Raw genomic sequence first — 57,671 nt, forward strand, 5'->3', positions numbered from 1 at the left:
GAAGAGCGCTAGCCGAAGACTACAGGCTAAGGCAGTGCCCGCGGAAAGCGTGCACAAAAAAACTGCCAACAAAGTCGGAGACTTTGTCGACAGTCTGAAAGCCCTGATTAGGGGGCTTTTTTTAGTGTTGTTGTTTGATGTTTGAGTTCTTGTAATATCTTTTTTGCATACTCTTGATCATCGTGGTCGTATTTTTGACCTTTATAATTTTGGGGTTCATTTATACCAGTAAGTAAAATAATCTCATTATTTTTATCTGTTGCATGTAAAAGTGCTTTTATACCTTCTTTTCGCGAAGAGCCACGCAAAACATTACTTGTTCTATAACAATCTGGTAAATGATTAAACATAAAGCGAAGGATTTTTTCTGGGTCTTCATATCCTACTTGTTCTGCAGCAATCATCAACTTATGAATACCCTGAGGTAATGTATCTACGGTCAATTTTATTTTATCTAAACCTCTCAATCCTATGCCTGTAACCATTGTATTTAAGCTCTTATTAACACTTTTACTATAATTCAAAGCGTTATTTATAGATTCTTTAATGGCCAAAGCAGTGTGTGCAAAATCCAATATAATCGTATAATCATCTATTTCTACTATTTGAAAGCGATGTAATGGTGGATCAATTGTGGAAGCAACTTTAACTATTTTCTTTGAATCAAAACCTAATTTGTCTAAAGCAAATATACTTGTAGCTAAGTTTATAAAGTTATGTCCTCCTTTAAATTTAGGTAGGATAGTATATGGAATATCGTTAATCTCGATATCAATAGCGTCATTAGTAATATGATATTGATAATATGCGTTTTGTGTAGTGGAAAAATGCTGTTCGTCTTTTAAAATAGTATGGTATTCTGCCGTATCTAAATTGATTAAATTTAGTGAGCTTAGTCCATCTAATCTTAATTTAGCTTTTAAATAGTTAGTCATAGTTCCGTGATATTCTAGATGTTCTGGACTGAAATTAGTAAAAACGGCTAAATCATTTTTGATAAAATCTGTCCGTCTTTGATCTAGAGCTATAGAAGTAGCCTCGTAAACGATATAATCATAATTTTCATTATAAAAATAATTTATAATCTCAGCCATTTCAAAATACATTGGTGTAGTTTGAGTTGAATGATTAAAGTTAAGTTTATTGTAATTACAGTCGTATATTCCCATCGTGCCTATAATAGCCACTTTTTTATCAAGTTGTGTAAGTAAATTACCGATCATATGACTTGTTGTTGTTTTGCCATTTGTACCTGTAACAGCGATACATTTAATATTTTCAATTGCATTTTTATAAAATAATTTGACTAAGTTATTAGCTACTTCTGGAAAATCTGTTATAAAAATAATAGGCATATTGTATTCTAAATGGCTAAATTTAGAGGGAGGCGCATCTGTAATCACAAGCAAAGGATTCATTTCGTTAGCACATTGAGCATAATGTGTTACATTTTCTGAATCTTTTAACATGAATAAGGTAGCTAGGCTTATATCTTGGTACATTGAAGTTACTTTTTCACAAATGATTTCTGAATCTAATTTTACACATTTTGAAGGTTCGACTGTATTTTGCTTAATGACTGACAAGATATCTTTAACGGTTATTTTCATAGTTTATCTCCACCTTTTCTATTCAGTTTCTAACTAATACAAATATAATTAATGTCTTATTAAAAATGTGATTAAGAGATATACGTATGAAAATCAAAAAAGGATCACATAGATTTGTGATCCTTTTAGATAATTTTATTAAACTTCTTTACTAGCCATAATCATTTGTCCTTTAGGTTCTGCGTTGTTTGGTGAAGGTTCTAAGGTGATGGCGATGGTATCATTCTTGTCTACATCGAGGTCATTTAAGTCGAATACGACCATGCCTTTATTGTTTTTAGTTGCGAATGTTCCTGCAGGATATGGTTTGTCATCTTTAATGACCCAAACTTGATAAACTTCATTGCCTGTTGTAGCTTCAATATCATTAGCTTCGACCATTAGCTTATTATTTGTTTGGCTATTAGATACATAAGCTTGACCCTGTGTTTTTTCCTCATTCATAGATTTCAAATTGATAGCGTGTGTATCATTGGTATTAATCAATGGTGACGATTGTTTTTGTGATTCTTTGTGGTTAAAATATTGAACGCCATTTCCGATCAATGATAACAATAATAATGCCGCCATAATACCTATAGATAGTTGTTTGACCCATGTATGCTTAGTTTGCTTATAATCACTTTGTTTATATTGTTGTGATTCATTTGTATTCTGGGTATCACGTTTTTGCAAAGGTGTAGTGTCTTGATTGTAGTGACTTGATTGATTCTGTTGATTTTCATGTTCTTCATTAATAACTGCGTCTAATATTCTTTGCTTCATGCCTATTGGAGGTTCAACTTCCTTATTACTATAAGGAAGCGTATCGTGAAGAATATTAATGTCATTTAAAGTTTCGTCACTTTCAGAAGAGGAATTTAATTCTTTTTCAATTTCTTCTTTTACATGCTCATCCAAATTGTCATTAAAATAATCGTATATTTTATCAACTTTTTTATCGTTCATTTTCTTCACGCTCCCTTCTTGAAACTTTTTTAAAGTAGTTATTTAAATGTTGTATTGATAATCGAAGTCTGCTCTTTACAGTACCTAAAGGTGTGTTTAATTTATGTGCAATCTCTTGTTGGCTTAACCCTTTATAATAAAATAGGGCAATGATATCTTGTTGATCTTTATTTAAATATGAAATCATTTTTTGAATTTGCTCTGAACATTCTTTCTCTAATAAATCATATTCGGGTAAGCCACTCAGTTGCAGTCCCTGAAATTCTTCGTTGAATTCACTTTCTGTTACTTTTCGCTTTCTTACAATATCAATTGCTCCATTACGACATAGTGTGATGAGCCAAGTTGATAATTTACCTTTTTCAGATTTGAAAATTGCTTTTTGATGCCAAATTTTCATAAAAATATCTTGTAATATTTCCTCACTAGATTGCTTGTCTTGAGTGATTTTATAAGCCAAATTAAATAGCAATGACTCGTACCGATCATATAGGATTTCTAGACTTTTGCTATCCTTATTCTCAACAATCAGTTTATATAGATCATTTTCATCTAGCATGCCTTCTCCTCCTTGTTTATAAAAATACGTAATACAAATAGAAAAAGTTCACCAATCTGGGTGAACTTTTTTACTAAAATATACTCATAAAATAAAAAAGTTAAATATTAAGTTATTATTAGATGATAACTTAATATTTAACTAATGTGTATATAAAGTTATAATGCTTATAAATGAATATTATTTATAAATTTTGAAAATGTTGTTATAAACTATTGGTTTGCTGAGTGAATTTAAATCAGTTCGTCGTTAGTGTTTAAGTTGGATTTTGAGTGTTGGGGCCATGCGACCATTGAAATAATTACTTTCATTTTCAGTAGTATTTAACCTATGATAAATTAAAGTGACAGTATTGGATATTTAAGTTAAATAAATTCTGTATTGATAAGATCTAATCGACTAACGACTAATAGCAACCTATAAAAGTAAGCGTTCGCTAATATAATACTTGATTTTTAAAATTATAGGAGGGTAAATATGGATTTCTATTCTAGAGATTTAATAGATACAGATATAGATGACATAAATGAATTACATAATTTAACAGAAGTAACTAAGTACCAAACTTGGAAGACGCAAAGTAATGAGGAAACAAAGCAATTTCTTCGTGAAGTTATAAATCAAGATTCGAATGTAGTTTATAATGTTTTAGTTAATCCTGATACTGATAAAGTTATTGGGACGATACAATTAGTTATAGATGAAGTGAACAAAAGTGCCGAAATTGAATTTATTATCCATCCGAATTATTGGAACAATGGTATCGCAACAAATATAGCCAAAACCATTATAAAATATGCTTTTAAAGTGCTGAAATTAAACAGAGTAGCGGCATCTATTGATTCAAACAATACAGCAGCAAGAATGGTGTTACAAAATTTAGAAATGAAGTTAGAAGGCGTCTTAAGAGAAAATAGACTAGTAGACGGTGAATATAGGGATACATTAAGTTATGCTATTTTGAGAAGTGAATACTAACTATAAAGAGCCACTTCTTAATTTCTTAAGTTAGTGGCTCTTGCACCTAAGTATATACTCAGGTGTCCAATTTTGGAAATCAATGGAACTTATGCATGAGCATAAGCACAGGTAAACATTAAACTCTTTCGAATGTCAGGGTATGGCAACGAAAGCTTTTTAAATGCTTGAGCCTTGCATCGGCAAATGTGAAGTTTGGTCATAGTTGATAATAGTACAATGACCATCAGCAATTTTTAGCGTGCTCATACTGCCGTTTGTAAGTTTTGTGATACCTGTGCCCAAATTGCCATTTGAGTAATGATGAAATATTGCATTGATAAAAGCTCCGTGAGAAATAATTAATATGTTTTTATCTTTGTAAGTATTATTAACTAAATCTATACCTTTTAAGAAGCGGTCTTTAATTACCGCTTCTTTTTCTTTATTTGGATAGATGAGTGAAGGGAATTTTGCACTGCGTTCTTCTGGAGTTAAACCTTCAGCATCTCCAAAAGAAACTTCGATAAAAGCTTCGTTCTCTATTAACGGAATATTTAAGTAATGTTGAATCCATTGTGCAGTTGTTTTAGCCCTTGATAATGGGCTTGTAAGAATAACATCCCAGTGTGACTCCTTTAAATATTGGCCACATGCTTTGGCTTGTTCGATACCTTTGTCATTTAAAGGAGTATTTGTAAGTCCTTGTAATCTCCCAGCAGTATTCCAATCAGTTTCCCCATGTCTGATAAAACATATTTTCGTCATTATAATCAACCTCTGTCATTGTATTATCTTATAAAAGTATTTTGAAACTAAAATTTTGATTTTAGCATGTAATTTTTTTCATAAAATATAGTGCGTAAAAAAGTGAGAAACCTACTTTGTATAATAGGATGCTCACTTTAGTTGTTAATTATATTATTATTTTGGAGAAAATCAAAGAAAGCAACATTTTACAAAAGATGTATTAATCTTCTAATGTTGTTTCTAATTTGGCTAACTCAATCGTTGTATTTATATAAACTTGAATACCTTTGGCAATTTGTTGCTCAGTGACAGATTCTTCTGGTGAATGACTAATACCTTTTTTACAAGGAATGAAAATCATACTCGTTGGACAAATAGGTGCGAAATTCATCGCATCATGGCCTGCACCACTATACATATAACGGAAACTATAGTCAGACTGAAGACAACTTAGTTCAGTGATTTGAGCTATTTTATGATTGAAACTTTGTGGCTTGTCTTGCCCTAAGTCTTCTAAATGATATGCTGTTTTGCGTTTTTGAGTAATAGCTTGAATTTGTTGCTGGATTTCTGTAACAACTTGTTCCCGTACTGTCAGATCTTTTCCTCGAATATCAATAAGTAAAGTGACTTCTCCTGGAATTGCATTCATCGTATTTGGATATACATTTGCGTAACCAACTGTCGTAACAATTCCCTGATCATGATAAGTTTGGCCTATAGATTCAATACTTAAAATAATTTCTGACGATGTAGTAAGTGCATCAATTCTCATAGGCATAGGGGTAGAACCAGAATGACTCGTGACACCTTGGATATTTAACTTGAAACGATGAGGGGCAGCAATATCTGTGACAATACCAATATCTTTGTTGTTCTTTTCAAGTATTGGACCTTGTTCAATGTGTAGCTCTAAGAAAGCTTTAATTTGGTTGCGTTCAAATAATGCAGCCTTGCCGTGCATGTCTTGAGATAAGGGTTCGACGACATCATAAAGTATATTGCCTTCATTATCTTTAATATGTTTCATGTCTGATTTAGTCATCTTACCTGTTAGGTATTTGCTTCCTAATGTAGCCTCGTTAAATCTTGTTGACTCCTCACAGGCAAAGGCGATGACGATGATAGGGTGATCAGTTTCGATTTGGTGTGTATTTAAATGTTCAATAACCTCTAATGCTCCTAGTACACCTAGTAACCCGTCATATTGGCCACCGTCTTTTACAGTATCGATGTGAGAACCTAAAACTACAGGCTTCAAAGATGGGTCTTTACCTTCTCTACGTGCAATGACATTTCCGAAGAAATCAAAATATACATCTAAGCCAGCTTTTTGACACAACATAGAAAACTTTAATGCAGCTAACCTCTCTGGATGTGTAAAGGCGATACGATTAATACCACCATTTTGTTCATTTCGAGCAAAGTTATTAAACGTTTGAAAATTATCTAAAACATTTTGCAAATTCACTATAAACATTCTCCTTCAATTAAACGAGTTGGTTTAAAAAATGTACGGTCTTCTTATATAAATCAATGCTAGTTTCATTTACTGTTCTATCAAAGTCATGTTGGTTATCATCTAAAGTTTCTATATGACAATTTTTCACATTTTGATAGATATATTCACTTTCGCTATATGGGACATCTGGATCATTGATACAATGGACAATGAACGTTGGCGGAAAGTGATTGAGTTGTTGAGCTGAAATATTATAATCACTTTGCGTTGAGGTCTGAATACCTAAATACTCTAGCCATTTAGCTTCTCCACGTGCATGTATATAAATAGGATATCTGGCTTGCATAAGACCAGATGTTAACGGTTGCTCTTGAATCAATTGATTCAGTATCTCAGGAGTAATTTTAGATGATAGTGTTTGGTATTGTGAATTTGGTCTTAAAAATGATGGTACATGTACACGGCAATAACCATAAAAATCAACAATGCCATCGACTTGACGATGTGTTGAGACAATCATTGCTAAAAAAGCACCTGCAGAACGACCGAATGTAAATAAAGGTATTGATGGATAGCGTTGTTTAATTGCATCATATTGTAGTAAAGCATCACTAATGATTGTGTTTATATTACTTTCAGGTGCCAGACGGTAAGAAGCTAGGACGAGATGAAAGTCTTGTGTTAATAAATCTATGTAATTCTGTGAAAGATCGTCAGGGCTTCCAAAGATTAATCCGCCACCATGAAAGTACGTTATAACGCCTTTTGCGTGTTTATTTTGTGCTTCAATAACTGTAAAAGGTAAGGTGAATCCATCTTCAGTCATAATTTTAGAATGATATTGAGACAAACCTATCATCCTCCTATATATAAAATTTGCTAACTATAGTATCTCAAAGAAATGTTTAGAAGTATTTGTATAAATCGAATAAAAGTCTCAACCATTATTGTTAGAAATGTGAATGATAACTAAAATGTAAACGCTTATAATTGGTTGTGAAATGAAAAAGGAGTTGAATTTAATGGACATACGATCTTCTTTTGAATCTTTAGATAAAAAATTCACCGGTTTTGGTGGATTGAACGGTGGCGGTATTACGCGCTTACTATATTCAGATGAGTGGTCAAATGCTGTACATGAATTAAAACATACATTAGAAAAAGAAGGGTTTAAAGCTAGCTTTGATAGTGTCGGTAATTTAAAAGGACGTATTGAAGGAAGTAAATACCCCGAAGAGACAATTATGTCAGGATCACATATTGATACCGTTGTTGAAGGCGGTCATTTAGATGGTCAGTTTGGTGTCTTAGCAGCATTAGTTGCAATGCAATCATTGAAATCCGAGCATGGTCAACCATTACGCTCACTTGAAGTCTTGGCATTAGCCGAAGAAGAAGGTAGCCGTTTCCCGTATGCGTTTTGGGGAAGCAAAAATTTCTTTAACTTAGCTAAACGTGAAGACGTTAATGATATTGCTGATGGCGAGGGTATTAATTTTAAAGCAGCGATGAACAACGCTGGTTTTGATTACCGCAGTGAAGATAATGATTATAGTTATATTAAGTCATTTATTGAAGTACATATAGAACAAGGCAAAGTATTGGAGACTGAGAAGAAAGCAATCGGCGTCGTCAATGGTATTGTTGGACAAAAACGTTACACAATTAACTTAAAAGGCGAAGCAAACCATGCGGGAACAACGCCGATGGGATTAAGAAGAGATGCAGTAGTTGCTTTCAGTAAAATCGCGACAGAGCTAACTGATAAAGCAAGAGCGATTGGTGATCCACTAGTTATTACTTTTGGTCGTGTTGATCCAGTGCCAAACACAGTCAACGTAGTGCCAGGTGAGGTGACTTTTTCAATTGATTGTAGACATATTAATCAAGAAGAGTTAAATGATTTTGCGAAAACGATTGATGATTGCATCAAAACGGTATCGAAACAAGAAGGTGTCGAATACGACATTAACTTGTGGATGGATGAAGCGCCAACCATGATGGATGAAAGCTTAGTCAAAGTAGTAGAACAAGCTGCTGAACAAGTAGTTGGTTCTAATGACAGTAAGATGATGCCATCGGGTGCAGGTCATGATTCTCAAATCTTTGCTAAATACATACCGACCGCAATGTTGTTCGTCCCATCTATTAATGGCGTGAGTCATAATGTTACAGAAGAAACTAATATTGAAGATTTAGTTAAAGGTATAGAGGTGCTTAAACAAGTATTGTATCAACTTGCTTATAAAGAATAAGGATTGAAACAGTTAAATAATAATTGTTCAGCAAATTCAAACGAGAAAATAATAATTCCAAATAGAGAAAAGGAGTAATGTTTTTATGGGTTATTTAAACCACAATCAAGGTTATAGAGAAGGCTTATTAGAAACACGTTCAGTAATTAAAAAGGATAATTATGCAGTAATTACGCCAGATGGTTTAGTTAATAATGTAGTACCAGGATTCGAAGATTGTGATGTAACAATCATGGGAACCCCAAGATTAGGTGCTCGTTTTGTTGATTATTTAGTTACTTTGAAAAATCAAGGCGGCAACAAACAAGGCTTTGGAGGTAACGGTGTACAAACATTTATCTATGTTGAATACGGTAATATTAATGCGTACGCAGATGATAAGAAGTATGAGTTAAGTGCAGGCGGTTATTTATATGTTCCAGCTCATCAAGTTATGACGTTTGAAAACAGTAACCAAAATAATGATAGTAGAGTATTTTTATACAAAAAACGTTACCAACCATTAGAAGGATATACACCAGAAGTAGTTACTGGAAACGTTAATGATATGGTGCAAGAGCCTTATGAAGGTATGGAAGAAGTTAAAATCTTAGACCTTTTACCAAAAGAACTTGCATATGATATGAATATTCATATTTTATCATTTAAACCTGGTGCATCTCATGGATATATCGAAACACATGTGCAAGAACACGGTGCTTATATCTTAAGCGGACGTGGCATGTACAACTTAGATAATGAATGGATGCCAGTTGATAAAGGAGATTATATCTTTATGGGTGCCTATGCGCCTCAAGCGACATATGCAGTAGGTTTAGACGAACCGTTTGCATATATCTATTCAAAAGATGCTAATAGAGATATTGAAATTTAAGGAAGGTTGTTAACGATGGAAGAAGAGACGTTAGTATACGTTGAAAGAGATAAATTACGTGAACTGTTCAAGAGAAAATTGACGCAAGCTGGTCTTCCTGAAGTACAAGCAGACAAAACGGCTGACCTTATGATATTTGCTGATGAGCGTGGCATCCACTCTCATGGGTCTGTGCGCATGCAATATTATGCAGAACGTATTTCAAAGCAAGGTTATAATTTAGAACCTAGTTTAGAATTTACGCAAAATGGACCTTCAGCTGGAACTTATTTTGGAGATAATGCAGTAGGACATTATGTCGCGTATCAGGCAATGGAAGAAGCTATCACCATGGCTGAGAATAGTGGTATTGGTATGGTAGGTGTCAAAGAAATGGGCCATAGTGGCGCTATTGGCTATTTTGCAGAACAAGCTGCAAAACGAGGAATGGTAGCTATTACAGTATGTCAATCAGATCCAATGGTTGTACCATACGGTGGTACGAAGCCTTACTTTGGCACGAATCCTATTGCATTTGCTGCACCACGACAATCGGGCGAACCTATTTTGTTCGATATGGCAACAACAGTGCAAGCATGGGGAAAAATCTTGGATGCCCGTTCCAAACATAAATCAATCCCAGATACATGGGCGGTGGACAATCAAGGAGAACCGACAACCGACCCATTCGAAGTGGCGGCATTATTACCAGTTGCAGGACCTAAGGGATACGGACTAATGATGATGGTTGATATCTTAGCAGGTAGCCTCCTAGGATTGCCATTTGGTCAACATGTCACTTCAATGTATAAGGATTTAAGCCAGTACCGTAGATTAGGGCAGTTTCATATTGTAATAAATCCAGCTTATTTTGGAGATAAAACATTATTTTTAGAAAAAGTCTCTGAAATGGTTGATGAGTTACATGACATAAAACCAGCACAAGGATTTGAACAAGTCTACTATCCTGGGGAAATTCAGGAAACAGTCAAACAGCGTTATGCTAAAAGTGGTATTCCAGTCGCTGAAAGTATTTATGACTATTTAGTATCAGAGCAACTGTATTAAATAAAACTAAAGGAAGTGAAATGGGAACGTTATGAAATGTATGAGGACATACATTTAAAGACTAAGCTTACTCTCCCAAGTAGCTTCCTTTTTAATGCAATAAATAGGCTAAACGTAGATAAAAATTAGTGGAATTGACTATAAAGTGAGGAGGTTTTCGTATGCGTGTATCTAAAGAACAATTACTTGAACTCATGAAGAATAAATTAGTAAAAGCTGGATTAAACGAAAGTGCGGCACAAGATGTTGCCGATGTATTGACGTTTGCAGACCACAGAGGTATCCATTCACATGGTGCTGTCAGAGTTGAGTATTATGCAGAACGTATTGCCAAAGGTGGCATAACAGCTAATCCAAACTATCAATTTGAACAAACAGGACCTTCAGCTGCAGTCTTTGAAGGAGACAATGGCCCTGGTCACCAAGCTGCGAAACAAGCAATGGAAAAGGCTATTGCAATGGCGAAAGAGAGTGGTGTTGCTGTTGTTGGTATGAAGCACATTTCTCATAGTGGAGCACTTGGTTATTTTGTCGAAATGGCTGCAAAAGAGCATATGGTTGGTATTAGTATGTGTCAATCAGATCCAATGGTAGTGCCGTTTGGTGGTACGGAACCTTATTTTGGAACTAACCCGATTGCATTTAGTGCGCCATCGAATGACGACCGTATTATTACATTTGATATGGCAACAACAGTGCAAGCGTGGGGGAAAGTGCTCGATGCGAGAGCGAAACATTTATCTATTCCAGATACATGGGCAGTCGACGCACAAGGTGAGCCTACAACTGATGCTAGAGATGTACATGCACTTGTTCCAGTAGCTGGCCCTAAAGGTTATGGTTTAATGATGATGGTCGATATCCTATCCGGTAGTTTATTAGGTGTGCCTCATGGCGTACACGTATCATCAATGTATAAAGATTTAACTAAAGGACGAGATTTAGGGCAATTGCATATTGTAATAAATCCGGAATTTTTCACTGATTTAGAACTGTTTAAGACACGTATTTCAACTATGTTAGATGAGCTTAAAGCACAGCCTGCTGCAGAAGGATATGGTGAAATTTTCTATCCTGGTGAACGTGGCCGTATGCGCAGTGAGAAATATGATGAAAATGGTATAGAAATTGTTGATGACATCTATGAATATTTAGTTTCGGATGATGTACATTATGATCGCTACCACGGAAAAAATAGATTCGCAGAATAATAATGGAGGCATAAGATGTTATACACAATAATTAAAGAAAATACGTATCAAGACTCAATTGTATTAATGCTACTATCAAATAAATTATCTGCTATTGAAGGTGTTAATAAAGTATCTATTATGATGGGAACACCTGCTAATAAAGATATATTTAAATCATCTGGCTTAGGTACACCTGAGTTAGAAGAAGCAAAACCAAACGATATAGTCATCGTTGTGGATACTGATGATAAAGATAAGGTTGAAGAAGTCAATCAAGAAGTAGAAGCAGAATTAAAAGGTAAAAATGAAGGTGACGATAAATCACAAAAACAAGATGAAGCTTCAAACTGGAAGCGCGCTTTAGAATTAGCTAATAATCCTAATCTTGCGTTAATCTCTATTCCTGGACAATATGCAGCTATGGAAGCAGAAAATGCTTTGAACCACAATTTAAATGTCTTTATGTTCAGTGACAATGTTGCTAAAGAAGATGAAGTACGTCTGAAAAAACTTGCCCATGATAAAGGATTACTAGTTATGGGTCCAGACTGTGGTACGGGAATTATTCATGGTTTACCACTCGCGTTTACTAATACAGTTAACCAAGGTGATATTGGCGTCGTAGGTGCATCAGGTACAGGTATTCAAGAAGTTACAACGATTATCGATAGAGAAGGTAAAGGAGTAACGAATGCATTAGGTACAGGTGGACGTGATTTATCAACTGAAGTTGGCGCAATTACAATGCTAGATAGTATAAAAGCTTTAAATTCAGATCCAAAAGTTAAAGTGATTACTGTTATTTCTAAGCCGCCAGCTAAAGAAGTAGAAGAAAAAGTGTTGAATCTATTACGTAACATTGATAAACCAGTCGTTACTTTATTCTTAGGTTCAAAACCTACGTATACTGAAGAAAATATTTATCACGCATATACATTAGAAGAGGCTGCTCGTATTTCTGTTCAACTTTCAAATAATGAAACGCCACAATTTAAACCACATGTGAAAGAGAATATTTCGGTGACTTTAAATGCACAACAAAACGGTATCAAGGGTTATTACTCTGGAGGTACTTTAGCATCCGAAGCAGCAATGTTAGTTAAAGATACATTAGGTGATGATTCAACAGATGCAACGCCAGAAGGTTACTCATACAAAGGCGGAAATCATGAAATTATTGATCTAGGTGATGATATCTATACTCAAGGTAGACCACACCCAATGATTGATCCATCAAAACGTATTGAAATGTTAGAAACATCATCAGCTGATCCATCAACTGCAGTCATTATGTTAGATAATGTCATTGGTTATGGTAGTCATGATGATATGGCAAATGAATTAGCACCAACAATTAAGAACATTCTTCAAAAAGTAAAAGAAGAGGGACGCTCATTAGCAGTATTAGCAACTGTAGTTGGAACAGAGCATGATCATCAAGATTATCATGCACAAATCAACACTTTAGAAGCAGCTGGCGCTGTAGTATGTGAAACAAATGACCAAATGGTACGTACAGCGTTAAACATTATTGGTAGCAATGTGAAGCAACCAAATCGTGAAATAAAATCTTTTGAAGTAAAGCAAGTAGATTTAACTGTCGATGAGAAAGTGATGAATTTAATCAATATGACACCAAGCGTAATCAATATTGGACTACAAAGTTTCACATCAGCTATTCAAGATGGTGGCGCAGAAGTTGTACAGTTTAACTGGCGTCCAATTGCTGGCGGAGACGAAAAGCTAATGAAAGTACTCCAATATTTAAATAATTTCGAAGGAGAGACGGTATAACATGGGTTACAAAACAATAGATGAAGCAAACCAAGCAGTTATAGATAAAATGATTGCTGCAGCACCGTTTTTAGTAGATGTAGTGCCAGCGAAATCAAAAATTCCTGAATTAACAGACCATGTCCTATTACATGCAGGACCACCGATTAAATATGAAAATATGACAGATCCAATGCAAGGGTCATGTGTAGGCGCTATCTTGTTTGAAGGATGGGCTAACAACGAAGAAGATGCACGTGCATTACTAGAAAACGAAAAAATCACATTTATTCCATGTCATCATGTTAAAGCTGTTGGACCAATGGGTGGTATTACCTCAGCAAATATGCCGGTCTTAGTTGTAGAAAATAGAGAAACTGGTAATGAAGCGTATTGCCAAATGAATGAAGGTATCGGAGCAGTCTTACGTTTTGGTGCATATAATGAAACAGTAGTGAATCGTTTGCACTGGATGAAAGATGTCTTAGGTCCTGTACTTAGTAAAGCTTTAAAACAAATGAAAGATGGCTTAAACGTCAATGTGTTAATTGCGAAAGCCATTGCGATGGGTGATGAATTCCACCAACGTAATATAGCTGCATCATTAGCATTTCTAAAAGAGGTAACGCCAATTATCGCTGCATTAGATGATGTAGAACAAGAAAAACGTACAGAAGTGCTTCAATTTTTAGCTGATACCGATCAGTTCTTCTTAAATATAGCAATGGCAACAGGTAAAGCAATGATGGATGCTGCACGTACAATAGAACACGGTACGGTTGTGACTGCATTATGTCGTAATGGTGAAAACTTTGGTGTGCGCATCGCTGGTATGGGCGACGAATGGTTTACTGCACCGGTAAATACGCCTCAAGGTTTATATTTCACAGGTTACTCTGCAGACGATGCTAATACGGATATTGGTGACTCTGCTATTACTGAAACTATTGGTGTTGGTGGTATGGCAATGATCGCTGCACCTGCAGTAACAAGATTCGTAGGTACAGGTGGATTTGATGATGCTTTAGAAATCAGCAACGAAATGACTGAAATTTGTATCGGTGAAAATCCTAACTTTGCAATCCCTACATGGAACTTTAGAGGTGCATGCTTAGGTATAGATGCGCGTAAAGTAGTAGAAACAGGAATCACTCCTGTAATTAATACAGGTATTGCACATAAAATTGCGGGTTATGGTCAAATTGGTGCTGGAACAGTACATCCACCAATTGAATGTTTTGAAAAAGCAATTACGGCATACGCAGAAAAATTAGGCTTTAAAGGGTGATTTTTCATGTACGTTCAATAGGGCCAATTGCCCAGGAAATAATTGAACAACAACAAGGTTTTTATGTGCATAGTATTTTTGAAAAAGGCTTCAACATCGTCAATGATGATCAAAAACTTATTTTTATAGGTAGTGACGAAAATGGTATGTTTCCATTTGGCGTTACTGTAGACCATCAAACTAAAAAACAACTGTTAGAAAACATCACTGTGAAGCAACCTATAAAAGTAACTACAAATGCAATGTTTATTAATGATAATTGTCAATTGGTTTGGCGTAATCAAGCGGTACATGCGAGTGGCGTTGAGTTGAATTCAAATTCATTATTATGGTCAAAGTTGCATGAAAATATCACAACATATGACTTTTCAGAGTATAACAATGGAGATTTTTCTTATTTGAAAATGCAGTCCATCATGGAGACATTGAAACAAGCAGATGACAAGTCAGTTGAATCTTCATTACGTTATTTGATAGGAAGAGGACAAGGTTTGACCCCTTCAGGTGACGATATTTTAACAGGTATGCTATTTGTGCATTTCATGAAGCCTTATATATTTGATGGGAATTTAAAGATTATACAGGAGCTTATTCAAGAACAGTTAACAACAATAGTTGCTACAGCCTTTTTGGATAGTGCGTTAAAGAAATTATTTAGTTCGAAAATATTAGTGTTGCAACAACAACCAACGGTGTACCATATGAACCAACTGTTAGAAGTGGGATCATCATCTGGAAAAGATACATTGTATGGGATATTTATAGCAACAACTTTAAGGAGTGGAGCGTATGAGTAAGCGTGTAGTATTAGCTTTAGGCGGGAATGCAATTCTTCAACCTAAGCAAGAAGCGTCATACGAAAATCAATATAATAATGTGTATTCAGCTACACGAAAAATGGCTGAATTAAAAGCGCAAGGACACAATATTGTAGTTACGCATGGTAATGGTCCTCAAGTAGGGAATATTATTGCACAAAATGAAGCGGCTAAAGACATTGTCGAGCCTTTACCAATTAATGCTTGTAATGCGGAATCACAAGGCTTTATAGGATATATGATGGAAGAATCATTAAAAAATCATTTGAAATCTTTAAATATCGACAGTAATGTAGTAACGTTATTGACAATGGTAGAAGTAGATAAAGATGACCCTGCATTTAATAATCCAACTAAACCTATTGGTGTATTCTTTGATGAAATAGAAGCACAACGTTTAGAAGAAACGCACGGTTTTGTAATGGTAGAAGACGCAGGTAGAGGATACCGCCGCGTCGTTCCTTCACCGGAACCATTAGTTATTCATGGTGTGGATCAAATCAAGTCACTTATTGACCAAGCAGTCGTTATTTCTTCAGGTGGCGGCGGTATTCCGGTCTATAAAGATGACAATGGTAATATTCAAGGCGTAGAAGCAGTAATTGATAAAGACCGTTCAGGTTTAAAACTAGCAGAACAAGTTGATGCAGATGCATTTGTGATGTTAACTGACGTTTCAAACGTATGTGTTAACTTTGGAAAACCAAACGAAGAAAAACTAAAAACGATTTCTGTTGAACAAGCGAAGCAATATGTTGCTGAAGGACAATTCCCAGCAGGTAGTATGTTACCTAAGATAGAAGCAGCAATTCAGTTTGCTGAAATGGGTAAAGAGGCTATTATTTGTTCATTAGATGATGCGATAGACGCTTTAGCAGGTAAAGCTGGCACTCGTATTTTACTTGAACCATCAACAGAAGCGGTAAATTAATCGTAAAAAGTAATATGAACAAAGGGATACTGCTTTGATTGAAGTGCATAATAAACATTACAAAACACTGATTGTTCATTGTATTTTTATTATAATTTTTTGATCAGCAAGTTGTTTTGTGGGGCGGGAAGGGTAATCTAAATTGAAATGTTAGATTACTGTCCCGCTTCATCATTATATAATTATAAAAAAAGAGATTTAAGAAAGGTGGTATAAGATGACTGACCCATATCGCATCAATAAAGTTAATAATAATTGGGGCGTAATACTTGCGATTGTTTTTATTGCTTCTACATTACGTGCGCCATTAACGTCGGTCGGTCCTGTAGTTGATGAAATTAAACAAGTTATGGAGATTAATAACAGTGTTGCAGGCATCTTGACTACGATACCGCTGATTATTTTTGCAATTGTTTCGCCATTCGTTTCAAAAGTAACAGCTCGATTAACGATGTCTCGTACAATATTGTATTCTACGATGCTACTCATTGTTGCACTATATTTACGTATTGCAGGAGATTTCACGTTGTTCTTAATTGGCACGGTCATTCTTGGAATTGCTATTGCATTCGGCAACGTGGTGTTACCAAGTTATGTGAAATGGTATTTCCCGATGCAAATTGGTCTAGCTACTGGTATTTATAGTGGAACAATGAATTTTACGGCTGGCTTAGGCGGTGGTTTAAGCTTTCCACTGTCAGAAATAACACCATTAGGTTTTAGATTGTCATTATCATTTTGGATTCTTTTTGCGATTATTGCAATCATATTGTGGATACCTAAAGCACGAAAAGGTGTGCAATTAGAGAAGGCAACGGCGATAGCGGATCGACAAGATAGACCTAAAAAGGTCACTATCACGAAATCTAAACTGGCGTGGATGGTTGCCTTGACGATGGGTTTTCAATCGATGGTATTTTATACCGTAGTGGCTTGGGTGCCATCAATTCTTGTAGATAGAGGATTGGATCCTTCTACGGCAGGATATTTGTTAATGCTCAATCAATTTTCACAAGTGCCAATGACCTTTACATTCCCAATCATCGCATCTAAATTGAAAGACCAACGCATATTAGTCATGATTATTACGGTGTTGTTCTTAGTAGGATTTAGCCTATTCTTTACGCAATCATTAGTGCTACTGATTATTGGTATTATCATCGCCGGATTAGCGATGGGTGCTTGTTTCAGTTTATGTATGACTTTCTTCTCAATTCGAGCGCGTACAAGTGATGGTAGTATTTCATTATCTGGTTTTGGTCAATCCGTTGGCTATTTAATTGCTGCTGTTGGACCATTCTTGATTGGTTATCTTCATGATGTTACGGAAAGTTGGGATTCAGGTATTATTGCTTTGATTGTGATGTCAGTATTATTCTTTATTTTTGGTTATCCAGCTGCTAAAAATAAAGTTGTAGAAGATCACTAATAAGTATTATTGATGTGATATTTATATAATACTATTTTCTGCTGTCATCTTGATTCATTTAAGTAGTTAATGACTGCATAATAAAAGGAGAGACCTAGCCATTGATCAATGGCTAAGTCTCTCTTTTTGGTTTTCTTTATGCGTAATAAGCTAATAGTGTATCGATAGCTTTTTCTGGATTTAAATTTTGTACGCCTTGATGTGCTAGGTAAAGTGAAAATATAGATAAGAACGTTAAGATATTTTGTTTTTCAATAGCATAACCCATGATACCTATTCTCCAAATTTTACCTTGTAATTCACCGAAGGATCCTGCAATTTCAATGCCATAATTTTTTAGTAAGCCTTCTCTAAATTTACTATCATCCGCACCATCGGGAATGTTAACACAGATGACCATTTTCATTTCATTTGTCTCATCACCAAATATTTCTAAACCTAAAGCTTTTAATGCTTGTTTTAAGCCTTCTTGGTGATATGCATGACGTTCAGCACGGGCTTCAATGCCTTCAGTCAATGCTATTTTCAGACCAGTATATAGCGCGTAAATTGACGTTGTTGATTCTGTGTGATGGTTTAATCGCTTAGGACTCCAATAATCTTGTAATTGTGTTAAATCGAGATAATTACTGCGTATAAAATAATCTTGTTCTGTACTTTCATTTGAACGAATACCAAGTTCTACGCGTTTACGTTTATTGATTTCTTCACTAAATCTGTCGTTAAATGTGATAGGTGTAATGCCTGAAGGTATAGATAAACATTTTTGTGCACCACCGATGACGGCATCTAGTTCCCACTCATCTACCGGAATGACCATACCTTGATATGTAGCTACTGCATCAACTACTGAATAAATACCACGTTCTTTACAAGCACGACCTATTTGATCAATCGGTTGTAAGCGACCAGTTGAAGTTTCACCATGTACAATAGCGAGTACTTTTGGTTTTACAGTATCTAAAGCTTCAATGATTTCTGCTTGTTCAAAAACTTCACCCATTGGTTTTTGGATATTATGTACGACACCGCCTGCACGTTTTACTAATTCAGTAAACAAGTAACCGAATCTACCAATGATTGGGACAAGTACGGTATCACCAGGTTTGACGATACTAGCGATAACGGCTTCTAAACCTGCACGGCTTGTTCCATCGATAGGAAATGACCATTGATTGTCTGTTAAAAAGGATTTTCTAATGAGTTCCATCGTTTTATTCATTATGTCTACAAATTCATAATCAAATTGACCTAAAATTGAATTAGACATTGCTTGAGAGACACGAGGATCTACACTTACGGGGCCAGGGGTCATAATTAATCTTTTGTTTATTTTCAAATCATCCATATTATTAACCTCATTTTCTATAAATTATGTCAGTATATACTATACTCTAATAAATAACATAGTTAATCGTCAAAAATGATGAAAAATCATTCGTTATTTGTGAGAATATTACAAAAATTGAGTGTTTATGAATGATTTTAAAATGAAAATCCATACTTGATAAGGTTAATCATTTTCTTCAATTGCTTGATGAATGGCTTCGGCAAATGCATACATATTAATACTCCAATTGGCTTCATTAGAGCGAGAATTCATGGATAAATTTTGATTATTAAAGAAGGACTGTCTTAGCGCATAAGTTAATTCTAATTGAACACCTGCACCTTTAGCATTTTTATTGGCTATATTTTGATTAGATGCGCCTTCTAAGTGGGAAGGTGATTCTAAAACATTGAAGCCTTTTGTTTGTAATGCATTTTCTATAGACGCTTTAAGACGCTCATCTTTACCGCCAATATAAACGGCTGCTTCGCTACCACTTGCGCCATGTATCATTACAGAATTTGAAACAGCTTGTTGCATGTTTTCTACAATAGGTTCATCAAAGTTTGTTGATGTGACATGTAATTCAGCATTGTTTAATGTGCGAATACCTTGAAATGTATAATAATTATAATTACCTAGAGCAGCAGTTAATGAGGATAATTCTGTCGTACCTGCTTCAATGTTGCCGCCATGTATAGCGGCAATTAATGTGTTACTTTGATTATTATGATATGATAGTTGCCAATCTACACCATATTCAGTATCATCCATAAGTTCTGACATAGAGCCATATAAATCGGCTGCATAAACGTTAGAAGAAGGTGAAATAGTGATAAAAGTGATGGTTACAAACAAGCATAGTGCTATCGCTCGAATGCATTTGAAATAGGATGTGACAGTTGCTTTTAAAAAGTACATAATAAACTCCTATACGTATTAAAAATATTTTATAAATATAATATTATCATACAATTCGTTAAGTTATAAAAAATTATATGATTTTATTTAAAGGTTATATTGCAAGGGGATTGAAAGCATTGTACAATGAATTTTCATGCCTTAGGGCATGTTAATTAAGAGGCAGGTCTGTAACATGTCCTTTGGCATGTATGCAGACTCCTCTTAGTTGGCGAGCTACTTTTCCAAGTAGCTCGTTTTTTTTATGATTGATGTATGTTACAATACTTATCCTGCCTCGCAAAAAAACACGGAGGTGTTAAAACAATGATAAACATTATATCGGCTATAGGTTCTTTAGGTACTTTTATCATGGCGCTCTTTTACTTTGTTTCAGTCAGCGTGCAACTTTATCAAATGAAGATCAGCTTTTTACCAGCACTTGGTTTTAATCAAATACTGATTACACGAGACAAAAATGAATTGCAGTTGAAAAATGTAGGTATCGAAAGTCAGTCCGAACAAGATTATTTAAAGTTATATAATCTTGGTGGTGGTGCTGCGAAGAATATAAAAATCGAAATTTATATTGGCGAACAAGAAGTGTTACAAACAAAATATGTAAATATTCTACCTAGTAAAGAAGGATATTTATTGCCAATAAATAAAGATGTATTTTCTGAAATTGAAAGTACCATCCAAAATAATGGCTATGAATCTGATTTAAACGTTAAGTTGTCATATCAACATAACGTTAGTAGAAAAACACAAGAGTTATATTTAAATGGTAAAATAGATAGCTTTAATGCGTATGACGAAAAAGCAATCTATGAATTACAATTTTTTAATATAACGCAGTAACATTAAATTAAGAGAAGTATGTAAATATTTAAATGTAAACTCCCTTTAATACAACGACATGACAATATGTCGTATTAAAGGGAGTTTGTGTTTTAGTGAAAAATATAGGTGCTTAAACGGATTACTTTGAGAGATGAGTAAATTTCAATTACAATACAGTAGGAAACTAAAACTTGGAGTGACAATAGATGATAAACATAAAGGCACCAAATCCAATATTTTTGGAACAGCATAAAGCAGAAAAAGCTATATTATTACTACATTCATTTACAGGAACGGTTCGAGATGTAAAGTTATTAGCCACAAAATTAAACAAAGCTGGTTTTACATGTTATGTGCCACCATATAAAGGTCATGGTCTGATGTTAGACACATTGATGGATTATGATGTAGATGACTGGTTGAATGATGCGATTGAGGGTTATCAATTTTTACAAGATAAAGGTTATTCAAAAATAAATGTCTGTGGGGTATCATTAGGTGGTATATTATCATTGAAATTGGCAGAGCAGCATGACATTAATGCTATAGCTGTCATGTCAACACCATACAGAAAGAGTGATGCTGGACTAGGAGGAAGGCTTGAAGATTATGGTCAACGTATAGGGCACTTGCTAGGTCTAGATCAAGTAGAAATTGATACTCAGTTAAAACAAATTCATAACTATGGCCCAGAACTCCAAAAATTTCAATTATTAGTTGAAAATGTTATGTCAAATTTAGACCGTATCACGGCTCCGATTGCTATTAAGTATGGTGAACGGGATGATGTGTCATATAAAACGAGCGCCGACTATATCTATAATCAAATTCAACATGAACATAAAGAAGTTCGAGGGTATAAGATGTCTAAGCATTTGATGACACATGGTGAAGGTCATATTGAAGTTGAACAAGATATTATTGCATTTTTTGAAGACTATTAATAATATAATCCAACATTAACTAACGTAAGAAGATAGTTGCAATTCAATAATTTTTGTTAAAACATAGCACTATAATATATAGCTCCTTCTATGCTTGAGTTTATTCACTTTCTAATATTTTGAACTTCTCTGCCAATGTTTGCAGGCCTTCATCAATAATTCTTTTTTGTTCTATTAAATTTTGTTGATGATCTAAAAATATTTGCTTGCGCTTTTGTTTTGTAGCGCTTCCTTGATGATACAATTCAGCAATTTCCTTTAACTTTGAGACAGGCATATGTGTCTGTCTCATACATTTTATAAATTCAATCCAATATAAATCTTCTTCTGAAAAATCTCTATAACCGTTTTGATTTCTTGAAACAAATGGGAACAGTCCTGCCTTATCATAATAGCGAAGCGTGTGTTCACTCATGTCTAATTGTTCAGCTGCTTTTTTAACTTGCATATATTTTCCTCCTAAAATAGAAAGGCAGGTAGGTAGTACAACTCAAGCATTAAGTACATATTTCTGCCTTTTTAAAAGATATAACTGAGGAACATAAAGCATGCGAATTTAGATATACTAAAGTGCTTGTGAATGTTCCGTTTTGTAGTTATTTTATAGAACGTTTCATTTGAAGTTAAATCTTTGTACTATTTAATAAGTTTTGCTAATAGATGTTCATAGTTATTGTCGATTATAGCTTCAAAACCAAATGTGGATGCTAAATCTTTTTGTAATGCTTCTGTCGTGTCATATCCGACTACTTTATATTCATTGGTACATAAACCGATGCGTTTAATATCGTTATGATATAACTGGTTTTGATGAGATAATTCTATGATTTCTTCTGCCAAAGCATTCACGTAATTTTCGTTAGGAATTGTAACGCGCTTGTCGTCTATAATGCTTTCTTCTGAAATGATTTGTATTTCTGTTTCATTATCTTTCAATATAGCTACAAAGTAATACATAATTTAATAACCTCCTAAATTTTTTATTTACATTAACGTGTAGTGTATCCGCCATTTGCGAATAATGTTTGTCCATTAATCCACCAACCATCAGTAGTTAAGAAAGTAATAATGGGTGCAATGTCTTCAATATTTGTCAATTGGTTGTGAAGCGCTTGTGATTTGTGAAAAGCAACCGCTTCTTCACTTTCTTGTGGATAGAAGAAAGGTGTATCCATTGGCCCAGGAGCAACAGCATTAACAGAAATACCTCTATCCATGTATTCTTTGGAGGCTGCACGTGTATAATGTTCTACGGGTGATTTTCCTCCTGCATACGTAGCGTAAAAACCTGTATAAGCGGCGAGTAAAGCAGTTGTCAGCGTGATGATTTTACCGTTGTCATTCATAGCTTTTTCAGCGTATTTTATAAAGAAATAAGCTGATTTTGCGTTAATATCTGCCATGTTATCAAATTCTTCTTCTGTCGTATCGGCCATAGGCTTTTTCAGCACTTTTCCTACTGTGTTAATGGCAATATCGATTTTTCCAAAAGTATTTTGAGCGTGCTGGAATAAGGATTCAACATTCTTCACTTGGGTTAGATCACCAGAAAATAAAGTACCTTGACCACCCAGTGCTTCAACTTTGGCAAGTGTCTCTTGAGCTTCATTCAAAGAATGTTCATCATGATGATGAATTACTAATTTGGCTCCATGTTCAGCATAAGTCTTGCTTAATAATCCACCCAGATTTTTTGCGCCGCCTGCAATTACTACTACTTTGTCATTTAAACTATTAAATTTTCCCATTTTACAAAACCTCCTTTAAATGTAATTCAACAATAAACCTGAGAGTGCAATATCAAGCAAGTTATTTGATGATATTTTTATTTGAATTATTACACATATATTTAAAAATATCATTTAAATCTATTCGTGAAAATAGTAGCATGAATAATATAAAAATCTAAAATTAAATAATTATAATAGTCAAAGGGGAATAATTAGATGAAGTCATTTGCCAAAATTACTGCACAAGGTTCATATGTTCCAGAAAAGATAATGGATAATCATGATTTTGAAAATATAGTAGATACGTCAGATGAATGGATACAACAAAGAACTGGAATTGTAGAGAGAAGAATTTCAAAAGAAGATGAATATACAAGCGATATTAGTTATAAAGCAGTGTTGGATTTACAAGAGAAATATCAAGTCGATTTAAGTGATGTTGATATGATTGTTAATGCAACATTAACAGCTGATTATAAAACGCCAAGTGTCGCATCTTATGTACAAGCTAAATTAGAGTTAGAAAATGCAGGTGCAATAGATATTAATGCGGCTTGTGCTGGTTTTACTTATGGTCTTAATATTGCAAATGGTCTCATAACTTCAGGTCAAAATAAGAAAGTTCTAGTTATAGGAGCAGAAACCTTATCTAAGATTACAGACTACAAAGATCGAGGCACATGCATATTGTTCGGAGATGGGGCAGGTGCATTTTTAGTAGAATACAATGAAGGTGAAACGAGTTTTATAGCAAGTGATGCCGGATCAGATGGCAAAAAAGGCCATAATTTATATTGCTCGGAATTATCGGGAACAATGTTTGACGAAGCGTTAGAAAATCCAGGATTTATTGTTCAAAATGGGCGCGGTGTATACAAATGGGCAGTAGGTAATGTACCGAGAATTATTGAGCAGACTTTGAGTAAAGCCAATTATACGAAAGCAGATTTAGATTGGTTTGTACCACATAGTGCGAACGCTAGAATGATTGAATCTATATGTGATAGATCTGGTATAGAAAGGGACAAAGCATTAAAAAGCCTTCAATACTATGGTAATACGTCCTCTGCCACAATTCCATTGGCCATCGATCTAGCGGTCAAAGAGCAAAAACTTAAAAAAGGTGATTTAGTATTACTAGTTGGATTTGGAGGTGGTTTAGCTTATGCATCTACCTTAATTAAATGGACGTTATAGATGATGAAATTTTATGTATAACAGTTGCAAGGGGGAATATAAATGAATGAAGAACTAAAAAGTGCTGAACTAGAAATTGAGCGAGTTATTTTTATTGGTCGAACATTTGAAGAGTATTTGCGTATGTTTGATTTAAACTTGGCAGATTTAGAAGGTAGAAAAATATTAGATTGCCCTGCTGGTGCATGTTCATTTACAGCAATAGGAAGAAAAAAAGGTTTGAATATAGAGTCTTGTGATATTGCATATGCTTTTAGTGTTGCAGAATTATACAATAAGGGGAAAGATGATTTAAAGCACGCAATTGAGAAGATGCAATTATCAAAATCAAATTATCGTTGGAGTTATTTTGAAAATATAAACCACTTGGAGAGGTATAGAATGCAAGCATTAACAGATTGTATTTATGATATGAAATATTATCCTGAATCATACAAAGTAGCCTCATTACCCAAAATACCATACAAAAATAATGAATTTGATGTTTTATTATCTGCGCATTTTTTATTTATGTATGCTGATCACTTTGATTATCATTTTCATAAACAAACTATAAATGAAATGTTAAGAGTAACTAAAAAAGAAATACGTGTTTTTCCAATTGTTAATTTGAAAGGCGAACGTTATGAGAAGCTAGACGATATAATAAAGTATTTGTCTGAGTTAGGTTATAAAATAGAAGAAGTAAAAGTTGATTATGAATTCCAAACGAATGCGAATACTATGTTGAAGATTAAAATGTGAAATATCTCAAACTCATTTTTATTGTTTTGATATTAATATGTAATTAAATAAAAATCAGATGATTTTTGAATGGATTTAAAGATTATTTATTATAAATATATACTTATACTTATATTTATAATAAAGTAATATATGGAGTTCTTACATAGAATTTATCGAAATATAAAAAATTAGGAGACGAGTAACATGAATCTATTAGTATTAATCGGTATTGCTACTATCATAGGTCTGATACTATTTGGTAGTTTAGTTTGGTATCTTTATATGAAAGCAAGATTTAAAACGGTACCATCCAACGAGGCTTTAATTATTACTGGACCAAACATTGGTAATCCAAAAACTGAATCTAATGTTTATCAAGATGATGAAGGACGTCATATGAGAGTGGTGCGTGGTGGCGGTTATAGAATGAAAATGTTCCAATCATCAACACGTATATCATTGAAATCTTTTCAACTAGAAATTAAAACACCTGTTGTTTGGACTAAAGCTGGTGTTGGCATAGAAGCTGAAGCAGTTGCTACAGTTAAAGTTGCGGATCAATTACAAGGTATTGTTAAATATGCTGAACAATTCTTAGGTAAATCGAAAGATGAAGTATCTGAAGAAATATCACAAGTGTTAAACACCAACTTACGAGCGATATTATCTAAAATGACAGTAGAGGAAATCAATTCAGACAGAGAAGCGTTTAATAATAAAGTAACTGAAGTTGCTCAAGAACAACTCAACAATATGGGTTTTACTATTACGTCATTAGGGTTATCGGATATTAGTGATAACGAAGGCTACCTAGAAAATTTAGGTAAACCTGAAATTGCTAAAATTAAGAAAAAGGCTGACATTGCGGAAAGTGATGCCTCTCGCGAAACTGAAATGAAGATTGCTGAGAATACTGAATTAACTGAGAAAGAAAAAATATCTCGTCAAATGAATGTTGCAGATTCACGTAGAGAAAAAGATTTAAAAGAACAAGCCATTTTAAGTGAAACAAATAAAGCACAAGCTCAAGCAGAAGCTTCAGGGCAGTTAGAAAAAGAATCTAGAGCTTTAGAAATCAAAGAAAAACAATTAAACGTTCAACGTAGCGAAAAAGAAAATGAGTTACATTTGATACAGATGGAACGTGAGAATGATGTACATATTCAACGTCAAAAAGATGACGTGCGTCGTCAACAATCAGAAACAGATGCAGCAATTAAGATTAAGCAAGCTGAAGCCGCTTATGAAGCGCGACTCAAAGAAGGTAAAGCAGAAGCGGAAGTTATTAGAGAACAAGAGAAAGCTAAAGCTGACGGTTTAAGAGAAAGAGCGAATGCACTTGCTGAGAATAAAGATGTTATGTTGGCTGAATTGATGATTAAAACAATGCCTGAATTTGCTAGAGCATTGGCTGAACCATTATCAAATGTTGAAAATATTCGTATTTTAGATGGTGGAAATGGTGAAGGTATCAATTCAATATCAAATAGTATTATTGCCCAAATGGCCAATGCCGAAGAAGGTTTAAACCAAATGACTGGGTTTAATTTAACTAAGATGCTTGAAAATGTTTCAAATCAAAAGAAAACATATGCCTTTGAGCAAAACGAAAAAACAAATGAAGATACGTCTTTAGAACAAAGCGAAATGATGAACGACGGAGTAGCTATTGAAGATGATCCAAATCAAATCAAAGATAAGCGTAATGACGACAATAGTCAAACACCAGAAAATAAAAAATAGCCTCAGTAAGCAAGAGGTATAAAACTTTTGTACTAAAGTAAAAAGAGAGCCCATTTCATGAAGTCAGGGGCGCTCTTTTTTTATGCCAAAAATATTTGGGTTACGTTCGCCAAAATGTTGCGCAATCAGCCTTATCATCGATGTTGTATTGGATAATTTCTTTTAATAACACGTAGTCGATATCTTGGTCCCATTTTATGCGAAATAAATTAGTTGTCTGTGAGTAACCAGCGTCTTTTACTTTTTGAGTGAATTCAGCTAATGCCTTTGGTTCAGGTGCTACTGAGAAATGTGCTTTTGATTTACTAAACGCAATGATAAAAGTACCGTGATCTGTGTACATTGGTTGATTCCATTTTACTGTAGTTTCAAGGTTTGGAAATGTTTCTGAAATCCACATGAAAATGGCTTCCATTTTCTCTTTGTGAGATGCATTATCAATAGACTCTAAAAAATCGTTAAATTCATTCATATTAAAACTCCATTCTTTTTATTTATATGGAATATTGCTTTAATTGCTTACTAACTATCGTAACAAATTCAATAGATATTATCCTCAAATAACATATAAAAATAGTGAGCGAAGATATGAATTCAATAACATGATTTCATATCTTCGCTCACTTTAATTTTTCAGTTATAACACAAGTATTAAAAAAGTCTAAATACTGTTACTCATGTTATACAATTCCTCGTTTACTTAACATCTGGTATTTTTAACGGTTAAAAGCTTTCAAAATTATGATGGCTTTTCAGTATTTCTTTTTAAAAGATCAATAATTAAACCGACAACAAGTAAAATTATAAATGGAAGTAACCAACTTAATTGAATATCTGCTAATGGTAATTTTTGATATAACGCATTAAGTGATTTAACCAAGTTGAAGTCATTGAGTATTTGTAATACTGAGATAACTAGTGTAACGATAGTCGGTAAGATAAAAGCAAATCTCATTTCAAATGGAATGAAAATGCTAACTAAAGAAATAAGCACTAATACAATTGATGTTGGATAAATAAACGTTAACAATGGAACAGCGATTTTTAAAATAAGCTCTAAACCTAGCGTTGAAACTATAAAACCAAGTAAAGAGAATACCAATACGAATTTTTTATAAGATACTTTTGGTAATTTCTTCATAGCAAATGCGGCACAGGCGTTGACTAACCCAATACATGTAGTTAAACATGCTAAAATCACGATGATACCGAATAATAAATTACCAATAGATCCAAATACACGTAAAGAATTGAACGTTAAAATACCTGTACCATCTTTAAATCCAGAATGACTTGTTGTAGCTCCGACGTAAGCAAGTGCAAAATAAATAACGAGCAGCAAAATCGCTGATATTAAACCTGCTTTAATCACGTGCTTGACGAGTGTCTTTTGATTATCAATACCATTTAATTTAAACATTTGGACGATTACTACCGAAAATGCTAGGGCAGCTACTAAATCCATCGTAAAGTATCCTTGTAGAATACCTGATACTAATGGTGTTTGAGCATATTCACCACTCGCTTGCCCAATAGAACCCTCTGGATTAATAATTACCAATATACATAAAATTGCGATAATAATTATTAAAATTGGTGTTAAGTATTTACCTAAATTATCTATAATACGGCTTGGATATAAAGCAATAATATAAACAATGAAGAAAAATATTAATGAAAATATAATTAAAGTGAAATGGTTATGTACGGGTAATATATGATTTGTTCCAATTTCGTAGGCAACGTTAGCAGCACGAGGAATACCGTATAATGCACCGATTGATAAATAAATACAGATTGCAAAGACCGTACCGAATATCGGATGGACTCTGTTACCGATGCTCTCTACGCCACCGTTCATATAGGCAACTACAATAACTGTTAAGTAAGGTAGTAATATACCGGTAATAGCAAATCCAGTCATTGAAATCCACATATTTTCTTGAGCTGTGTAACCTAACATAGGTGGAAATATTAAATTTCCGGCGCCAAAGAAAAATGAGAATAACATTAGACCAGAAATTAGAATAAGTTTATTCATTTTATATACCTCAATTTCAAGGAGATTATCTTGCACAAAACACATGCTACTTTAACATAAAAAAACGGTATATTCAATGAAATGTCAGATAATTTTTAATATTTAAAGTATTGCATGTAGGAAAAGTCATGAAATATTCGAAAATTTTTAAGTTAATTAATGGTTGTAGTAACAAGTTTTTTGCTTTGATCGCTGAAAATACATATTGAGCCAAAGGCGGAAAAATGGTATAGTAGATGCTATGTCACTCAAACGCTTTAACGCAATAAAGTTTTGTAAAATATAAAGGATGTAGAATTATGAATAAACAATCACAGTGGAAATCCTCAACAGGATTTATTTTAGCAAGTGCTGGTTCCGCAATAGGGTTAGGTGCCATGTGGAAGTTTCCGTATATGGCTGGGATATACGGCGGCGGCGCATTTTTACTAATGTTTTTAGTGTTTACCATATTCGTTGGTTTGCCGTTACTTATGATGGAATTTACAGTCGGAAAAATGGGGAAAACATATACGACTAAAATTTATGAAAAATTAACTAAGAAAAAATGGCTGAATATTATTGGATGGAATGGTAACTTAGCAGTATTTATATTATTTGGTTTTTACAGTGTTATAGGTGGTTGGATTATTATCTATATCTTAAATGTTGCTTTCCAAATAGTAACTTTTAGTGATAGTACATTAGGAAGTATAAAGTTTGAATCAATTATAGGGAACCCATGGTTAACGATAATGGGACAAGGTATTTTTATCTTATTAACTATGGTTATTGTAATGATGGGAGTAGAAAAAGGGTTAGAAAAAGCTTCTAAATTTATGATGCCACTATTATTTGTATTTCTAATTGTCATCGTGGTTAAATCACTTTCTTTAGAAGGCTCATTGGAAGGTTTGAAATATATCTTACAACCTAGGTTAGCAGATATTTCTATGGAAGGTGTGTTATTCGCGCTAGGTCAGTCATTTTTCACCTTATCCCTAGGTACAACTGGAATGATTACTTATGCGAGTTATGCTTCAAAAGAAATGACGATTAAGACATCTGCCGTTTCAATCGTAGGAATGAATATTTTGGTATCTATTTTAGCAGGTTTAGCAATATTTCCTGCTATTGCAGCTTTTGGATATAGTCCAACTGAAGGACCTGGGTTATTATTTAAAGTATTACCACAAGTATTTGATCAAATGGCTTATGGACAAGGTTTTTATTTTATCTTTTTAATTCTATTTTTATTTGCTGCACTGACATCATCGATTTCATTACTTGAGTTAAATGTATCGAACTTCACTAAAAATGATAATTCAAAACGTAAGTCTATAGCAATGTATGCAAGTATTTTAGTATTTATTATTAGTATACCGGCCACTTTATCATTTAGTAGCTTAAGTGGTATTCAATTTGGTGCTGGAACAATATTTGATAATATGGACTTTTTAGTATCAAATATTTTAATGCCATTAGGTGCTTTAGGAACTACGCTTGTAGTTGGTCAATTATTAGATAAAAATGACTTAAAAATACATTTTGGAAAAGATAGATTTAAATTATTTATGCCATGGTACTACTTAATTAAATTTATTTTACCAGTAGTTATCGTGTTGATATTCATAGTGCAACTTATATAGCATTAAAAATTCTCGTTGCTAAACGCTGCGAGAATTTTTTAATTGTGCGTAATTTAGTTGTAATCGGTTATTGACTAGAAGTAGTTTTTTTAGTAGAATCTAATTAAATTATTTATTGAAAGTTTTTAGTTGTTAATTATAGATATTTTTTAATAATTTACTGAAAATTCTTTTGATAAATAAAATTTTTCTCAATGAATGTAAGCGCTTTCTTTGGGAAGGGGTGAGTGGTATGAAAGCTTTTATAGGTAAATTTTTTGAACTATTACCGCGTTTTATCATTAACTTTTTCATCTAGTTTTTCCTTTTAGTTAAATTGTGTTTTAAAAATCAAGAAAATTTAGAGGTGTTGTATATGGAGAATAAACGAAATAAGTATAGTATACGTAAATTTGCTGTCGGCGCTTCTTCAATTTTAATTGGCTCGTTATTATTTTTGAATGTAGAGACTGTAAAAGCTGCTGAAGAAAATAATCAAAGTGAAGTGGACACACAAGTACAAAGTGGGAATCATTTGGGAGATGATGAACATCAAAATTTAGTGAATGACAATACAAATACACCGGTTAATGATGATAAAACACAAGTGAATGATGAAAAAGACAATCAAGCAACTCATACTAGCTTACATAAAGATCAACAAGATACGAATACTAAAGTTAACGACTCAACAGATAAAGTAGATCCGGAATTTAATGAAGCAGATAAAGATAAAGAGCAAGACCAAGCAGAAGTAGATCCAGAATATAATGCAAAAGATAAAGCGAAAGAACAAGATCAGTCAGAAGTAGATCCAGAATATAATGCAAAAGATAAAGCGAAAGAACAAGACCAGTCAGAAGTAGATCCAGAATATAACGCAAAAGATAAAGCGAAAGAACAAGATCAGTCAGAAGTAGATCCAGAATATAACGCAAAAGATAAAGCGAAAGAACAAGATCAGTCAGAAGTAGATCCAGAATATAACGCAAAAGATAAAGATAAAGAGCAAGACCAGTCAGAAGTAGATCCGGAATATAACGCAACAGATAAAGCGAAAGAACAAGATCAGTCAGAAGTAGATCCGGAATATAACGCAACAGATAAAGAACAAGAAAATCATGTAGATCATAAAGATGCTAATCAAAATAAAATGCTAGAAAACAGTCAGCCCGCATTAAATGAGCGTGTTAAAAATGATAATAATATAAAAGAGAGCACATCTTTCGATAAATTACCGAATCAAACTGCAAACCACGATTCTGAACAAGATGATGACAGTAATCCTGACAAAGCATTAAATACGTTGAAAGAAAATGCTGTAGCAACGCCGAAGAACCAAACGCAACAAAATGTAGAAAAAGCGAATGAACAACCTAATAAAGCTGCAAAACAAGGACAGTATAAAAACCAAGATCCTATCATTTTAGTGCATGGTTTCAATGGCTTTACTGATGATATTAATCCAGCGGTATTAGCTCATTATTGGGGTGGAGATAAATTGAATATCCGCCAAGATTTAGAAAGTAATGGTTATGAAACATACGAAGCGAGCGTTGGTGCATTAAGTAGTAACTACGATCGTGCCGTTGAGCTTTATTACTATATTAAGGGTGGCACGGTAGATTATGGTGCAGCCCATGCTGAGAAGTACGGTCATGAACGTTATGGTAAAACATATGAAGGTGTATATAAAGATTGGCAACCAGGTAAAAAAGTTCACTTAGTGGCTCATAGTATGGGTGGACAAACAGTGAGACAACTTGAAGAATTATTGCGTAACGGTAATCAAGAAGAAATAGAATATCAAAAAGAACATGGCGGTGAGATTTCTCCACTATTCCAAGGCAATAACGATAATATGGTGAATTCAATTACTACTATTGGTACGCCTCATAATGGTACACATGCTGCAGATGCATTAGGTAATGAGGCGATAGTTAGACAATTAGCATTTGATTACGCCAAATTCAAAGGTAATAAAAACTCAAAAGTAGATTTTGGTTTTGGCCAGTGGGGTCTTAAACAGAGAGAAGGAGAAACGTACGCTCAATACGTACAACGCGTTCAAAATAGCGGATTATGGAAAACAGAAGACAACGGATTTTATGATTTGACTAGGGAAGGTGCTGCTAAATTAAATAAAAACACATCGTTAAACCCTAACATTGTCTATAAAACATACACTGGAGAATCAACAAGACCTACTTTGTTTGGCAATCAAAAATCCGATGTTAATTTGTTCCTACCATTTACTGTAACGGGTAATGTAATTGGCAAAGCTGCAGAAAAAGAATGGCGTGAAAATGACGGCTTAGTCTCTACTATTTCATCACAACATCCATTTAATCAAGCCTTTATAGAAGCTACGGACGAAGTGAAAAAAGGTGTATGGCAAGTGACTCCAATTAAACACGGTTGGGACCATGTAGATTTTGTTGGTCAAGATTCTACTGACTCAAATCATCCTACTGAGGAGTTACAACAGTTTTGGCACAATTTAGCAGAAGATTTAGTTCGTAACGAGCAATTTGATGCTTAAATAAAAATTGAATTATAATAAGGGAGGTAATGATTATGACTGGAGATTTATTTGATTTATTAGGTTCATTATTTCGTGTGATTAAAGCGTTATTTTTTTAAAGAGTAAAATAATGGTATAACATGATTTTACCAATTACTATAATCAAGAGGAACGAGGCATTAAAATCAATTTGTAATTATTGATTTAGGCCTGGTTCCTTTTTTATTTTTATGCATTACATAGATTAGAGTATACTAACTCATAATAGTTAGGAGGGGTAGAGTGATACAATTTTTAAAAGGAACTTTAGAACCGCTTAATGGAAAGATTATAGATGATTGGTATTATTGAAAGTATGAAGATCTTGAGAAAAAGGCGAAAAAATGGAATGCGCCATATATTAAGGAGCCAGCAATAGATAAGGTATCATTTACTAAAGAATTAGAAGTAAATCGTTATATCTATCCAAATGTAGAAAGTACTTTAGCGATTATGGTAGATAATAACTTCATAGGTACTGTTGGTTCATATTGGATAGATAAAAATACCAATTGGTTAGAAATAGGTATCGTTATTTACAATAGTGATTATTGGGAAAGTGGAATAGGAACAGAGGTATTTCAATTATGGATTGATTACTTATTTAAAAAAGATTTTGTTCATAGATTAGGTATATCTACGTGGTCAGGTAATGAAAGAATAATCAAGCTTGCTCAAAAAGTAGGTATGCGAGAAGAAGCAAGGATAAGGTAAGCAAGAAGTGTAAATGGACAATATTTTGATGGCATAAAAATGGGAATATTAAAATGTGAATGGAGAAATGTATGAAAACAGACAAATCATATATAATCAAGAAGAAAGAAAATAATAAAAGAGACCGAGACAATTGAATGTCTCGGCCTCGAATAATTTCTAGAAATTATTCACCTTTGAATAAACCAACGATTTTTTTGATGATATCAATGATAAAGCTCATGTATCTCACCTCGCTTTGTTTTGTTAAGTTTAATATAATACAATTGCGTTCAATTTTGTTCGGTATTCCCTAAGTTGCGAAAAATCATTCGTTAATGACTAAAAAATAAATTAAATAAACAATTGTGAATTCTAAAGTGTATTTTTGTGAATAAATGCACTTTATATAAAAAAGCCTTATTACAATGTATTGGAAAATACTGTGTAATAAGGCTTTTTGCTCTTTATTATGATTGCTTTTAGTCAGTAATTGCGCCTTTTGATGCTGAAGACACAAGTTTAGCATACTTAGCGAGTGTTCCTTTTGTTGCTTTTAGAGGTGGAACTTCCCAATTTTGATAGCGACGTTCAAGCTCTTCTTCGGAAACGTCGAAACTAATTTCAAGTTTTTCTGCATCAATGGTAATTGTATCGTTTTCTTCTAAGAGTGCCATCGGTCCACCGACTTGAGATTCTGGTGCAGCATGACCTATAACTAGTCCATGTGAACCACCAGAAAATCTACCATCTGTAAGTAATGCTACTGATTCTCCTAGCCCTTTTCCTACAAGGATAGAGGATGCAGACAACATTTCAGGCATACCTGGTGCGCCTTTAGGTCCTGCATAGCGAATAACTACGACATCTCCAGGTTTGATTTCATCATTTAGTATAGCTTTAGTGGCTTTCGCTTCTGAATCAAAGACGCGTGCAGGGCCTTTGATATAAGTAACGCTAAGACCAGAGATTTTAGCTACAGCCCCTTCAGGAGCTAAGTTACCTTTTAAAATAACAAGGGGACCAGTTGCGTGTTTAGGTTCTTCGAAATTTATAATTTCTTTATTATCAGTTAGGTCTGGTTGGTCAACTAAATTCTCAGCTACTGTATGACCTGTTACAGTTAAGCAATCACCATGGATTAATCCTTTGTCATGAAGAAGTTTCATCACAGCAGGAATACCACCTACTTCGTCAAGGTGTGCCATTACATACTTACCACTTGGTCTCAGATCGGCAATATGAGGTACACGCTTACGGATTCTCTCAAAATCATCTAGTGTTAAATCTACTTCGATGGTATGTGCAATCGCAAGTAGGTGTAAAATAGCATTTGTTGAACCACCTAATGCCATTACAACAGTAATTGCGTTTTCAAAGGCTTCTTTAGTCATGATGTCTTTTGGATAAATACCTTTTTCTAATAATTTATAAACTGCTTTTCCTGCTGCCCTGCTATCTTTTGCTTTATTCGTAGAAACAGCAGGATGTGAAGCACTACCTGGTAAACTCATACCCATTGCTTCAATTGCTGATGACATCGTGTTAGCTGTAAACATACCACCACAAGCGCCAGCACCTGGACATGCAGAACACTCTACTTTATGTAAAGCCTCTTTATCGATTTCTCCATTATTATACTGTCCTACGCCTTCAAATGCAGATACGGCATCTAAATCTTTGCCATCTAATTTTCCGGGTAAAATCGTCCCACCATAAACGAATACGGCAGGTAAATTCAAACGAGCGATTCCAATCATACAACCAGGCATGTTCTTATCACAGCCACCTATAGCCACAACGCCATCAAGGTTTTCGGTACTAACAACTGTTTCTATGGAATCTGCAATTATTTCACGACTTGGTAATGAAAAGCGCATACCGTCTGTCCCCATTGATATACCGTCTGAAACTGTAATAGTATTGAAAATTAAAGGAGAACCACCTGCTTCACTGATGCCTTGTTTAGATGCACGTGCTAGACCATCAATATGCATATTACATGGTGTAACTTCACTCCAAGTACTTGCAACCCCAATCATAGGTTTTTGAAAATCTTCGTCCTCGAAACCGAGCGCTCGTAAATAAGCGCGATTTGGCGTTCTACTGACACCTTCACTAATTACTTTACTTCGTATACGTAAATCTTGTTGATTTGTTTGTTGTTCTTGATCTTTAGCCAAATGATTACCTCCTAGATATGTTATTTTATAATGTTAGAAAAATCAGAATTTTCAATAGTTAGTTATGCGTTGATAATAAAAAACTTAAGAACGTATACAGTTATGTTGATTTCTGATGTTATTTAAAAAGTATCGAAAGTACACATTATCGGTATATCGGATTAATGTCAAACTTATCATGACCTGTGTATACTGTTATACCCTGTATTTACTATTGTAAAAATCACGAATTAAGCCATTTTTTGAAAATCTAAAAAATTGTTTTAAATAATGTTCTTAGATTAAAATGTATGCGTACTGTTGAAAAGTATATCTGAGGAGGAATTGAGATGACAGATTTTAGTCAATTAGAGAATTATTTAGAAATTGATACAGAAAAATATAATCGAAATGATTTATTATCATTAAATCATTATATTCATCAATATGTTTCGCATGTTCCTTTTGAAAATATAAACGTCCAAAATAAGCAAGACATAGCATTAAATGATGACTCTATGCTTTACAAAATTATTCAAGAACATCGTGGTGGTTTTTGTTATGAACAAAATCGTTTTTTCAAAAATTATTTAGTTGAAAAAGGGTTTAATGTAGATATGATATCTGCAACGATTAATACGGGGGATGGTTGGGCGATGGCAAGTTCTCATATGGCGCTCAAGGTAAAGGTGAATCAACAAAACTATTTAGTAGATGTTGGATACGCAGATGTACCTAAAGAGGCTATGCCTTTATCGAATTACCAAGAAGTCATTACTGATATCAATGGGTATTTCAGAGCTACCTATATAGATACACAAACGATTGAGATGTGTAAGTATAAAGATGATGGATGGCAAATACAATATCGAGCGATAGATGCACCTAAAAATATTTCGGATTTTGAAGAGGGTATAAAGTATAATCAATACAATCCTAATTCTATATTTGTGAAAAAATTAATAGTAAGTAAAGCAACTGATGATGGTCGTATAACATTGTCTAATTCCCATTTAACTATTACAGACCGTGGTAGGAAAGTGAAGCAACCTGTGACAAATGATAATTATTTAGCGATATTAGATAACTATTTTGGTATTGATAATGTAAATATATTAACGTTTGAACGGTCATAAATAAGTTGTATATTACAGTCTTTATATTTTTACGTGCTCGTTTGTAATCATAATGTCATATAAATAATATACTAATGTACGTTTTTACAATGTATAATAAGAGAGTGAGTATAGACACGAAGTGTAATAGATATATATAGTAGGAGGTTTACATAAGTGCGTAAAAAAATTATTGCTACTGTAATAGGCACAAGCGCCTTAGCAGCAGTTTCATCAACTAACGCGGATGCCGCTACAACTTATAAAGTTAAGAGTGGTGACTCATTGTGGTCAATAGCGAATAAATTTAATACTTCAGTGGACAAATTAAAGTCATTGAATAATTTAAGTTCAAATGTGATCTTTCCAAACCAATCATTGAAGGTGTCAGGGACATCAAGTTCAAACACGTCTTCAAACACAACAACTGGAACGACATACACAGTGAAATCAGGTGATACACTATCTGATATAGCTGCGAGATATGGAACAACTTACCAAAAAATCATGAGCTTAAATGGTTTGTCGAATTTTAATATTTATCCTGGCCAAAAATTGAAAGTGTCAGGTACTGCATCAACTGGGGGTTCGAATACTTCAGGAAACACAAGTAGTGGAAGTACAACAACTTACACAGTTAAGAGTGGCGACTCATTATCAGCGATAGCTGCAAGATATGGCACTACATATCAAAAAATCATGAGTTTAAATGGTCTAACAAACTTTAATATTTATCCTGGTCAAAAATTGAAAGTATCAGGTAGTGCATCAACCGGGGGTTCTGGTTCAACGGGCTCTACAGGGTCATCGGGATATTACACACCTGTATTTAACCATTCTAATCTATATGATTGGGGACAATGTACTTGGCATGTATTTAATAAGCGTGCACAAATTGGTAAAGGTATCAGTACTTATTGGTGGAATGCCAATAATTGGGACACTGGTGCTGCAGCTGATGGTTACACTGTAGATTATAATGCTACAGTAGGTTCTATCTTGCAGTCGGATTTAGGTTATTACGGTCACGTTGCTTTTGTAGAATCAGTAAATTCGAACGGTAGTATTACCGTATCTGAAATGAATTATTCTGCTGCGCCTGGTACAGTTACTTATAGAACGATTCCAGCATCACAAGTTAAATCATATAAATATATTCACTAAATAAAGCAAAAAGCTCGTATTGCAGTTACACATTTCGTACTGTAATACGAGCTTTTTATATGAGTTTTTATCATAAATTAGAATGATATACGACTTGCGAGATTGAAGTTATGATATCTTAGTTGAAAGGGTACTGTGCTATTATGCGTTCTCTTTACGTATAGATTTAACACGCTTCGCTGTTGTGATTAGCGTGCTTGCAAGTGTAAAAGTCGAAAATATTTTTGCGAATTTACGTGGTGATTTTAAAGCGGTATAAAAATCTAAAACTGCACCCACGCTTGTAATTGCCATGCTAGCATATATTAGTTTTTTGTTTTTTGACTGATAGGCATACCAATTAAAACCTTCTACTGCAATGCCTACAAAATTAACTGTATTTGAAATGCGATTGATTTTTGTTTTCTTAGCCATTCTGTTATACCCTCCAATTTAAAAATGTATATCTTATTTTAATATTATATCACTTTATAAACTTACGATTGATATATTAGTGTCTAATGTTGTTTGAAATATAAGATGTATACAATATTGAAATATGATAACATAAGCGATGCTCATATAAAAATAGTGCGATTGTTAATATATAGGGATGGAGTGGTGCAAAAATGATTAAATGTGTTTGTTTAGTAGTTGAATCTAATGATTATTTATTACTTGTTCAAGCTAGAAATAGGGAAAAGTATTATTTCGCTGGTGGTAAGATAGATGCGAATGAATCACATAGAGAAGCGCTAAAAAGAGAAGTACAAGAAGAATTACAAATTGATTTACCAGAGTCCTCTTTTGTCTATCTTCAAACGGTCGTCGGCGAAGCATATCCTCAGAAAAATATGCAAACAGAGCTGAACTGCTATTGTACTACAGTAAATATCAATTGGGATTCGATTGTACCAGCTCAGGAAATTACAGATATGCAATGGATACATAAATCAGAACGTCACAAAATAGCGCCAGCAGTTTTAACTTGGATTGATGCACAACCAAAACAATATGCAACTATTAATATTGTACCTTATGAAGATGCGCTTATTTCAGATATAAAACAGTTCAATATCACAGCAGAAGATAGAAAGTTTACAAAAACTCCTGAAGAAAATATTGATCTTGCTACTAAAGATGAAGAACGTCATCCAACCTTGGTATATAATGGTGACAAGGAATGCGTTGGCTTCTTTACATTGCATGAAGGGCAGGGTGTTGCGCCTTATGCAAACAATAAAAGTGCAATATTTTTCAGATCATTTAGCATTGATTCGAATTATCGAGGCTATGGTTATGGCAAACAAGTCATTCAATCGCTGCCAAGCTATTTAAGACAATATTTTCCTGATGTTAATGAAATCTATTTGACAGTAAATACCGATAATGAAATAGCTCAAAAATTATACCAACAATGTTGCTATCAAAACGTAGGAACCTCGCAATTAGAAGGGCGTCCAGTATATGTTTTGAAACGTAATTTATAAAAAATAAATGTGTGCGTCATATAACTTAACACAGTGTGTTACTTTATATGACGCATTTTTGCGCTCTAATTTGTTAGGGGGTATGATCTTCTACAAAGGAGTGAGCAGTATGAATATGAATGATACATTATTTTTATTTCTTTGTACTTTATTAGTATGGTTAATGACACCAGGATTGAGCCTATTTTATGGAGGGTTGGTACAGTCCAAAAATGTTTTGAACACAGTGATGCAAAGTATGTCTGCTATTGTAGTCGTGACGTTTGCATGGGTAATACTTGGTTTTAGTTTGAGTTTCGGTTCTGGAAATGCAATCTTAGGCGACTTTACATATTTGGGATTACAGCATGTTGGATTTAATACTCAATCGGAAATTTCACCGCATGTACCACTAGGGTTATTTATGTTATTCCAAATGATGTTTTGTACAATTGCAGTATCGATATTGTCTGGTTCAATTGCCGAAAAAATGAAGTTTATACCATATCTTATTTTTGTGTTTTTATGGGTGATATTGGTATATAGCCCTGTAGCGCATTGGGTGTGGGGCGGCGGTTGGATTGATCAACTTGGTGCGATAGATTATGCTGGCGGGACAGTAGTACATATCACTTCTGGTGTTTCGGGACTAGTGTTAGCGGTGATGATAGGTGCAGGGAAAAATTTTGATAAACGACCACCACATAACCTTATTATTTCATTAATAGGTGGTATATTCGTATGGATTGGTTGGTATGGGTTTAATGTAGGGAGTGCGTTAACATTTGATCATATCGCAATGACATCATTTATTAATACTGTGTTAGCGGCGAGTGCAGGATCGTTAGGTTGGTCGATTATCGAATATTGGATGAAAAAGACGACGAGTTTAATCGGTATGTTGTCTGGTATGCTAGCAGGTTTAGTAGCAATTACACCCGCAGCAGGGTTTGTTGATTATACAAGTGCTATATTAATTGCGTTAATAGGTGGCGTATGTTGCTATTTTGCGATTAATTATATCAAGGTGAAATTAAAATATAATGATGCATTAGATGCATTTGGAATCCATGGTATCGGTGGTGTTATCGGTGCGGTATTAACGGGCGTATTCCAATCACAAAAAGTTAATGATGGTGTTTCAAATGGTTTGCTGTTTGGTGGCAATATACAAGCGGTAATGGTTCAAATATTGGCAGTAATCGTAACAATTATATTTAGTGGATTAGTTACATATATTATTGCAAAAGTAATTGGGCTGTTTAGCGAGCTTGCTGCGGATAAAGTTGAAGAAGAACAAGGTCTAGACTATGTTGTTCATGGGGAAAATGCATATTTTAGTGGTGAATTGAATAAATTGAATAGACGTTCTTAATGTCTAATGTTTGCGAATAAGACTTGATGTGAGATACAAGTTGAAAGATTGAATATATTAAAAACCTATCGAGACTAGATACAAGTACATGTTCTAATCGCGATAGGTTCAAATTATGATTGTTAGTTGTTTTGTGTGGTTGATGTTTTTTGTCTTTTTATCAAGATGGCAGTTAACCAAGCTGTAATTGGAATACTAATGGCTACAGCAATACCACCCAAAAGAATTGAAATAAATTCTTGGGCGAAAATTTTCGAATTAATTATGTGGCCAAATGAATAATTAAGTTTGAAGAACCAGAAAAATAATGTCAGTTGACCACCGAAATAAGCTAAGTAAATGGTGTTTGCTGAAGTTGCTAATATCTCTCTACCAACACGCATGCCAGAATGGAATAGTTCTTTCTGAGTTAATTCAGGATTGGTTTCATTTAATTCGCATATTGGAGAACTTATCGTAATCGCCAAATCAATCACGGCTGCAATGACTGCCAACACAATTGTAAAGACCATGAATTTGACCATGTCGATTCCAATGTTCATCGAAAAGATATAAGTTTCGTCTTGTTCTTCTGTCGTAAAGCCTTGTATATCACCAATTGAAACAGAAAAATAAATTGCCAAGATTAATATTACTGTAGTTAAAATCGTCGCATAAAATGCTGCTTTGGTTTTAGTGTTATAACTATTCAACATAAATAAGTTACAAGCTGCGATAATAATACAGAATATAAGAGTGACTAGATAAATCGGTGCACCAAATATAATGATGACAATTGCGATTACTAGGATGACAAAGTTCAAGAACAGAGTCATATAAGAGATGAGTCCTTTTTTACCACCGAAGATAAGCATTAATACCAGCAATATTAGACCTAAAATTGTAATTGCGCTCATTGGTTAGCACCTCTCATTCTAAACCATAGTTGCATTAATAAGATTGTAATTGGAATTGTTAGTACGATGCCAATACCCCCTGTGATTGCCCGGGAAATTTCAAGTGACCAATTCATAGAAATAGTATATGTAATAGTATTAGCATTTTTTAAGTATATCAGTAGCATGGGTAAGCTACCTGATAGATATGAAAAGAGTAAGATATTAGTCATAGTGCCCATGATATCTTGCCCGATATTGCGCCCAGCTAATGCCCAACGCGTCATACTGATGTCTGGTGTACGGCGCAAAATTTCGGCCATACCACTTGCGATAGTTATCGCGACATCCATTACAGCACCTAAGGTACCAATTAATACAGAAGCGAGGAATACTTCTTTAGGTGGCAACGTTAAAAAGCTCATTGTTTCAAACTTTATACCTGAACCATCAGTAAAATGTATAACTAATTGTGTAATACCGACGCAGATGAATGTACCGAGTAACGTACTGACGATTGTAATCAGTGTTCTCCATTGCCATCCTGTAACCAAGATTAAAGTTAATATCGTTGAAATGAAAATACCGATACTCATTAAACCGAATAAACTGATGTTAGGGTTTTGGTTATGAATGTAAATGGCTAAGACGACGACCAGTGTATTAATCACTAACGATAAAATCGATTGTAGACCGATTTTTCTACCCACTAGCAATACAGTTAATAGAAATAAACCTGTAATGACGACGATTAAGCTATCGCGTTTCTTTTCAGTGATATATGCACTATTTAGCTTATCGTCAATATGTAGCAAAACTTTGTCATTAGTTGAATATGCTAAACTGTCTGCTTGTGACTCAATGTATTGATTATGAATGGTGGTCGTTTTACCTTCGTATTTTCCGTTAAGTATCTTAATTGTTAACTGTTCTTTATATTTCGTATCTTTGTTATGATGTTCATCTGTAATTTGGGACGTAGATTTATTTTCAATATTAGTAATTTGACCTATGGGTATATCATAAAATTTAGCATTCATGAAAGTGAAAATAAAAACTCCTAAAAATATGATGCAAAAAGCAAAGACAACCCAATTAAAAGGGCGTTTCAATATTTTTTTAGCTGAATTCAAGGTGACTCAATCCTCTCTATTTTTAGACAATGTGATTATACGCCCCAGTTTTGTTGAATTCAAAGATTTATAGGCTGTAGTATTGAGTTCGTATTAATGATAAGTCGCACTACGGCTTAATAATTGCTCTATAGTTGTAAGCATTAATTGTAAATCGTTTTTACGATTATCTTGGCGAACAACACTACAAATCGTACGTCTTAGCTCTGTGTGTTCTAGTGAAATATCGACCCATTTTTGTGGATTTTTGTCTAGAAGGTGGTATGAGGGTGCGATGATGTAGCCTCGTTCTTTACTTAGTAAATATTGTGCGAGCTGTGTATGAGTAACTGTACGTATTGGTGTTTCTACTACCTTTTTCAATGTTTGTTCGATGTTTGGAGGCAAGGGATAGAGCTTGTAAATCATTTTATTTGAAAATTGTATTAACGGCGGGTTAGTTGCCATGGTAATGGGATCATCTTTTGGAACATAGATATGAAAATTTTCTTCGAATAAAGGGTTAATCTTTAATGAAGCGTTTTGTTTAAGATTATGTGTTAACTCTGTAAAAGCGAGATCGATTTGATCTGTGAGTAAAGCGTTTAGTATATCACTTTCTTCCATTAGAATGGGTTCAACTACTGAATCACTTTTGTTTTCAAAGGCTTGAATTAATAAAGTTAGTACTTGAGAAATATAGCTTTCAACATAACCTATACGAATGATGAAGTGGTTTGACTCAGATTGATTGTGAAATAAGCGTATAGTTTCATCAAGTTGATCGATAATCTTAGTCGCTTCTGTAAACAAATGCTTACCTTCATCGGTAAGGTGAATATTACGTCCTTCTCTTTTAAATAATGTAACTTGTAATTCTTTTTCGAGTTGCGTGATTTGTCGACTGATGGCAGATTGTGCAATGTCTAATTCAAGTGCAGCTTCTGACAAGTGCTCTCTTTTAGCTACTTCTATAAAATATTTTAATTGTTTTATTTCCATAGTTAATAACTCCTATTCCAAATCGTTCTAATAATTAGAATGATATCATCTAATTTATATATTGAACAGATTAATCAACTGCTATATAGTTTACTTACTTAATTTAATATTCAGAATTTTCGTAAAAGAGGTGAGGGTCATGCTTGAATATGGTGAAAAAGTAGGGTTATATGATAGCCGTGAAGAACATGATGCATGTGGTATAGGGTTTTATGCCAATATGGATAATCAGAGAAATCACGAGATTGTTGAAAAATCATTAGAAATGTTACGTAGGTTAGATCATCGTGGGGGAATTGGTGCTGATGGTGTTACTGGCGATGGTGCCGGTATTATGACAGAAGTGCCTTATGAATACTTTGCTGAAAAAGTTGACTTTGATTTACCGGCTGAAGGTAAATATGCGGTTGGAATGTTTTTTACTAATGAGAAGATAGCTGGTTCTCAACATGAAGCTCAATTTAATGCTCACTTTGAAGCAGAAGGCTTAAGTGTCATTGGTTATAGAGATGTTCCTGTAGATAAAAATGCAATCGCATCGCACGTAGTTGAAACTATGCCACATATACAACAAGTGTTCGTTGCGTTAAACGATATTTCACATATAGAAAGAACATTATTTTTAGCGCGTAAACAAATTGAAAATTACGCTAATCAACAGCGTTTGAATTTATATTTTACAAGCTTATCGCACAGAACAATAGTGTACAAAGGTTGGCTACGCTCAGACCAAATAAAAGCGTTATATCAAGATTTAAATCATGAGACTTATGTTTCAAAATTAGGGCTTGTACATTCGCGCTTTAGTACAAATACATTTCCAAGTTGGAAGCGTGCGCATCCTAACAGATTGCTCATGCATAACGGTGAAATTAACACCATAAAAGGTAATGTGAACTGGATGAGAGCTAGACAAAATGATTTAATAGCAACAATATTTGGTGATGATAAAGATAAGGTTAAAGAAATTGTAGATGAAGATGGTAGTGATTCTGCCATTGTAGATAATGCATTAGAATTCTTATCATTAGCTATGGAGCCTGAAAGAGCAGCGATGCTGATGATTCCGGAACCTTGGTTATACAACAAAGCTAATGATGCTAACGTGCGCTCATTTTATGAGTTTTATAGTTATTTGATGGAACCGTGGGATGGTCCTACAATGATTTCTTTTTGTAACGGAGATAAGATTGGTGCGTTAACAGATAGAAATGGTTTGAGACCAGGACGTTACACAATTACGAAAGATAATTATATCGTCTTCTCCTCAGAGGTCGGTGTAGTAGATGTACCAGAAGATAATGTTGCGTTTAAAGGTCAATTAAACCCAGGGAAGTTGTTATTGGTTGATTTCAAACAAAATAAAGTAATAGAAAACAACGAATTGAAAGCGCGTATCGCAGATGAACATCCGTATGAAAGTTGGCTGAATCAATTTAAAGTAGATTTAGGTTTAGCTAAGGTATCATATCAAAATTCTGAATGGAGCGAGGAAAGTTTAACACGTTTACAAAAACAGTTCGCTTATACAAAAGAAGAAATGGATAAATATCTGACCGAAATTGTAGAAAATAAGAAAGACCCAATAGGTGCAATGGGTTATGATGTGCCGATTGCGGCTTTAAATGAAAAAGATGAAACATTATTTAACTATTTTAAGCAATTATTTGCTCAAGTTACGAATCCACCTATAGATGCTTACCGTGAGAAAATAGTTACGAGTGAACTATCTTATTTAGGTAGTGAAGGTAATTTATTGAATCCGAATGAAGACGTATTGAACCGTATTCAATTAGCGCGACCAGTTTTAACAGAAGCACAACTAGAAGTCATTGAACAGAGTAGATTTAATGTTACACATTTATCTACGATTTATCAAAATGATTTAGAGGCAGCTTTAGATGAATTAGGGGATAAAGCAATCCAATCTGTTAAAAAAGGTAAAGAAATCATAGTATTAGATGATCGTGAATTAGTGAATAATCATGACGGGTATGCGATGCCGATGCTATTAGCAGTAAGTCATATACACCAGTTGTTAATAAGAGAAGGATTACGCATGCGCACGAGTATAGTAGCCTTATCTGGAGAAACAAGGGAAGTACATCATGTTGCTTGCTTGTTAGGATATGGTGCAAATGCGGTTGTACCTTATTTAGCACAACGTACGATTGAGCAGTTAGTTCGAAATGAACGTTTAGAAGGGGATATTTCTGAAAATGTTCAAACCTATACAGATACATTATCTGAAGGTGTGATAAAAGTTATGGCTAAAATGGGTATTTCTACTGTTCAAAGTTATCAAGGGGCACAAATTTTTGAAGCAGTAGGTTTATCTTCTGAAGTTGTTGAAAAATATTTTACAGGTACACAAACTAAACTTTCAGGTATATCCATAGATATGATAGATAAGGAAAATAAAGCAAGACAAACACCTACTAGTAAATACATTGAATCAGGAAGTACATTCCAATGGCGTAAACAAGGTCAACATCATACGTTTAACCCAACATCTATCCATTTGTTGCAACATGCATGTAGATTAAATGATTATGAAAAGTTTAAATCATTTTCACATGAAGTTAATCATAAACGTACCGATCACGTTCGTCATTTGATGGAATTTAAAAAGCAAGAAGCTATTGATATTAGTGAAGTTGAGCCTGCAAGTGCTATTGTTCAACGTTTTAACACAGGTGCGATGAGTTATGGTTCGATTTCTGAAGAAGCACATCAAACATTAGCCGAAGCGATGAACCAAATGGGTGGTAAGAGTAATAGTGGTGAAGGTGGAGAAAATCCGGAACGCTATATTGTAGATGAAGAAGGCCGTAACCGTTCTAGTGCAATTAAACAAGTTGCATCTGGTCGTTTTGGTGTGACGAGTGATTACTTACAACATGCCAAAGAAATACAAATCAAAGTTGCGCAAGGCGCTAAACCAGGGGAAGGCGGACAATTACCAGGTACTAAAGTATATCCGTGGATAGCTGAAGTAAGGGGTTCAACACCAGGTATAGGTTTAATATCACCACCGCCGCATCACGATATTTATTCAATAGAAGATTTAGCACAATTAATACATGATTTGAAAAATGCCAATAAAGACGCAAATATCACAGTGAAACTTGTGTCCAAAACAGGCGTAGGTACAATTGCAGCTGGTGTTGCTAAAGCATACGCAGATAAGATTGTTATTAGTGGCTATGACGGAGGTACAGGTGCTTCACCTAAAACGAGTATTCAACATGCAGGTGTGCCATGGGAAATTGGTCTGGCCGAAACGCATCAAACTCTAATGATGAACGGTTTAAGATCAAGAGTGAAAGTAGAGACTGATGGTAAGTTACTAACAGGTAAAGATGTTGCTTATGCATGTGCATTAGGTGCTGAAGAATTTGGTTTTGCTACTGCGCCATTAGTAGTACTTGGATGTATTATGATGCGTGTTTGTCATAAAGATACTTGTCCAGTAGGTATTGCTACACAGAATCAAGATTTGAGAGCTTTATTTAATGGTAGAGCAGATCATGTAGTTAATTTTATGCACTTTGTTGCTGAAGAATTGCGTGAAATACTAGCTGAATTGGGATTGAAATCTGTAGATGAGCTTGTAGGTAGAACTGATTTATTAACACGTAAGAATAATCTAGCTAGCAGTCGTCCTAAAGCCGCATCGATGAATGTTGAAGCGTTATTGTATCAACATGAAGGTGAAAGGTTTAAAAAAGTAGAACAAAACCATCATCTTGACGAAGGCTTTGATTTAACAGAGTTTTATCCAGATGCTAAAGCTGCAATTGAAAGTGGCCAAACATTTAGTGGTCAATATCAATTGAAAAATGAGCAACGCGATGTAGGCGTTATTACTGGTAGTGCCATTACTAGAGCGCATGGTAAAGACGGATTGCCTGAAGATTCAATTTATGCTGAGACTGTTGGTCATGCAGGTCAAAGCTTAGGAGCATATACTCCGAGTGGTTTAACGATTCATCACACAGGAGATGCTAATGATTACGTAGGTAAAGGTTTATCTGGCGGTAAAGTAATTGTTAAAGCGCCAAACCAACAACGTGAAAACGAAATTATCGTGGGTAATGTTTGTTTTTATGGTGCTTCTCACGGTAAGGCATTTATCAGTGGTAAAGCTGGAGAGCGTTTCTGTATTAGAAATAGTGGTGTGCAAGTAGTTGTTGAAGGCATTGGTGACCATGGTCTTGAATATATGACTGGTGGTAGAGTTGTTGTATTAGGTGATGTAGGTAAAAACTTTGGCCAAGGTATGAGTGGCGGAGTGAGTTATATTTTCCCATCTGATATAGAGCAATTCAAATCAGAAAATAAACTGGATAGCTTAGATTTTGATTTCATTACTGTAGAAGAAGAATACGATGTTTTGAAATCTATGTTAGAAGAACATGTGAAGTATACAAATAGTACAAAAGCGAAAAAAATCTTAGCTAATTTTGAAGATGTTGCAGATAAAGTGGTTAAAGTAATCCCTAAAGATTATAAACTAATGATGCAAAAAATCGATTTACAAAAGCAAAATTCAATAGAACTTGATCAAGCTTTATTAAATGCTTTTAATGATAAACGCACATATATAGAATCAGAGCAACAATTGACTGCCGTATATTAATTGTAGAAGGGGGATTTATCATGGGCGAATTCAAAGGATTTATGAATTATGACAAACAACAATTACACGAGTTGTCTTTGGTTGATCGTTTGAAGAGTCACGATGCTTTTCAACAAAGATTTACGAAAGACGAAGCGGCACAACAAGGCGCTCGTTGTATGGATTGCGGTACACCATTCTGTCAAACAGGAGAACCATTTGGTAGAGAAACCATTGGTTGTCCTATAGGTAATTATATTCCAGAATGGAACGACCTTGTTTATAGACAAGATTTCAAAACTGCCTATGAACGATTGAACGAAACGAATAATTTCCCTGAATTTACAGGGCGTGTTTGTCCAGCACCTTGTGAGCAATCTTGTGTTATGAAGATTAATCGTGAATCAGTTGCTATTAAAGGAATTGAAAGAACCATTATAGATGAAGCTTTTGAAAATGGTTGGGTAAAGCCGACGGTACCAGAGCATCGTAAAGATGAATCAGTGGCTATAGTCGGCAGTGGCCCAGCTGGTTTAACTGCTGCGGATGAACTAAATAAATTAGGATATAACGTAACAGTATACGAGCGTGCACACGAAGCTGGTGGTTTGTTGATGTATGGTATACCTAATATGAAATTAGATAAAGATGTAGTACGTCGCCGAATAAAAGTAATGGAAGAATCTGGTATACATTTTGAAACGGATACAGAAATTGGCGTGGATATTAGCAAAGAAACGCTTAATGAGCAATATGATGCAATTATTTTATGTACCGGTTCACAAAATGCAAGAGATTTACCTTTAGAAGGGCGTATGGGATCAGGCATTCACTTTGCGATGGATTATTTAACAGAACAAGGACAATATTTAAATGGTGAAATCGAAGAACCATCTATTTCTGCTGAAGGTAAAAATGTGGTCGTAATCGGGGCAGGAGATACAGGGGCAGACTGTGTCGCTACTGCATTGCGTGAGGATTGTAAATCAATCGTACAATTTAATAAATACACAAAACAACCAGAAGAAATTGAATTTGATGAGAACACGTATTGGCCGTTGGCAATGCCTGTGTTTAAAATGGATTATGCGCATAAGGAATATCAATCACGTTTTGGTTTTGAGCCGCGTGCTTATGGTGTGCAAACAATGCGCTATGATGTGGATAGAATTGGTAATGTCAAAGGTGTCTATACACAAATTCTCGAAGAAACTGATGAAGGTATGGTAGTTGTAGATGGTACTGAGCGTCATTGGCCAGCGGATTTAGTACTGCTGTCAATTGGCTTTGTAGGTACTGAAACAACGGTCCCACATGCCTTTGATATTCAAACAGAACGCAATAAAATTGTAGCTGATAATAAAGATTTTAGAACAAACCAACCACACATATTCGCTGCAGGCGATGCCAGAAGAGGGCAAAGCTTAGTTGTATGGGCGATACAAGAGGGTAGAGCGGTAGCAGATTCTGTAGATTCTTATTTAAAGGAAAAAACATTAGTGTAACTTTGTAATTTCGATTGACTTTTACAAATGGCTATAATATGATGAGTACTGTGTTTGGAGGAATACCCAAGTTCGGCTGAAGGGATCGGTCTTGAAAACCGACAGGGGCTTAACGGCTCGCGGGGGTTCGAATCCCTCTTCCTCCGCCATTATATTTTTAAAACCAAGACTAATGAATAGATGAGGCAAGTATTCAATCTCGTATTGAATACTTGTCTTTTTTTGATGTGCTTTTTACAAATGGCTATATTATATATAGTAAGGTGTTTAGAGAATTGTACTTATCAGTGTTTGCTAAATAAATATGGTATTTTGTTTAAGAAAAATAGTTGTTGGTTCTATGAACATCGTTAGATTGCTGCTTCTCAATTTTAATAATGCAGTTTGTTATAGGTGTAGGTGATGAGGTGAAGGTTTTGCGTTATTATTATGAAAGCCTTTACAAAACTTGTCTAGACAAGTTATAATTTCTATAATGTTAAAAGTATAAGGGAGTGGATCATCATGGCCGTTAAAAAGAAAGATGTGCAAGATATAGTCGAAGCTGTTGGGGGCAAAGATAATTTGGACACGGCAACGCACTGTGTTACACGTTTGAGACTTGTCTTGAAAGACGATGATAAAGTGGACAAAGACCGATTGAGTGAAAACGATTTAGTCAAAGGCCAGTTCAAAGCGGATAACCAATATCAAATCGTTATTGGACCGGGGACGGTAGATGAAGTCTATAAGCAACTGATAGCAGAAACAGGGATTAGTGAATCATCTAAAGATGACGCTAAGGCGGCGGCAGCTAAGAAGGGCAATCCTATTCAAAGATTGATTAAATTACTTGGGGATATATTTATACCAATCTTGCCAGCTATCGTAACTGCTGGTTTGCTTATGGGAATTAATAACTTGCTCACAATGGAAGATTTATTTGGACCAAAGCCACTTGTTGAACAATTTCCGCAATTAGGCGATATTTCAAACATTATTAACGTTATCGCTAGTACAGCTTTCATATTCTTACCGGCATTGATTGGTTGGAGTAGTATGCGTGTATTCGGAGGAAGTCAAATACTTGGTTTAGTGTTAGGTTTGATTTTGATGAATCCACAGCTTGTTTCGCAGTATGACATTGCAAAAGGTAATATTCCGACGTGGGACATTTTTGGTTTAGAAATTAAGCAACTGAATTATCAAGGGCAAGTGCTACCGATTTTGCTTGCAGCATATGTTTTAGCTCAAATTGAAAAATTCTTAAATAAACATGTTCATGATTCAATTAAAATGTTAGTCGTTGGCCCAATTGCATTACTAATAACAGGTTTCTTAGCATTTATTGTTATTGGTCCTGTAGCGTTATGGCTAGGTACCGGTATAACAAATGGTATAACGTTTATCTTTGAGCATGCTGGTTGGTTAGGCGGCGCTATTTATGGTTTATTATACGCACCGCTTGTTATTACTGGATTGCATCATATGTTCTTGGCTGTTGATTTCCAACTTATGGGTAGTGAACTTGGGGGAACATACTTATGGCCGATTTTGGCGATATCTAATATTTGTCAGGGGTCAGCCGCATTCGGTGCTTGGTTCGTCTATAGAAGACGTAAAATGGGCAAAGAACAAGGTTTGGCAATGACTTCTGGTGTTTCAGGTTTCTTAGGAGTGACGGAACCAGCATTGTTTGGTGTCAATTTACCATTGAAATACCCATTTATTGCAGCGATATCGACGTCTTGTGTGTTAGGAGCGATCATTGGTGCGACGCGCGTACTTGGTAGTGTTGGCGTCGGTGGTGTTCCTGCTTTCATCTCAATTAAAAGCGAGTACTGGGGCATCTATCTTGTGTGTAGCTTATTGGCGATCGTGGTTCCGGCAATTCTAACGGTATTCTTGTCAAAATTCAGTAAAGATAAAGCGAAAGAAATGGTAGAAGAATAAGCGTTCTAGAGCAATACAACTAAACTCGCTAAAAAGCATTAGCGAGTTTTTCTTCTTTAAATAATTTGAGTAAAGGTGGTAATTCCATGAGTCAAAGTGATTGGAGAAAGTCAGTAGTTTATCAAATATATCCGAAATCATTTAATGATACGACAGGTAATGGTGAAGGTGATTTGCAAGGGATTATCGAAAAATTAGATTACTTACAGTATTTAGGTGTAGACTACATTTGGTTGACGCCAGTGTATGAATCTCCGATGAATGATAATGGTTATGATATTAATGATTACTATAAAATAAATGAGAAATTTGGCACAATTGAAGATTTAAAAATACTAGTTGCTGAAGCTCACAAACGTGATTTAAAGATAATGATGGATATCGTTATAAATCATACATCTACAGAACATGAATGGTTTAAACAAGCGTACGCTGATAGCGATAGTGAGTATAGAGATTACTATTTCTTTAAGAGGTCATCTGATGCGCAACCGCCGACAAATTGGGAATCTAAATTTGGAGGGAATGCTTGGAAATACGATGAAAAGACAGATGCATATTATTTACATTTGTTTGATGTGACGCAAGCGGATTTAAATTGGGATAATCCAAAAGTAAGATGCGCGTTATACGACATTATCAATTATTGGATAGATTTCGGTATAGATGGCTTCCGTTTTGATGTTATTAACTTAATTTCAAAAGGTGAATTTAAAAATTCTGAGAAGATTGGGAAAGAATTCTATACAGATGGGCCACGTGTACATGAATATTTACATGAAATGAATGAGCGTACTTTTGGTGGTAAAGACTTAATGACTGTGGGTGAGATGTCTTCGACAACAATTGATCATTGTATAAAATATACGGCGCCTGAACGCCAAGAATTGAGCAGTGTTTTCAATTTCCATCATCTTAAAGTGGATTATGTCAACGGCGAAAAATGGTCGAATGCTAAATTAGACTTTCATAAATTAAAAGATATACTAATGGAATGGCAACAGGGCATTTATGAAGGTGGCGGTTGGAATGCGATTTTTTGGTGCAATCATGATCAACCACGTGTTGTTTCGCGTTTTGGAAATGATACTAATGAAACGTTGCGTAAACAAAGCGCTAAGATGTTGGCGACTGTATTGCACATGATGCAAGGCACGCCGTATATATATCAAGGGGAAGAAATAGGTATGACAGACCCTGGTTTTGCTAGTATTGATCAATACAGAGATATAGAATCGTTAAACGCTTATAGTAATATGAAGCGTGCTGGTTATGATGAAGATGAAATACTAACGATATTAGGTCAAAAATCTAGAGATAATTCACGAACGCCAGTGCAGTGGACGAGCGAGAAAAACGCAGGATTTACTACAGGGACTCCTTGGATAGATATCCCGGATAATTTTGATCAAATCAATGTTGAAGCTGCCATTGAAGATGGTCAATCTATTTTGCATACTTATAGAGATTTAATACGCTTACGTCATGAATACGATATTGTAACTTATGGTAGTATAGAACCGTTGTATATGGAACATGATGAACTATTTATATATAAACGACATTATAAAGATGAAACTTGGTTAGTGGTGGCTAACTTTTCAAAAGAACGTATTACTATACCGGAGGACTTAGATGTGGAAGGTCGAGTGATGATACAACATGGTAATATATCGGATAGGATGATAGATGGCTTTGGTGCAATAGTTGTATCACAATAATTTATAAAAGGATAGTGAGTGAGCGCATATGACACAAAAAAAGTTTATTACAATATATGAAACTTTACGAGCAGACATCATCGAATCGCGCATATCTTATGGTACGCAATTACCGTCAGAATATGAACTGGTAGAAACTTATGATGCGTCACGTGAAACTGTCCGTAAAGCATTGAATTTATTAGTGAGAGATGGCATGATACAAAAAATTCGTGGTAAAGGTTCGGTTGTAATATATCAAGGGCTAACAGAATTTCCATTTGCAGATTTAACGAGCTTTCGAGAAGTACAACAAGGATTAGGATTACAACATGAAACTGAAGTGAAAGTTTTAGAACGAATATCTGCAGGAGATGTACCAAGAGTGAAGGAAGCTTTAAATATTACCCAAAGTACAGTGCTGTGGCATGTCATTCGCACTAGAAAAATTAATGACAAAGTAAAAATAATCGATGAAGATTATTTAATAGAAGCAATTGTTCCAGGTTTGACGTTGGATATTGTAAAAACGTCTCTATATGCATATGTAGAGAATGTGCTAGGGTTAGATATTAGTTATTCTAATAAATCAATAACATTTGAAGCATTCGGTGACTTAGAGTATGAGATGTTTGGTGATGTGGCACCGCCTTATACAGCTACTGTACGAGGGATTGTACACCTTAAAGATACTACACAATTCCAATATAATATTTCTAGGCATTTAGCTACAGAGTTTAAATTTAAAGATTTCTCAAGACGACACAAAGTATAATGTTTATTTATGAGATGACTGTTTTGTGAATGTTTCTAACAATCTATTTGTTAAATAAAAAGCTAATGCTTGCATTCAGATAGAAGAATATAGTATGATATATTTTGCCGTGCTAGGTGGGGAGGTAGCGGTTCCCTGTACTCGAAATCCGCTTTACGCGAGACTGAATTCCTTTGCTAAGGGTACGTTTTTGTGAAGTCTGCCCAAAGCACGTAGTGTTTGAAGATCTCGGTCCTATGCAATATGAACCCACGAACCATGTCAGGTCCTGACGGAAGCAGCATTAAGTGGATCATCGTATGTGCCGTAGGGTTGCCGAGATTTAGCTGTCGACTTTGGTTACGTTTATGATACGTACTCAAAGCGAAGGTGCACGGTTTTAATTTTTTTAAAACAATTAAATTCAAATATACATATATAAAGAGTGACTTCTTTTGATAGCGGTCGCTCTTTTTTTATATTAAAATATAAGCAATGATTTAATGTTGTTTTAGTATCCGTACAAATGGAATGAGCTAACTAATGTTATAATGTTTAAAAATAAAACTAAACGTTTTGAGGGGATAGCCATGCAAATTTATTTAAGTACTTTAACTGAAAATGATTACGATACAAGTTTAGACGCTATTGAAGCGGCTTTTTCAGATGTGGCAGAATCAAATCATGATGAACAAGAATTAGTGAAGAAGTTGAGGGAATCACCTGAATATAATTATGAACTAGAGGTTGTAGCTAAAAATGATGACGGTGAAGTCATAGGTCATATCATGTTATCTGAAATTACAATTGTAAATGGAGACAACCGTTATATTGCTTTAGCATTAGCCCCATTATCTGTATTAGCGGATTACAGAGGGAAAGGTATAGGTAAAGCGCTGATTCAAGCTGTTGAAGAACGGGCTAAAGCCCAAGACTATAGTACGATCATTGTATTGGGAGACCCTTCGTATTATGGTAAGTTTGGTTACGAAGAGGCGCAAGATTTTGAAATTTCTAGTCCGTTTGATGTGCCGTCGAAATTCTTTATGGTTAAATTTTTATGGGATCAATTACTTGAACAACCAAAAGGTGATGTAATTTATTCTGAAGCTTTTAACTAATATTCAAAGTGGAAAATACAATGCTATAATGATTGATGAATGTAATTGGAGGTGCGAAAGTGAATTATCAAGCTTTATATAGAATGTTCCGACCGCAAAGTTTTGATGATGTCGTAGGACAGGAACATGTTACCAAAACACTGCGCAATGCGATTTCAAAAAGTAAACAATCTCATGCTTATATATTTAGCGGACCGAGGGGTACTGGGAAAACAAGTATCGCCAAAGTGTTTGCCAAAGCTATTAATTGTCTTGAGCGTGCAGACGGAGAACCTTGTAATGAATGTGCAATCTGTAAAGGTATCACTCGTGGCACAAACTCAGATGTTATTGAAATTGATGCAGCTAGTAATAATGGTGTAGATGAAATTAGAAACATTAGAGATAAAGTTAAATATGCACCTAGTGAATCGAAATTTAAAGTTTATATCATAGATGAGGTGCACATGCTAACGACTGGTGCGTTTAATGCATTGCTTAAAACGTTGGAAGAACCACCAGCACATGCGATTTTTATATTAGCGACAACAGAACCTCACAAAATCCCTCCTACAATTATCTCTAGGTCTCAGAGATTTGATTTTAAAGCGATTAGTCAAAGTGAAATTGTTGAGAGATTAAAATTTGTAGCAGAAGAGCAACAAATTGATTATGATGAAGCGGCGTTAGATTTTATAGCGAAAGCTTCAGAAGGCGGTATGCGTGATGCGCTAAGTATTATGGACCAGGCCATTGCTTTTGGTGATGAGCACTTAACCTTAGAAGATGCTTTGAATGTTACGGGTAGTGTAGATGCGAAAGCGTTAGATAATTTGTTCAGAGAGGTTGTTCAAGGGGATGTAAGAAGTGCTTTTGCAACTTACCATAAATTCGTATCTCAAGGTAAAGAAGTAAATCGATTAATTAATGATATGATTTATTTTGTTAGAGATACGATTATGAATAAAACTTCTAATGTAGAAACTGAATATGATGCATTAATACATTTTGAGTTAGATATACTATACAAAATGATAGATATTATTAACGATACACTTGTATCAATTCGTTTCAGCGTGAATCAAAGCGTACATTTTGAAGTGCTATTAGTAAAATTAGCTGAAATGATTAAAGAAACACCTGAACACGTTCAAACAGTCGCTACAACAGGCATTGCAACAGAGCCTAATAATGATGTATTGCTACAAAGAATGGAACAACTTGAAAATGAGCTTAAATCAATTAAAGCAAATGGTGTGGCGACAGGTACACCAACACCACAACAAACAAAACGCACTTCTAGTAAAGGTGGACAATCTAAAAACGCCTTTTCAATGCAACAAATTGCCAAAGTTTTGGATAAAGCAAATAAAGATGATATCAAACAATTAAAGAATCATTGGCAAGAAGTTGTCGATCATGCTAAAAATAATGATATGAAATCTCTAGTTAGCTTGTTACAAAATTCTGAACCGGTTGCGGCTAGTGAGACTCATGTGCTTATCAAGTTTGAAGAAGAAATTCATTGTGAAATTGTTAATAAAGATGATGAAAAACGAGAGAATATCGAAAATGTCGTTTGTAGTATTATAGAT

Annotated in this window: 47 protein-coding genes, 1 tRNA gene and 1 other RNA gene (1 of these 49 running past the window's edge); 31 read left to right on the forward strand and 18 right to left on the reverse strand. The window is 34.5% G+C overall.

Annotated features, from left to right (window positions below; genetic code table 11):
- Nucleotides 1-107: 107 nt before the first annotated feature.
- The 3 genes from BTM19_RS11900 to BTM19_RS11910 all read right to left on the reverse strand — a co-directional run bounded on the left by BTM19_RS11900 (nucleotide 108) and on the right by BTM19_RS11910 (nucleotide 3,117).
- Entirely contained in the window at nucleotides 108-1,610 is a 1,503-nt protein-coding gene (locus BTM19_RS11900) for a Mur ligase family protein (protein WP_029376874.1), read from the reverse strand.
- A gap of 138 nt (nucleotides 1,611-1,748) precedes the next feature.
- Nucleotides 1,749-2,558 (reverse strand): anti-sigma factor, encoded by an 810-nt coding sequence (locus BTM19_RS11905; protein ID WP_029376873.1) that lies wholly within the window; start codon nucleotides 2,556-2,558, stop codon nucleotides 1,749-1,751.
- Nucleotides 2,548-3,117, reverse strand: coding sequence for an RNA polymerase sigma factor (locus BTM19_RS11910; RefSeq protein WP_029376872.1), 570 nt, complete (start codon nucleotides 3,115-3,117; stop codon nucleotides 2,548-2,550). The genes BTM19_RS11905 and BTM19_RS11910 overlap by 11 nt, the downstream gene beginning before the upstream one ends.
- Before the next feature lie 477 nt (nucleotides 3,118-3,594).
- Between BTM19_RS11910 and BTM19_RS11915 the strand changes: the two genes are divergently transcribed.
- Entirely contained in the window at nucleotides 3,595-4,095 is a 501-nt protein-coding gene (locus tag BTM19_RS11915) for a GNAT family N-acetyltransferase (protein WP_029376871.1), read from the forward strand.
- 159 nt (nucleotides 4,096-4,254) lie between these two features.
- Here the strand turns inward: BTM19_RS11915 and BTM19_RS11920 are convergent, their stop codons facing one another.
- The 3 genes from BTM19_RS11920 to BTM19_RS11930 form a co-directional block, all read right to left on the reverse strand.
- A complete protein-coding gene (locus BTM19_RS11920) occupies nucleotides 4,255-4,842 on the reverse strand; it encodes a histidine phosphatase family protein (protein WP_029376870.1) in 588 nt (195 codons plus the stop codon).
- Between the two features lie 202 nt (nucleotides 4,843-5,044).
- Entirely contained in the window at nucleotides 5,045-6,295 is a 1,251-nt protein-coding gene (locus BTM19_RS11925; protein ID WP_038679627.1) for a M20 family metallo-hydrolase, read from the reverse strand.
- A 19-nt stretch (nucleotides 6,296-6,314) separates the two neighbouring features.
- Nucleotides 6,315-7,136 (reverse strand): alpha/beta hydrolase, encoded by an 822-nt coding sequence (locus tag BTM19_RS11930; protein WP_029376868.1) that lies wholly within the window; start codon nucleotides 7,134-7,136, stop codon nucleotides 6,315-6,317.
- Between the two features lie 172 nt (nucleotides 7,137-7,308).
- On the opposite strand from BTM19_RS11930, the gene allC reads away from it, so the two are divergent.
- From allC to BTM19_RS11975, 9 genes are all read left to right on the forward strand, one after another.
- Nucleotides 7,309-8,541 carry an allantoate deiminase gene (gene allC / locus BTM19_RS11935; protein ID WP_029376867.1) on the forward strand — a complete coding sequence of 411 codons (1,233 nt, stop codon included), beginning with the start codon at nucleotides 7,309-7,311 and terminating at the stop codon, nucleotides 8,539-8,541.
- An 85-nt stretch (nucleotides 8,542-8,626) separates the two neighbouring features.
- On the forward strand, nucleotides 8,627-9,415 hold the full coding sequence (allE, locus tag BTM19_RS11940; protein WP_029376866.1) for a (S)-ureidoglycine aminohydrolase: 789 nt from the start codon (nucleotides 8,627-8,629) through the stop codon (nucleotides 9,413-9,415).
- Between the two features lie 15 nt (nucleotides 9,416-9,430).
- Nucleotides 9,431-10,462, forward strand: a complete 1,032-nt coding sequence (gene allD / locus BTM19_RS11945) for an ureidoglycolate dehydrogenase (RefSeq protein WP_029376865.1) — start codon at nucleotides 9,431-9,433, stop codon at nucleotides 10,460-10,462.
- 161 nt (nucleotides 10,463-10,623) lie between these two features.
- Nucleotides 10,624-11,673, forward strand: a complete 1,050-nt coding sequence (gene allD, locus BTM19_RS11950; RefSeq protein WP_069796641.1) for an ureidoglycolate dehydrogenase — start codon at nucleotides 10,624-10,626, stop codon at nucleotides 11,671-11,673.
- A 15-nt stretch (nucleotides 11,674-11,688) separates the two neighbouring features.
- Nucleotides 11,689-13,449, forward strand: coding sequence for an acyl-CoA synthetase FdrA (locus BTM19_RS11955; protein WP_069796639.1), 1,761 nt, complete (start codon nucleotides 11,689-11,691; stop codon nucleotides 13,447-13,449).
- A 1-nt stretch (nucleotide 13,450) separates the two neighbouring features.
- Nucleotides 13,451-14,716 (forward strand): YlbE family protein, encoded by a 1,266-nt coding sequence (locus BTM19_RS11960; RefSeq protein WP_029376862.1) that lies wholly within the window; start codon nucleotides 13,451-13,453, stop codon nucleotides 14,714-14,716.
- A complete protein-coding gene (locus BTM19_RS11965; RefSeq protein ID WP_029376861.1) occupies nucleotides 14,713-15,513 on the forward strand; it encodes an oxamate carbamoyltransferase subunit AllH family protein in 801 nt (266 codons plus the stop codon). Before BTM19_RS11960 ends, BTM19_RS11965 begins: the two co-directional genes overlap by 4 nt.
- A complete protein-coding gene (gene arcC / locus BTM19_RS11970) occupies nucleotides 15,506-16,465 on the forward strand; it encodes a carbamate kinase (protein WP_029376860.1) in 960 nt (319 codons plus the stop codon). Before BTM19_RS11965 ends, arcC begins: the two co-directional genes overlap by 8 nt.
- Nucleotides 16,466-16,682: 217 nt before the next feature.
- Nucleotides 16,683-17,894 (forward strand): CynX/NimT family MFS transporter, encoded by a 1,212-nt coding sequence (locus tag BTM19_RS11975; protein WP_029376859.1) that lies wholly within the window; start codon nucleotides 16,683-16,685, stop codon nucleotides 17,892-17,894.
- Between the two features lie 136 nt (nucleotides 17,895-18,030).
- Here BTM19_RS11975 and BTM19_RS11980 read toward each other — a convergent pair whose 3' ends face one another.
- Entirely contained in the window at nucleotides 18,031-19,242 is a 1,212-nt protein-coding gene (locus BTM19_RS11980) for a pyridoxal-phosphate-dependent aminotransferase family protein (protein ID WP_029376858.1), read from the reverse strand.
- 165 nt (nucleotides 19,243-19,407) lie between these two features.
- A complete protein-coding gene (locus BTM19_RS11985; protein ID WP_029376857.1) occupies nucleotides 19,408-20,145 on the reverse strand; it encodes a poly-gamma-glutamate hydrolase family protein in 738 nt (245 codons plus the stop codon).
- A gap of 306 nt (nucleotides 20,146-20,451) precedes the next feature.
- Here BTM19_RS11985 and BTM19_RS11990 point away from each other — a divergent pair, with 306 nt between their 5' ends.
- A complete protein-coding gene (locus BTM19_RS11990; protein ID WP_029376856.1) occupies nucleotides 20,452-20,985 on the forward strand; it encodes a hypothetical protein in 534 nt (177 codons plus the stop codon).
- 188 nt (nucleotides 20,986-21,173) lie between these two features.
- A complete protein-coding gene (locus BTM19_RS11995; protein ID WP_029376855.1) occupies nucleotides 21,174-21,911 on the forward strand; it encodes an alpha/beta hydrolase in 738 nt (245 codons plus the stop codon).
- Between the two features lie 100 nt (nucleotides 21,912-22,011).
- Here the strand turns inward: BTM19_RS11995 and BTM19_RS12000 are convergent, their stop codons facing one another.
- From BTM19_RS12000 to BTM19_RS12010, 3 genes are all read right to left on the reverse strand, one after another.
- Entirely contained in the window at nucleotides 22,012-22,359 is a 348-nt protein-coding gene (locus BTM19_RS12000) for a MerR family transcriptional regulator (RefSeq protein WP_029376854.1), read from the reverse strand.
- 188 nt (nucleotides 22,360-22,547) lie between these two features.
- Nucleotides 22,548-22,868 carry a hypothetical protein gene (locus BTM19_RS12005; protein WP_029376853.1) on the reverse strand — a complete coding sequence of 107 codons (321 nt, stop codon included), beginning with the start codon at nucleotides 22,866-22,868 and terminating at the stop codon, nucleotides 22,548-22,550.
- A 32-nt stretch (nucleotides 22,869-22,900) separates the two neighbouring features.
- Nucleotides 22,901-23,659 carry an SDR family oxidoreductase gene (locus tag BTM19_RS12010; protein WP_029376852.1) on the reverse strand — a complete coding sequence of 253 codons (759 nt, stop codon included), beginning with the start codon at nucleotides 23,657-23,659 and terminating at the stop codon, nucleotides 22,901-22,903.
- Nucleotides 23,660-23,857: 198 nt separating this feature from the next.
- On the opposite strand from BTM19_RS12010, the gene BTM19_RS12015 reads away from it, so the two are divergent.
- The 3 genes from BTM19_RS12015 (at nucleotide 23,858) to BTM19_RS12025 (ending at nucleotide 27,307) form a co-directional block, all read left to right on the forward strand.
- The gene (locus tag BTM19_RS12015) at nucleotides 23,858-24,838 is read left to right on the forward strand and encodes a ketoacyl-ACP synthase III (protein ID WP_038679632.1); all 981 of its coding nucleotides are present in this window, start codon (nucleotides 23,858-23,860) and stop codon (nucleotides 24,836-24,838) included.
- 42 nt (nucleotides 24,839-24,880) lie between these two features.
- Nucleotides 24,881-25,582, forward strand: coding sequence for a class I SAM-dependent methyltransferase (locus BTM19_RS12020; RefSeq protein WP_038679634.1), 702 nt, complete (start codon nucleotides 24,881-24,883; stop codon nucleotides 25,580-25,582).
- A gap of 186 nt (nucleotides 25,583-25,768) precedes the next feature.
- A complete protein-coding gene (locus BTM19_RS12025) occupies nucleotides 25,769-27,307 on the forward strand; it encodes a flotillin family protein (RefSeq protein WP_058625666.1) in 1,539 nt (512 codons plus the stop codon).
- Between the two features lie 100 nt (nucleotides 27,308-27,407).
- On the opposite strand, the gene BTM19_RS12030 is transcribed toward BTM19_RS12025, so the two are convergent.
- A complete protein-coding gene (locus tag BTM19_RS12030; RefSeq protein WP_038679638.1) occupies nucleotides 27,408-27,779 on the reverse strand; it encodes an iron chaperone in 372 nt (123 codons plus the stop codon).
- A 267-nt stretch (nucleotides 27,780-28,046) separates the two neighbouring features.
- Nucleotides 28,047-29,348 (reverse strand): branched-chain amino acid transport system II carrier protein, encoded by a 1,302-nt coding sequence (gene brnQ / locus BTM19_RS12035; protein ID WP_029376847.1) that lies wholly within the window; start codon nucleotides 29,346-29,348, stop codon nucleotides 28,047-28,049.
- 296 nt (nucleotides 29,349-29,644) lie between these two features.
- Here brnQ and BTM19_RS12040 point away from each other — a divergent pair, with 296 nt between their 5' ends.
- The 3 genes from BTM19_RS12040 (at nucleotide 29,645) to BTM19_RS13185 (ending at nucleotide 34,232) form a co-directional block, all read left to right on the forward strand.
- Nucleotides 29,645-30,976, forward strand: a complete 1,332-nt coding sequence (locus BTM19_RS12040; RefSeq protein WP_172606480.1) for a sodium-dependent transporter — start codon at nucleotides 29,645-29,647, stop codon at nucleotides 30,974-30,976.
- Nucleotides 30,977-31,331: 355 nt separating this feature from the next.
- On the forward strand, nucleotides 31,332-33,497 hold the full coding sequence (gene lip, locus BTM19_RS12045; protein ID WP_099265869.1) for a YSIRK-targeted triacylglycerol lipase: 2,166 nt from the start codon (nucleotides 31,332-31,334) through the stop codon (nucleotides 33,495-33,497).
- A gap of 441 nt (nucleotides 33,498-33,938) precedes the next feature.
- On the forward strand, nucleotides 33,939-34,232 hold the full coding sequence (locus BTM19_RS13185) for a GNAT family N-acetyltransferase (protein ID WP_326011162.1): 294 nt from the start codon (nucleotides 33,939-33,941) through the stop codon (nucleotides 34,230-34,232).
- 461 nt (nucleotides 34,233-34,693) lie between these two features.
- On the opposite strand, the gene ilvD is transcribed toward BTM19_RS13185, so the two are convergent.
- The gene (ilvD, locus tag BTM19_RS12055) at nucleotides 34,694-36,394 is read right to left on the reverse strand and encodes a dihydroxy-acid dehydratase (protein ID WP_099265870.1); all 1,701 of its coding nucleotides are present in this window, start codon (nucleotides 36,392-36,394) and stop codon (nucleotides 34,694-34,696) included.
- A gap of 329 nt (nucleotides 36,395-36,723) precedes the next feature.
- Here ilvD and BTM19_RS12060 point away from each other — a divergent pair, with 329 nt between their 5' ends.
- On the forward strand, nucleotides 36,724-37,509 hold the full coding sequence (locus tag BTM19_RS12060; RefSeq protein WP_038679644.1) for an arylamine N-acetyltransferase family protein: 786 nt from the start codon (nucleotides 36,724-36,726) through the stop codon (nucleotides 37,507-37,509).
- Nucleotides 37,510-37,665: 156 nt separating this feature from the next.
- The gene (locus tag BTM19_RS12065; RefSeq protein WP_029376843.1) at nucleotides 37,666-38,652 is read left to right on the forward strand and encodes a LysM peptidoglycan-binding domain-containing protein; all 987 of its coding nucleotides are present in this window, start codon (nucleotides 37,666-37,668) and stop codon (nucleotides 38,650-38,652) included.
- A gap of 141 nt (nucleotides 38,653-38,793) precedes the next feature.
- Here BTM19_RS12065 and BTM19_RS12070 read toward each other — a convergent pair whose 3' ends face one another.
- Nucleotides 38,794-39,066 (reverse strand): hypothetical protein, encoded by a 273-nt coding sequence (locus BTM19_RS12070; RefSeq protein ID WP_029376842.1) that lies wholly within the window; start codon nucleotides 39,064-39,066, stop codon nucleotides 38,794-38,796.
- 194 nt (nucleotides 39,067-39,260) lie between these two features.
- On the opposite strand from BTM19_RS12070, the gene BTM19_RS12075 reads away from it, so the two are divergent.
- Nucleotides 39,261-40,121, forward strand: a complete 861-nt coding sequence (locus BTM19_RS12075) for a GNAT family N-acetyltransferase (protein ID WP_029376841.1) — start codon at nucleotides 39,261-39,263, stop codon at nucleotides 40,119-40,121.
- A 109-nt stretch (nucleotides 40,122-40,230) separates the two neighbouring features.
- Nucleotides 40,231-41,475: an ammonium transporter gene (locus tag BTM19_RS12080; protein WP_029376840.1), complete on the forward strand. Its 1,245-nt coding sequence runs from the start codon at nucleotides 40,231-40,233 to the stop codon at nucleotides 41,473-41,475.
- A 122-nt stretch (nucleotides 41,476-41,597) separates the two neighbouring features.
- On the opposite strand, the gene BTM19_RS12085 is transcribed toward BTM19_RS12080, so the two are convergent.
- The 3 genes from BTM19_RS12085 to gltC all read right to left on the reverse strand — a co-directional run bounded on the left by BTM19_RS12085 (nucleotide 41,598) and on the right by gltC (nucleotide 44,464).
- Complete coding sequence (locus BTM19_RS12085) at nucleotides 41,598-42,371, reverse strand: YibE/F family protein (protein ID WP_029376839.1); 774 nt, start codon at nucleotides 42,369-42,371, stop codon at nucleotides 41,598-41,600.
- A complete protein-coding gene (locus tag BTM19_RS12090) occupies nucleotides 42,368-43,483 on the reverse strand; it encodes a YibE/F family protein (protein WP_038679651.1) in 1,116 nt (371 codons plus the stop codon). The genes BTM19_RS12085 and BTM19_RS12090 overlap by 4 nt, the downstream gene beginning before the upstream one ends.
- 93 nt (nucleotides 43,484-43,576) lie before the next feature.
- Nucleotides 43,577-44,464: a glutamate biosynthesis transcriptional regulator GltC gene (gene gltC / locus BTM19_RS12095; protein WP_029376837.1), complete on the reverse strand. Its 888-nt coding sequence runs from the start codon at nucleotides 44,462-44,464 to the stop codon at nucleotides 43,577-43,579.
- A 139-nt stretch (nucleotides 44,465-44,603) separates the two neighbouring features.
- Here gltC and gltB point away from each other — a divergent pair, with 139 nt between their 5' ends.
- From gltB to dnaX, 9 genes are all read left to right on the forward strand, one after another.
- Complete coding sequence (gene gltB / locus BTM19_RS12100) at nucleotides 44,604-49,106, forward strand: glutamate synthase large subunit (RefSeq protein WP_038679653.1); 4,503 nt, start codon at nucleotides 44,604-44,606, stop codon at nucleotides 49,104-49,106.
- A 20-nt stretch (nucleotides 49,107-49,126) separates the two neighbouring features.
- Nucleotides 49,127-50,590: a glutamate synthase subunit beta gene (locus BTM19_RS12105; RefSeq protein WP_029376835.1), complete on the forward strand. Its 1,464-nt coding sequence runs from the start codon at nucleotides 49,127-49,129 to the stop codon at nucleotides 50,588-50,590.
- Between the two features lie 56 nt (nucleotides 50,591-50,646).
- A tRNA-Ser gene (locus BTM19_RS12110) sits at nucleotides 50,647-50,739 on the forward strand.
- 355 nt (nucleotides 50,740-51,094) lie between these two features.
- Complete coding sequence (gene treP, locus BTM19_RS12115) at nucleotides 51,095-52,522, forward strand: PTS system trehalose-specific EIIBC component (RefSeq protein WP_038679655.1); 1,428 nt, start codon at nucleotides 51,095-51,097, stop codon at nucleotides 52,520-52,522.
- An 86-nt stretch (nucleotides 52,523-52,608) separates the two neighbouring features.
- The gene (gene treC, locus BTM19_RS12120) at nucleotides 52,609-54,243 is read left to right on the forward strand and encodes an alpha,alpha-phosphotrehalase (protein WP_099265871.1); all 1,635 of its coding nucleotides are present in this window, start codon (nucleotides 52,609-52,611) and stop codon (nucleotides 54,241-54,243) included.
- Between the two features lie 28 nt (nucleotides 54,244-54,271).
- Nucleotides 54,272-54,997: a trehalose operon repressor gene (gene treR, locus BTM19_RS12125; protein ID WP_029376832.1), complete on the forward strand. Its 726-nt coding sequence runs from the start codon at nucleotides 54,272-54,274 to the stop codon at nucleotides 54,995-54,997.
- 107 nt (nucleotides 54,998-55,104) lie between these two features.
- An RNA gene (gene ffs / locus BTM19_RS12130) (signal recognition particle sRNA large type) lies at nucleotides 55,105-55,374 on the forward strand.
- A gap of 192 nt (nucleotides 55,375-55,566) precedes the next feature.
- Nucleotides 55,567-56,097 carry a GNAT family N-acetyltransferase gene (locus BTM19_RS12135; RefSeq protein ID WP_029376831.1) on the forward strand — a complete coding sequence of 177 codons (531 nt, stop codon included), beginning with the start codon at nucleotides 55,567-55,569 and terminating at the stop codon, nucleotides 56,095-56,097.
- Between the two features lie 59 nt (nucleotides 56,098-56,156).
- Nucleotides 56,157-57,671 carry the 5' portion of a DNA polymerase III subunit gamma/tau gene (gene dnaX / locus BTM19_RS12140; protein ID WP_029376830.1) on the forward strand. The gene runs 204 nt beyond the window's last position, so 1,515 of the gene's 1,719 nt are visible here — the first part of the coding sequence; the start codon lies at nucleotides 56,157-56,159; its stop codon lies off the right edge, out of view.

The sequence above is a fragment of the Staphylococcus xylosus genome (assembly GCF_002732165.1).
GTDB lineage: Bacteria > Bacillota > Bacilli > Staphylococcales > Staphylococcaceae > Staphylococcus > Staphylococcus xylosus.

Coding starts and splice junctions, on each gene's coding strand:
- BTM19_RS11900 (WP_029376874.1), bottom strand. CDS start 1,610: ATGAAAATAACCGTTAAAGATATCTTGTCAGTCATTAAGCAAAATACA.
- BTM19_RS11905 (WP_029376873.1), bottom strand. CDS start 2,558: ATGAACGATAAAAAAGTTGATAAAATATACGATTATTTTAATGACAAT.
- BTM19_RS11910 (WP_029376872.1), bottom strand. CDS start 3,117: ATGCTAGATGAAAATGATCTATATAAACTGATTGTTGAGAATAAGGAT.
- BTM19_RS11915 (WP_029376871.1), top strand. CDS start 3,595: ATGGATTTCTATTCTAGAGATTTAATAGATACAGATATAGATGACATA.
- BTM19_RS11920 (WP_029376870.1), bottom strand. CDS start 4,842: ATGACGAAAATATGTTTTATCAGACATGGGGAAACTGATTGGAATACT.
- allC (WP_029376867.1), top strand. CDS start 7,309: ATGGACATACGATCTTCTTTTGAATCTTTAGATAAAAAATTCACCGGT.
- allE (WP_029376866.1), top strand. CDS start 8,627: ATGGGTTATTTAAACCACAATCAAGGTTATAGAGAAGGCTTATTAGAA.
- allD (WP_029376865.1), top strand. CDS start 9,431: ATGGAAGAAGAGACGTTAGTATACGTTGAAAGAGATAAATTACGTGAA.
- allD (WP_069796641.1), top strand. CDS start 10,624: ATGCGTGTATCTAAAGAACAATTACTTGAACTCATGAAGAATAAATTA.
- BTM19_RS11955 (WP_069796639.1), top strand. CDS start 11,689: ATGTTATACACAATAATTAAAGAAAATACGTATCAAGACTCAATTGTA.
- BTM19_RS11960 (WP_029376862.1), top strand. CDS start 13,451: ATGGGTTACAAAACAATAGATGAAGCAAACCAAGCAGTTATAGATAAA.
- arcC (WP_029376860.1), top strand. CDS start 15,506: ATGAGTAAGCGTGTAGTATTAGCTTTAGGCGGGAATGCAATTCTTCAA.
- BTM19_RS11975 (WP_029376859.1), top strand. CDS start 16,683: ATGACTGACCCATATCGCATCAATAAAGTTAATAATAATTGGGGCGTA.
- BTM19_RS11980 (WP_029376858.1), bottom strand. CDS start 19,242: ATGGATGATTTGAAAATAAACAAAAGATTAATTATGACCCCTGGCCCC.
- BTM19_RS11985 (WP_029376857.1), bottom strand. CDS start 20,145: ATGTACTTTTTAAAAGCAACTGTCACATCCTATTTCAAATGCATTCGA.
- BTM19_RS11990 (WP_029376856.1), top strand. CDS start 20,452: ATGATAAACATTATATCGGCTATAGGTTCTTTAGGTACTTTTATCATG.
- BTM19_RS11995 (WP_029376855.1), top strand. CDS start 21,174: ATGATAAACATAAAGGCACCAAATCCAATATTTTTGGAACAGCATAAA.
- BTM19_RS12000 (WP_029376854.1), bottom strand. CDS start 22,359: ATGCAAGTTAAAAAAGCAGCTGAACAATTAGACATGAGTGAACACACG.
- BTM19_RS12005 (WP_029376853.1), bottom strand. CDS start 22,868: ATGTATTACTTTGTAGCTATATTGAAAGATAATGAAACAGAAATACAA.
- BTM19_RS12010 (WP_029376852.1), bottom strand. CDS start 23,659: ATGGGAAAATTTAATAGTTTAAATGACAAAGTAGTAGTAATTGCAGGC.
- BTM19_RS12015 (WP_038679632.1), top strand. CDS start 23,858: ATGAAGTCATTTGCCAAAATTACTGCACAAGGTTCATATGTTCCAGAA.
- BTM19_RS12020 (WP_038679634.1), top strand. CDS start 24,881: ATGAATGAAGAACTAAAAAGTGCTGAACTAGAAATTGAGCGAGTTATT.
- BTM19_RS12025 (WP_058625666.1), top strand. CDS start 25,769: ATGAATCTATTAGTATTAATCGGTATTGCTACTATCATAGGTCTGATA.
- BTM19_RS12030 (WP_038679638.1), bottom strand. CDS start 27,779: ATGAATGAATTTAACGATTTTTTAGAGTCTATTGATAATGCATCTCAC.
- brnQ (WP_029376847.1), bottom strand. CDS start 29,348: ATGAATAAACTTATTCTAATTTCTGGTCTAATGTTATTCTCATTTTTC.
- lip (WP_099265869.1), top strand. CDS start 31,332: ATGGAGAATAAACGAAATAAGTATAGTATACGTAAATTTGCTGTCGGC.
- BTM19_RS12060 (WP_038679644.1), top strand. CDS start 36,724: ATGACAGATTTTAGTCAATTAGAGAATTATTTAGAAATTGATACAGAA.
- BTM19_RS12070 (WP_029376842.1), bottom strand. CDS start 39,066: ATGGCTAAGAAAACAAAAATCAATCGCATTTCAAATACAGTTAATTTT.
- BTM19_RS12075 (WP_029376841.1), top strand. CDS start 39,261: ATGATTAAATGTGTTTGTTTAGTAGTTGAATCTAATGATTATTTATTA.
- BTM19_RS12080 (WP_029376840.1), top strand. CDS start 40,231: ATGAATATGAATGATACATTATTTTTATTTCTTTGTACTTTATTAGTA.
- BTM19_RS12085 (WP_029376839.1), bottom strand. CDS start 42,371: ATGAGCGCAATTACAATTTTAGGTCTAATATTGCTGGTATTAATGCTT.
- gltC (WP_029376837.1), bottom strand. CDS start 44,464: ATGGAAATAAAACAATTAAAATATTTTATAGAAGTAGCTAAAAGAGAG.
- gltB (WP_038679653.1), top strand. CDS start 44,604: ATGCTTGAATATGGTGAAAAAGTAGGGTTATATGATAGCCGTGAAGAA.
- BTM19_RS12105 (WP_029376835.1), top strand. CDS start 49,127: ATGGGCGAATTCAAAGGATTTATGAATTATGACAAACAACAATTACAC.
- treP (WP_038679655.1), top strand. CDS start 51,095: ATGGCCGTTAAAAAGAAAGATGTGCAAGATATAGTCGAAGCTGTTGGG.
- treC (WP_099265871.1), top strand. CDS start 52,609: ATGAGTCAAAGTGATTGGAGAAAGTCAGTAGTTTATCAAATATATCCG.
- treR (WP_029376832.1), top strand. CDS start 54,272: ATGACACAAAAAAAGTTTATTACAATATATGAAACTTTACGAGCAGAC.
- BTM19_RS12135 (WP_029376831.1), top strand. CDS start 55,567: ATGCAAATTTATTTAAGTACTTTAACTGAAAATGATTACGATACAAGT.